Here is a 57,671-nt window from a genome sequence, read left to right as displayed (position 1 = left end):
TCTATAGGCAATACCTCTCGCCTAGTTTATACAGAGCCGATTTCTAAGACGCTTAGTATGGAATTTAACTACCAAAACGGTTTTAATAGAGACAACCAAGACAGGGCGGTTTTAAATTTTAATCCAGCAAGTGGCATGTACGATGTGGTTGATTCTGTATATAGCAATGTATATCAAAACAGAACACTTACCAATGCTGTTGGGTTTAGCTTAAGCAAAACGGAGCGAAAATATAATCTAAATATTGGCGTTGCAGGCCAACAGACCAATAGGATAAATAGCAATTTAACTACGGGGCTAATAAGAACGCAAAACTTTATAAACTTAACACCCAACGCTAATTTTCGATACAACTTTAGCAACTCTAAACGCTTGAGCATAAGATACAGAGGGAATACACAACAGCCGTCTATTAGCCAAATTCAACCCATTCCAGACAATACCAATACCCAAACCATATTTATCGGAAATCCAACCCTGAGGCCTTCGTTTAACAACAACCTTAATTTTAGGTACAACAATTTCGATTTTGCGCATTACCGCATTTTCTTTGCATATTTAGATTTAAACCAAACCTTTAATGCCATTGGCAATAATAACACCTTAATAACAGATGTTAACGACGCTAACTATGGTAAGATTGCGACAACTTATGTAAACGTGGGCGGCGTTTATTCGGGTAATGGAAATGTAACCTACGGCGTGCCATTGTTGCCCGATAAAAAATTAAACTTAAATATGTCGTTAAGTGGCCAGTACAATAGGAATACCAATTTTACAAATTCCATTAAGAACGTTACCAATGCATGGTCTCTTACCAACCGATATACCTTTGTTACCAATTTTGATAAATTTGATTTTACGGGAGGTATATCTGGCACAGTAAATCGTGCTGCTTATTCTGCACAACCAAAATCGAACACAACTTACTACACCGTTAATCCTAATTTTGAGACGAGTTATGTTTTTCCGGGCAACATCCGCCTTGCGGTAGACTTAGATTATATAAACAATAGTGGCCGCGGCGAAGGTTACAATACGCAGTACACCTTGGTAAACAGCTACGTGAGCAGGCAGTTTTTTAAGAATAAATTTACTTTTAAGGCTGCGGTAAACGATGCATTCAACCAAAATCAAGGCATAAGCCGTACTGCGACAAACAACACGATAGTAGATTTAAACTATAATGTACTTAAAAGGTATTATATGTTTTCGCTTACCTACTCTATAACAAGGATAGGAGGAAGAACCATCGGTGGGGATATGCAGCAAGGAGGAAGAGGCTCGAGAGGAAGGATGTAAACCCTAAAGTGTAATTTCAAATGGGCAGGATGAGATCAGTTTTCTTACTCAAAACGCCGTTATTCGGCTAATCATTATCAGTCCATTTTTCTTTAAACTACATCAGTACAAGGTCTAAATCGTTTTATGTATTGTTTTTGTTACTAGCTCAGAGCAAACCTTTTGCTAATTTCGAAGTCACTATCCAAACCGTTAAACTATTACTTGTGAGAAAATATTTTACGCTACTTGTTTTTCTTTTTTCGTTTTCTGCTGCATTTGCCCAAAAACTAACTAACGTAAGTGGTGTAGTATTAGATGCGAGTGATAAAAAACCTATAGGCTATGCTTCTCTCGCCGTAAAAGATTTAAAAGACTCTTCTGTGGTAGCAACAAGCAGTACAGGTGACGATGGGAAATTTAACTTCGCTGGCCTTAAACCAGGAAAATATACCATCTACATTGCTTTTTTGGGTTATGGGAGAATTACTAAAGATTTTATCTTGACTGCGGAAAAACCCGGAATTGCTTTCAACCCATTTATGTTAGAAAGCAGCAGCCTAGATCTTAATACTGTAGAAATTAAAGGCCAAGTTGCTCCCGTTGTTATTAAAAAAGATACCATAGAATTTAACGCAAGTTCTTTTAAAGTAATAGAAAACGCTGTTGCAGAAGATTTGTTAAAGAAACTACCAGGTGTAGAGGTTGATAAGGATGGCGGAATAAAGGCTCAGGGGGAAACCATTACAAAGGTTTATGTGGATGGCAAAGAGTTTTTTGGGAACGACCCGCTATTGGCTACAAAAAATCTTCCTGCAGATATGATAGCAAAAATACAGATAATAGATCAGGGGTCAGAACAATCTAAATTTACCGGGATAGATGATGGAAGTAGAACTAAAGTATTAAACATCACCATAAAAAAAGATAGGAAATATGGGTATTTTGGGCGTGCAGATATGGGTTATGGTACAAATAATAGATATGATGGCTCATTTAATGTAAACCAATTCGAAAACGAAAAGAAACTGAGTGTGCTTGGCCAGTTCAACAATGTAAATAAACAGAATTTTGGCGGAGGATTAAGAGGAGCGGGCATTACTAACACAAATGCCGGAGGGATACGGTTTGCAGATTCTTATGACGATAAAACTGAGTTTAACGCCAGTTACTTTGTAAACAAGTCTAATAAGGCGGAGCTTAGAAATAGCATTAGCACTAATTTTTTGGGCGATATAACTACGCTTTTTAAAAACGACGAGAATAATATCGCTGATAGAACAAACCACCGTTTCGATTTTATGGTAGATACTAAATTAGACAGTTTAACTTCTATTCGCATTCAGCCAAACATCAGTTTCACGGTAGATAATAACGACAATTTAAATACCTATAACAGGGATTATCAGGACTACACCATAAATGGCACGCAAAAATACAAGAGTCACAATACCTCGCCATCTATTAACAACAATATTTTATTGCGTAGAAATTTTGCAAAAAAAGGCCGCACTATTTCGTTGAGTTTTAACACTAACATAAACAACAACGACGGAAAAGTTTATAGCGATATTGAAGAGGTTAATACACGCGACAGTATAATTAAGTCTCGCTCTGATAACCAGTTTAACGATCAAACTGGAGAATCGCTTAATCAAGGCGAACGGGTAGTTTATACCGAACCTATTTCTAAAACGCTAAGTTTCGAGGCAAACTATCAGAACAATTATAACCACAACACTTCAAATAGATATACCTATGATTTTAATCCTGCAACTTTAAAATATGATTTGGTAGATACCACATACAGCAATGCTTACGAAAATACCATTTTAGGAAATGAGGGAGGGATAAGCATTAACTATAATGCAGAAAAAACCAATTGGAACTTTGGTCTGTCTGTAGAAAACACCAATAGAACAAATAACAATTTAACAAGAGGCTATATATTAAAGCAAAACGTAAATAATTACCGTCCTTCTGCAAGTTACAGGTATAGGTTTAGCGACAGCAAGCGTTTATACGTACGTTACCAAGGCAGAACAAACCAGCCAAGTATACAACAGTTGCAGCCCGTACTTGATAACACGAACACTCAAACTAAACCCATTGGTAATCCAAATTTAAAACCAGAGTATAGCAACTCTTTGCGAGCTTCGTATCGGGTTTTTACCCCAGGAAAAAATCGCTCTTGGTTTGTTAATTTAAATCTAAGCCAAACCTCTAACAATATTGCAAACAGCTCGGTTTTGCTGAAATCTGGCCCCGACCAAGGTAAAATTGCCATAACTCCAACAAATGTAAATGGTGTTTACTCTGGCAACCTATCTTCTGATCTAAGTTTGCCTTTTCTGCCAGATAACAAGCTGAATTTTAACATTAATCTTGGTTTAAATTATAATAGAGACGTAAATTTTACTAACGCTGCAAGAAACATCACCAACAATTACTCGTTGAGAAATGGCTATAGGCTTAGTTCCAATCTAGATAAATTAGACTTAAATGTTGCTATTTATGGAAATGTAGATCATGCCACTTATTCTGTTCAACCTAATTTTAATACTACTTTTTATCGATTGAGTCCGAATGCAAATATAAGCTACCTTTTCCCCGCCGACATTCGGTTTGCTGTAGATGCAGATTACACGTTATACACAGGTGGAGACGCTAGCGCTAACAGTGAGTATACCATCGTGAACAGTTATTTAAGCATTTTGGCTTTTAAAAAGAAGGGAACTTTTAAAGCATCTGTTAATGATTTGCTCAACCAAAATCAGGGTATTTCTCGCTCTGCAAATAACAATACGCGTAGAGAAACCACTTACAACGTATTAAAGCGCTACTTTATGTTCTCTTTTATTTACTCGCTAAATAAGTTTGGCGGCAAACAGGGCGGCGAAGATGGTGGCGGGAGACATGGTGGTGGTAGAAGAGGGTTTTAGTTAATGTGAGTGGTATCAATTTAATATATCCGTATTCTTATTTGGATTAAATCTAAAGAAAGGTTAACTTGCGCAAAATATTTCACATGAAACTGTCGCATTTAAAAATTGGAGAATCTGCAACCATAGTGGCTTTTACTGATTTAGATATGTCTATCAAACTTATGGAGATGGGCTGTTTGCCTGGAGAAGTAGTAGAAGTAGAACGCTTTGCGCCGCTTGGCGATCCTATGGCCATTCGCATAGCAGGTTATCAGCTTTGTTTGCGAAAATCAGAGGCAGATGTAGTCATCATTCAATAATTAGCACAGAGGTTGGGCAGTAGAATTGCATTGGTCGGAAATCCTAACACGGGTAAATCTACGCTGTTTAATCAGCTAACAGGATTAAACCAGAAAATAGGAAACTTTCCGGGGATAACTGTCGATAAAAAAACTGGCTCAAGCAAATTGCCCGATGGTAGTGTTGTAGAAGTGGTTGATCTTCCGGGTACGTACAGTTTATATCCAAAAAGCAACGACGAACGAATCGTTTTTCAGGTACTTGCAGATAAAACCAATTCCAGTCATCCAGATGTAGTGGTGTTGGTGGTAGATGCATCCAATCTTAAACGTAACATGCTGTTGTATTCGCAAGTTGCGGATTTGGGTATCCCCATGATATTGGCATTGAACATGACCGATTTATCAGACAAGCAGAACATTTACATTCACGTAAATAAACTCGCAGACAAGCTAGGCATTCAAGTCATTCCAATTTCTGCCAGAAGCAACACTGGGATAGAAAAGCTTAAAATCGCGATTGCGCATACCACTAAAATACCGACACAGCTGGCTGCGGTCGATATAGATTTTTTGGCGCCAGAGGCAATAGAGCATGCGAAAAAAATTATCGGTACAGACAACGATTACTATGCGCTTCAAGTACTTCATCAGCACCGATACCTAAATAATTTATCTGCCGAGCAGCAACAGAAACTTACAGCATTAGAGACCGAATACGACTTCGATTCTCCAAAAATACAAGCTGCTGAAACCATTGCTAGGTATAAGCGTTTCGGTAGTATTCTGGCCGACGTAATTATCGACAAAGGCAGGGCCTCTAAATTTACCCTAAGCGATAAAATTGATGGAGTTCTAACCCATAAAATATGGGGCTTTGCCATCTTCCTGTTTATCCTATTTCTTGTTTTCAACGGAATTTTTGCTTGGTCGGCTTACCCAATGGCATGGATAGAAACGTTTTTTGGTTGGATAACAGAGTATGGCCATCAGTTTTTACCCGCTGGTATGTTAACCAATTTAATATTGGATGGCGTGGTGGCCGGACTTGGTGGTATTTTTGTGTTCATCCCACAAATTGCCATCCTATTTGCATTCATCTCTATTTTAGAAGATACCGGTTATATGGCTCGGGTTACTTTTATGATGGATAAAGTGATGAGAAAAGTTGGGCTAAACGGTAAATCAATCGTGCCAATGATTGGGGGAATTGCCTGTGCGGTGCCCTCTATTATGGCCGCAAGGAATATAGAAAACTGGAAAGACCGAATGATTACCATTATGGTTACGCCATTAATTAGTTGCTCTGCCAGGCTTCCGGTTTATATTTTGCTCATTTCCCTAATCATTCCACAAAAAACCATTTGGGGCATCATCAGCTTGCAAGGCTTGGCGCTAATGATTATGTACCTCATCAGCTTTATTGCTGCTATTGCCGTTGCATGGGTTATGAAAGTAATAATCAAGGCAAAAGAACGCTCTTATTTTATCATGGAGCTGCCAGTCTACCGCATGCCAAGGTGGAAGAATGTGCTCTATAACATGGTCGAAAAGTCTAAAACTTTTGTGTTCGAGGCCGGAAAGGTAATTATTGCCATTTCCATCATTTTGTGGGTGTTGGCTTCATTTGGCCCAGGTAAACGTTTTGAAAAAATAGATCAAAAATACGAAGTCGTAGCCGCAAAGCAACCACAGCAAGCTGAGCATATAAAAACATTGGTCGCTACAGAAAAACTAGAAAATTCTTACGTTGGCATTTTAGGGCATTGGATAGAACCGGCCATTAGACCATTGGGTTACGATTGGAAAATAGGGATTGGCTTAATTACTTCTTTCGCTGCGCGCGAAGCATTTGTGGGTACAATGGCAACCATATATAGTGTAGATGGCGGCGCAGATGATAATTCGACGATTAGAAGTAAAATGGCCGCTTCTGTAAACTACGAAACAGGTTTGCCAGTTTATTCTTTTGCTACAGGCATTTCGTTAATGCTTTTTTATGCTTTCGCCCTACAATGCATGAGCACCGTTGCGGTTGTCTATAGAGAGACAAAAGGCTGGAAATGGCCAGTTATTCAACTTATTTATATGACAGCGATGGCCTATATAGCTGCGTTAATTGCTTATCAGTTTTTAAAATAGTTTTTTTTTAGAAGAGCTAGTGCAGGGCAAGAAACAACGTTCGTTCCCGCTTTCCGTTTTATTCCCGATAAAAATCGGGAGATGCCACTTCAATCGGGTCTAAAAACTTGCTGTTCTGCAAGAAAAAAAACCTACCCCAGCTCAATCTGTCTCTTAATGCTTTCTTCTAAAGAAATAAGCGTTTCGGTTCGTTGTATGCCTTTAACAGCTTGTATTTCTTCGTTCAACACGTGCCGCAAATGTGCGGTATCCCTACAAATAATTTTGGCGAACATGCTGTAAGATCCTGTGGTGTAGTGCAACTCTACCACCTCTTTTATCTTACTCAGTTGAGTAACCGCATCTTTATATAAAATTCCCTTTTCTAAATAAATTCCCAAGAAAGCGCAAATGTCATAGCCTGCTTTTTGTGGGTCTATAATTAAATGAGAACCCTTTATAATGCCCATCTCTTGCAGCTTCTTCATTCTAACGTGAATTGTTCCGCCAGATACAATCAGCTCTTTTGCAATTTCAGTATACGGCTTGGTTGCATCGTGCATTAATTGTTTCAGTATATCAATGTCGAGGTTATCAATCTCTAAATTGTAATTGTCCTTTTTTAGCATTTGTTTTCATATTTTTATACAAATATACAAATTAATATAAATATTATAATAATATTTTTATTTACTTATAATATTTGCAAACTATTGGAACTTCTCTTACATTTGTAGTAAGCAACTAATAAACCAGGATAGTTCTTTTAAAGTTATACAACAATGTAGGGTGGTGAAACAGGCAGACACACCTCCTTGTCTCGGTGGCGGAGAATATGGAAAATACGGATTTATCTGTGCTAACCACTCCTTGGAGGTTCGATTCCTTCCCCTACAGCTTTTTGAGTTATACGTTGTACGTTATAAGTGGTTTTAAACTTAGTACGTAGAACTTACAACGTAAAACTCAACTACAACAATGTTGGGTGGTGAAATTGGCAGACACGCCTCCTTGTCTCGGTGGTGGGGAATTATGGGATAAACGCAGCTTATTGGGTTGACCACAAATTAATTTTTTGAACTGTAGCTAACTACCCCTTGAAGGTTCGACTCCTTCCCCAACAGCATTTTTATGAATAATAAGTTAGTTTAAAAACGAGTAACCTGGATGGGTTGCTCTTTTTTTTTGCGCAAATAATGTAAAGTTCAAATTTTTCGGGTAAACAGAAAGTCATAGGTTATTTCTATATTATTGTGAATTAGACTGACAATGCATATTTCCATTGGCAGATGCGGAATTGTTTTAGCGCTTTTATTTAAGCTAACGCCCAGTTCTGCTCAGGTAAGGCACAATCTCGATTCTCTTGTTAGAAAAATAGCTGCAAACCGGTCTTTTAATTGATGTATTCTTGTTGCAGAAAATGGAAAACCAATTTACGAAAACGCCTTCAGATATGCAGATTTCGCAAAGAAAATGCCTTTTAAACGACAGCAGCATATTTGAGTTGGCTTCTGTATCAAAGCAATTTACTGCAATGGCTATTATGCAGTTGCATCAAGCCGAAAAACTGAAATATGAAGACGATATTCGGAAATACTTATACAACATTCCTTTATCACTGGCCAAATTAAAGCGCAGATTTATCCGGAATCTGAATTAGAATTTTTTTATACAATAGTTGAAGCAGAACTTAGATTCGAAAAAAATAAGGCAGGTAAGGTAAGAAGCTTAACTTTTCTCCAAAACGGTCAAAAACTTAAGGCAATAGACTTGGAAGTAGCGATGCATTAGAGCCAACCTGACCTTGGCAATTCTTTACAGAACCGAGTTAGGAAAGTTTACAGCTAAAAAACAAAAAAAGGCTGCTCTTTGTGAAAGGCAACCTCTTTTATACAATCTCTATCAATTTAAACCGTCATAACATCTTTTTCTTTCGCTTCTGAGTGCTTATCTACTTTTAAGATATAGGCATCGGTAAGTTTTTGTACTTCAGCTTCGCCGGTTTTTATTTCATCATCTGATACGCTATCTTCTTTCAGCTTTTTAATATGTTCGTTTGCTTCTTTGCGTAAATTTCTAATGGTAATTTTGCCTTGTTCCGCCTCCTCTTTTACCTTCTTAACCAAATCTCTTCTACGCTCCTCGGTAAGTGGTGGAACCATCAACCTAATAATTACACCATCATTTTGTGGGTTAATCCCGATATTAGCTTCTTGAATGGCTTTCTCAATTGGTGTCAACATGTTTTTCTCCCAAGGCTGAACGATAATGGTTCTAGCATCTGGAGTGTTAACACTTGCCACCTGTGCTAATGGTGTAGAAGAACCGTAGTAATCTACAAAAATCCCATCAAGCATCCCAACAGATGCTTTTCCTGCACGTATCTTAGTTAATTCTCCTTCGCAATGCACTATTGCCTTATCCATTAAGTCCTGTGTATCGTCCAGTTGAAGTTTTATCAGTTCGTTCATTTCTGCGTGTTTTTACAAAATTATAATCTTTTCTTTAGCTAACAACCGTTCCTATGTGTTCGCCATTGGCTATTTTCATAAAATTTCCGTGCTTGTTCATGTCAAATACGATGATGGGTAGTTGGTTTTCTTCGCAAAGCGTAATGGCAGTCATGTCCATTACGTTCAATCCTTTCGAATAAACTTCTTTAAAGGAAATGTGCTCGTATTTTTTTGCCGAGGGATCTTTTTCTGGGTCAGCAGTATAGATTCCGTCCACCCTTGTTCCTTTAAGTACAGCATCTGCCTTAATTTCTATCGCACGGAGTGCTGCTGCAGAATCTGTGGTAAAATACGGATTTCCGGTACCGGCGCCAAAAATAACGACCCGTCCTTTTTCCAAATGCCGTACTGCTCTTCTGCGAATAAAAGGTTCGCAAATCTGCTCCATCTTAATCGCCGTAAGCAAACGGGTTTTAATTCCCTGTTTTTCCAACGCATCTTGTAAGGCCATAGAGTTAATAACGGTTGCCAGCATGCCCATATAATCAGCTTGGGCACGGTCCATTCCACTCTTCTCGGCGCTTAAACCTCTAAATATGTTGCCGCCACCAATAACAATGGCAATTTCCAAGCCCTTATCGTGCACTGCTTTAATGTCTTGGGCATACTGCTTAACCCTCTCATTGTCAATGCCGTATTGCTTATCGCCCATCAGCGATTCTCCACTAAGTTTAAGTAATATGCGTTTGTAATTCATGATTTCAAAAATATCAACAATTTTTTAATACCTAGCTATGGTTGTGCAGAATTGCTATAATTATTTAAACTTGTACGGCCTCTCCCTTAAAAAGAACTGTTTTTAGGTTAAGTTCTTCATCAATGGAGATTAGATTTGCCTGGTGGCCTGTTGCTATCGAGCCAATTAAATGCTCCATGCCCAATAGCTTTGCGGGATATTGGGAAGCCATTTTGAGCGCCTCGTTCAACTCTATATCACAATAGTTAACACAGTTTTTTACCGCCTCTAACATGGTTAAAGAAGAGCCAGATAACGTTCCATTCGGCATGACATATTTATTGCCTTTTGCAATATGTTGGTATGGGCTAATGTTACATGCGGTTACCGCATCTGTAATTAGAAACAAGCGTTCTTTCATTATTTTTTTCGCAAATTTCACTACCTCAAAATCTACGTGTTGGCCATCTGCAATTATACTTGCCATTGCTGTGGGATGACTGAAGACCGCAGTAGGGATGCCAGGATTGCGATGATGTATTGGGCTCATAGCATTAAAAAGATGAGTAGTTGTTTGTACGCCTTTTTTATAGGCTGCGTTTGCTTCCTCGAAAGTCGCATCGCTATGCCCCAAGGAAACGGTCACGCCGTTATCTAAGAGGTATTTGATAACTTCTTCGTCTTGCAGCTCGGCGGCAATCGTCATCATTTTAATTACTCCGTCTCCCAAATTTAGCAGTTGTTTTATTTCATCTAAAGTTGCTTTGCGGATGTATTCTTGCACGTGCGCTCCGGCGCGTTTACGATTTAAAAACGGTCCTTCTAAATGCAAACCTAAAAAGTTTCTGGCCTTCGGGCGGAAAGCTTTAGCGGTTTCTATACACTTATGAAAAACTTCTGAGGTATTTGTGGGTATGCATGCTAAAAAACCAGTAGTTCCCTCGCTAAGCAGTTGGTTTTCTATTACTTCCAAAGACTCGGTGGTAGGCTCAGCAGAAAATAATTTTCCCGCTGTGCCATAAATTTGGAGGTCTACAAAACCCGGCACGAGTAATTCTTTACTTGTCTCTATTTGGCCGACATGCTTTGGAAAATGGCCGTTGATCTCGGAAATAATGCCATTATTGAGAAATAATGTTTTTGCATTTACCAGTTGATCGTTTTCAAAAAAATTTACGTTTGAAATTTGCTGCATTGGCTGTTAAAATACGAAAGATTTAACTCAAATGTAGTTTTTTTTAGACTAAATGCGGCAAAAGTGTTTTGCCATGCCCCAATTTCCTACCCTAAATCACTAAAGGGGCTTTTAGCTCCAAGTACATAAGATAATACCTTTCAATTTCGCTTTTCCCGGGCGGTATAGCTTAAAATAAAATGCCATCTTTTTTGTTTAATTTTGTAGCACTCAGATGGATTGAAGTGATGTAAAAAACAACCGTCTTGGCATTTAAAATTGTTATGTTAGAAAAATTAGAAGCGATAAAGCAGCGTTGGGAAGATGTAGAAGAGCAGTTGAGCAACCCAGATGTGGTGCAGGATATGAAGCGTTTTGCAGGTTTGAACAAAGAGTATAAAGATCTTGGCAAAATTGTAGACGAATACAAAATCTATAAAAACGTAGTTAGCAATATAGAAGCCAATAAGGAAATTTTGAGTGGTGAAAAGGACAATGAACTGCGTGAGATGGCGAAAGGGGAATTAGACATGCTGATTGCTCAGCAAGAAGAAATGGAAAGTGCGATTAGGCTGATGCTGATTCCGAAAGACCCAGAAGATGCCAAAAATGCGGTTTTCGAAATTAGAGGTGGAACTGGAGGTGATGAAGCTGCGCTTTTTGCTGGAGACCTTTACCGCATGTATACTCGTTTTTTCGAGACTAAGGGTTGGCATGTAGAAACTGTCGACGTAACTGAAGGTACGGCTGGCGGTTACAAAGAGGTTATTTTAAAAGTAAGTGGAGATGATGTGTATGGTCAGTTGAAGTACGAAAGTGGCGTGCATCGTGTGCAACGTGTTCCCGATACTGAAACGCAAGGGCGCGTACATACCTCAGCAGCTTCAGTTGCGGTATTGCCAGAGGCTGAGGAAATAGATGTCTACATAAACCCTGCAGATATTGAGTTGCAGACCTCGCGTTCGGGTGGTGCAGGCGGACAAAATGTAAACAAGGTAGAAACTAAGGTGCAGCTTACACATAAGCCATCAGGGCTTGTAGTGGTTTGTCAGCAAGAGCGATCGCAGTTAGGCAATAGAGAAATAGCGATGGATATGCTTCGCAGTAAGTTGTACGATATAGAATTGCAGAAGAAAAACGGTGATATTGCGGCACGACGTAAAACAATGGTTTCTACCGGAGATAGGTCTGCCAAGATTAGAACGTACAATTATCCGCAAGGGCGAGTAACTGAACACCGTATTGGATTAACCTTATATAGCCTTACTCATATTATGGATGGCGATATACAAGGTGTGATTGATGCATTGCAGTTTGCAGAGAACGCAGAGAAGATGCAAGAAGGTGCTGTAAATTAGGTTGTTGTAATTATTTTCAAATTATTTGTTATAAAATGAAATAAAGCTCCTATATTTGCACTCCCGCAAGGGGAAACGGAGTGGTAGTTCAGCTGGTTAGAATGCCTGCCTGTCACGCAGGAGGTCGCGGGTTCGAGTCCCGTCCATTCCGCTTAATCATTACAAAAACATTAAAAACCCCTCAAATGATATCATTTGAGGGGTTTTTCTTTTTAGAGGCATACCGAATTATTCATATTATCGAATAAAAGATGCGAGTAATTCGGGAGTCATTTCAAATTTGCTTAGCAACCCCTAAAATTAACTTATAATCATTTGATAAATAATAGGATCAGTAATCAAACATCTCGGTTTCGAGTGACAAATTAAACAAATTTGTTTTACTTCAATTAGCCAAATGTTATGAGAACGTCAGGGTCTTTGTTTTTCGCACTGATGCCAAAAAATTCATCAATTAGGTTCTTCTAAGCCAACACCTCTAAGCGACTATAGAGGTTTAGATGGAAACCTTATTTCATTGATTTATCAATGGCATTTATTTTATCTAAATGCATTTGTACAATAGGCGCAGTTTTAGCGGCAAAAGCCTTTAACTCTGCGTCGTTGCCATCTTTTGCCTCATCTTGTAATAATGTTAAAGTAGATTTATGGCCGTCTACCATGGTATTTACATAATCCTTGTCGAAATCCTTACCCGTTTTGCCATTTAATTCATCATATTTTTTTTGATGATTTGCATCCATAGCAGTTGGTAATGTAATATTCTTTGCCTTTGCAATCGCCATCAACTCATCGTTTGCTTTTCCATGATCTGTAACCATCATGGTAGCAAAATCTTTAACAGATTGATTTGTGCTTTTTTCTAAGGCCAACTTAGCAATTTGCACTTCTGCCATACCACCTGCCGCAGCTTTAGTGGCAAAATCGGCGTCAGCTTTGTCTACCGCAATACCGCCGGTATTCATTGCGTTCGTAGTGGTGTCCTTAGTCTTGTTCAGACTATCGGCAGTTTCTTTTGAATCTTTGTTTGAATTGCAGGCTTGGAATGCAAATACCGATAACGCTATCGCAGCTCCGTAAATTAATTTTTTCATGATTTATTTTTTTGTTTTGTCTAAACAACACATGGTTTTTAAGAATGTTTTTGTTTATTAACGTTCTCAAATGGTGGTTAATCTTGTTGGAGAAAAAGACAAGTTTAAAAAAAGTGCTTATCTTTAATGAAAGTTATATGGTTTTTTTCTAAAACGATAAGTTTTATGTCGCCCAACACGTATAATTTTAAGGCCTAGCGTAACATGAATTTAAAACCAAGCCAATTGTTTTTGTTTTCGACAGTATTGTCTGTTGCACTTGCATTGTTGCTTAGAAATTATTCAATGGATGTGTATCTACATAACGCTTTTTATGTTGTGAGCGGTTCAATAGTTTTTATGGCTATTGCTTCGTTCGTAGGTATAACAGCATTGCTTTATTTAGGCGTTACGTTTTTGTTCAGTCCGGTAAATAACAAAATTGGTTTTTGGCATTTTGGCTTTACGATAGTAGGCATCCTTCTTTTACTTGGTCACCCACTTATTTTTAATAGTTCGATACGAACCTATTCCTTACACCCACATAGTTTTAATTGGGCAGGAATGATGTTGTTGGGTGGTGGGTTTTTTCTATGCTTCGGATTTCTAATTTTTATTTATGGAATTTTTAGTTCAATGAGGAAACCGGATATGGCAAGTCGATAGATAAGTTCCTTTGCGGAAGCTGTGCCGTTTAATTTGGATAAGGATAATAACTGAGACTTTTAATATGGTCTTCGTTTGTGGCAAAGATTATTTTTTGATACTTTGTCCCTTTCAACGCCATCAATCCTTTACCTAGCCTGCAAAAAAATGAAACCAATACTCTCACTGTTTTCTTTACTGGCAATTTTTCTTTTTTCCTGCAACAATCAGAAATCAAAAATTACCGAATCGCAGAATTCTTCTGTGGTTATTGAGGCTAAGCAGTCTAAAAATTTAAGTTCGAATAGTAAAAAGGATACTGTATACGTAAATTATGGCGACAATAAAGTTATTTTAGATTTGCTTCCTCTGCTTCCAGACGCCGCTTTTCGCGATTTTAAATGGACCAAAAATGAGCGGCAACAATTGGTGGAGGATGTTAAAAAGAACGGCTATTATATTGATAGAGATTCGTTTCATTTGAATCTTATCTATGCTCAACCAAATACGATAGGTTATTCTGTGATAGATGGGTTTTGGGAAATGACAATTTATAAGTGTGCAGATAATTCTTATCTGGTTATTGCGAATACAATTACTGGAGATGACAACTCTTTAAATGTTTTCAATTATAGAAATGGAGTGTTAAAATCAGCTGAAAATCAGACAGCTATTTTCGGAGACTTTAGAAAGGAATTGATGATTCCCGGAGCGAAAGACTGTGCTGCTCGGCTAAAAGAACTGCGAGGCCCAATATTCGATTATAATTTTAGAAATTTAAATCAAGTAGAAATAGAAAGCGCTTTATATCTCACAAAAGAAAAGTATCAGAACTGTTTAAAAGGAAATACGCTTGTGTATCAATTTATCCCGACAGAGAAAAAGTTTAAGTTAAAAAAAGTCTATTGGAAAGAGAAAAAATGAGGGTAGAAATTTATTTTTAACCGTGTCTTTGAGAAATTAAACGAGTATATTTGACTCATAAAAAATTAGCTCAACATACCCTATCAGCTATCACCTAATCCTTATCACCCAACACTTTTTTTTATGGACTGGACATTCGATAATTTTCCCGCAGAAATGGCAGCTTTAGACCCTCAGGTTAGGGAAAAGGCGATTGAGATTTTAAACAATCCAAAAGAACAATTTGAAAACGTCGATGGATCAGAATTGACCAAACTGGCCATTAAGGAAGCGCAAGAGTGGTTTCTGAACATGGAAGGATAATCTTTTTTCGGTCAAAGCCCTCAAATTATTCTTCCTTTCCTAACCAATAAGTTATAATTCTGTTGATTTTCTTGTGCTCGGTAAGCTCTAATAGCTCCACATTTACATGATGTGTAATCTCTGTATTCATGGGGAAAGCAAATCCATAACCTTGTTTATAATATTCGGCTTTAGATAGATTTAGTTTTTTGTCTTTGTTGTTTTTAAGAAAATACATTAGCTGTGGTCTATCGTAAACCACCGCATTAACCTCTTTATTCTTAAGTTTTGCAATGGCATCCGCTAAGTTCTCCACCGGAGCTACTTTTGCCGAATTTTCCTTTAGAAATTCTTCAGCAGGAGAGCCAGCAATGGTTGCAGCTGTTTTGCCAGAGAGTTGCTCTGCACTGGTAATGGTGTTGTTGCCAAAGCCAGATAAAGTTAGCGTACTTGCTATACCAGCAACCATAGAGGTTGCAAAGATTATGGAGATGACCATCCAACTGCCCGCTATAATTCTGCCCCAAAACGTAATAGGCGCTTTATCGCCATAGCCAGTGGTAGACATGGTTACAATGGCTAGCCACATCCCATTTGCAATGCCGCTGCTTGGCTTTGTTGGAAACTGTTCTGGCGATGCTTTTCGCTCTGCAAGCCAGAGAATGGTGCCAACCAAACCTAAAATAACTAAAAATACACCAACAGCAATAACCAGTTTAAAACTAAAAAAGGGTTCAATCCGTTCCCAAAAGCTTGGTTTATCTGTGCGAGAAACAATGGCAAGACTAGATTGATAAAATGGCTGTGAAAACTTTAAATGAGTAACCCTATCGGCGGTAATGCTTATTGGCCCAACGGCCAAGTCTATTTTTCCACTATCTAAGGCGGCTAAAGATTGGTTAACCGTGTTAAAAGGAACGTATTTAAATTTCCAGCCAGCTTTGCTTGCAATTCCTTCCCATATTTCTACGGCAATACCAGCAAATTCTCCACCTTTCTCTTTTATTACAAATGGAGCGTTTCCAGCAACGCCCACTTTTAAAGAATCTCTTCCAAAGGGTAAAGTTGTCTTTTGTGCATGCGCCGAAGTGGCGAAGAAAGAAACCGCGGTACTAAAAAAAAGAAATAGGAAAAGTTTTTTAAACGTTTTAATCGCCATGTTGTGTTTTGTTTTTTTGCTAAAGGCAATTATAATAACAAAAAATTGTTGAACATCCAAAAGTTGGGGGTTAGTTATGATTGACGCAGATTCACCCCGCACAAGCGCTTTGTTGTGCTCAATACTTAATATAAAGAAATCATTGTGCTGAGTTTAAAAAATTTCATGTAAACGAATTGAAATAAGGTTTTGGTTTGAATGTATTTACGAGTTCGCCAAATGCTTGGTTTAGCGAACTTTTTTCAAGAAAAAGTGTAACTCCCATCCCCATTGCAGACCTTAAAAAAAGTCTATGGAACAAAATGATTGCCCTTCGACAGGCTCAGGATGAAAGCATTTTATTAGTTTTTTTTTAAGGTAATGACATTGCCCCAACCTCTCCTTGAAATAAGGCGAGTTGGATATACGATTCTATCGTGTCTCAAATCTCACATTCCGCGCCACCAAGTCTTTGTTGTCTGCTCCTTACTCCTTGTTCCAACCAAAGTTAATACCAACTGCCCGGCGTACCTAAACCCGATTTAGCGGATGCCCGCTTTTTTGCGGCAGTAGCGAGAGCGGGGCTTGCTCAAATTAATAGCTAGAAAACCTTCGTTTCCAAAACATTTTAAGCAAGCCCATTTTTTTCAATTTTAGTTCTATTTTCAAAGATGCAGTTAACATCTCTCGCCGCCCTGTCTTTGTTCCTTGCTTCTTATTTTTTACTCTCTAACTTTATATTTTAGTCCTCTCCGTTCATGATAAGCCTGTCTTTTAAGCTGAGGTTACTGCTTTTTGTCAATAGCTTAGCAGACTTTACCAAGCTTACAAATTCTGATCTGTATCCTTCTTTATCAGTACCTTTTGCGCTTTCTGCAAGAGAAACGGCATGATCGAAAGAGGCGTTTTGCCTAAACTTAGATTGGCGCAACACCATCCCAAATTCTGCAACGGCGGTAGCGAACCTAAAATTATCGCTAGTAGCAGTAAAACTCAGCGGATTGTCGAGAACCGCTTTGCTTAACAGCCTGCTTTTGTCGCCATCTGGATCTTTATATCTTAATTTTACAGTTAACAGCTCTCCGTTATCGACCGTATTGGTTTTGCTTGGTTTTTGATATTTCAAAGCATCTACGCTTCTGCTAAAAGAATCATTTATGCCTACCGGGATGATTTCGTATAATGCTGTAACAGTATGGCCAGAGCCTAATTCGCCTGCATCTTTTTTATCGTCGTTAAAATCTTCTTTGTTGAGCAGGCGATTTTCGTAACCAATCAATCGATAGGCACTTACCCTTGCCGGATTAAATTCCACCTGCAACTTCACATCTTTTGCAATCGTGAACAGTGTGCCGCCAAATTGGCTTATCAATGTTTTGCGCGCTTCATTTATATTGTCTATGTAGGCGTAATTTCCGTTGCCTTTATCGGCGAGGATTTCCATTTTACTATCCTTATAATTGCCCATTCCAAAACCCAGCACCGTTAAGAAAATGCCTGTTTTTCTCTTGGTTTCAATCAGGCTTTCCATATCGCCATCGCTACTTGCACCAACGTTAAAATCTCCATCGGTGGCAAGAATTACCCTGTTGTTTCCTCCCTTTACAAAATTTTCTGTCGCCACTTTATAGGCAAGTTCTATGCCTTCGCCGCCTGCGGTAGAGCCGCCCGCAACAAGTTTGTCTAAGGCATCTTTTATAATGGTTTTTTTGTCTCCGCTGGTTGCGGGAAGCACCAAGCCAGAATTACCCGCGTAAACCACAATGGCCACTTTATCTTTCGCCCGCAACTGATCTGTAAGTAATTTGAAAGAAGAAACAAGTAGAGGTAACTTGTTTTGCGCATACATAGACCCAGAAACATCGATTAAGAAAACGAGGTTGCTGGCGGGCAGATTATCCGTAGAAATCGTTTTTCCCTGCAAACCGATTTGCACCAATTTGTGTGCGGTATTCCAAGGGGCATTGGCCGTTTCTGTAACGATGTTTACAGGAACGTTATTTTTGGGCTGTTGATAATGATAATCGAAATAATTAATCATCTCCTCGATGCGAACGGCATCTGGCGGAGGCAAGGTTCCGTTGTTGATAAACCTGCGCATATTGGTGTACGATGCGGCATCTACATCTATAGAAAATGTAGAAAGTGGATCGTTCTGGGCGCTATGAAAACCATTTTCTGCGATGGATGAATAACTCTCTGTGTTTTCTTGACTCGCTATACTAATTCCTGCTACCTTATTCCTCAAAATACTAGGCGGTGATGACGATACTGTCATATCCGCTTGAGCCATATATGCCGTTGAATTCCGCTTCTGCATTGGTTTAGCATTTCCCACGATCACTACTTCAGACAACGCCTGATTATTTGGCTTCATTACTGCGTTTATAGTATTCTGCTTTATAGCCATCTTTTTTACGAGAAAACCTATGTAGTAGAAGTTAAGATTTTTATCTTTTTCTGATACTGAGATGGAATATTTTCCAGATGCATCTGAAATCGTTTTCGCCCTACTTACATCAGAAACTACAGAAACGCCAGGCAATGCGTGGCCTTGCTCATCGGTTACTATACCTGTTATTTTCTTTTGATTAATGGCTTTAAAGCCGAACAAAACTATTGCGGCAAATGCAAATATTAAAAGCTTTTTCATAATTAGTTTTTTTAGAATGATGCAGGTTTTAAAAGATTTCCACAGATAAGCCAAAAAAAAATTTTATACTTGAGTAAAAAATTAGGTAAATTATTTTTGAACTTTATAAAGCATACAGCTGATAGGCAGCAGGTTGAAGACGTAGAGCTTATTGCTAAGTACAAGAGCACGGGCAATTTGGAAACTTTGGGCATGTTGTATAACCGATACATGCACTTGGTTTTTGGCGTATGCATAAACTATTTTAAAGACGAAGAACTTAGCAAAGATGCCGTAATGCAAATTTTTGAGGAGCTGATCCCAAAATTAATGGTGCACGAGGTACAGAATTTTAAAAGCTGGTTGCACGTACTTACGCGAAACCATTGCTTAATGGCCTTGAGAAAATCTGGGAAACAAACTATCGTTTCTTTAGATGATACGTTTGTGGAAAATACTGAATTTGTGCATCTAGATATAGACAACACAAAAGAAACACAGCTTACGTTGATGGAGAAATGCATGGAGTCGTTGATTGAGGAGCAGCGCAAAAGTGTAGATTTGTTTTACTTACAAGAGAAATGTTATAAAGAAGTGGCCGAAATAACCGGTTACGATATGTTAAAGGTAAAAAGCTATATCCAAAACGGTAAGCGGAATTTAAAAATCTGTATAGAGAAGAACAGTAGTGAATAACGATTGGTTAGATATCGCCGTGCTTGAAGCTTACCTAGAAGGTAAGCTTGGTGCGCAAGCTATGCACCGGGTTGAGCGGCAAGCGCTTGAAGATCCTTTTGTGGCGGAAGCTTTGGAAGGGCTAAAGGCAACGCCCAGAAGGAAACAAACACTTTCTATTTTACAAAAGCAATTGCACGAGCGGGTTAAAAACCAACCTGTAAAACGGAAAATATGGGGAATAACCACGCAGCGCTTAAGTATAGCAGCAACTGCTACGGTTGCATTTATCGCGGTAAGCATTTTATTTATAATGCGCGAAACCAATAGACGCAATCAGCTTACCAAGCAAAACCACAAAGAGGTTATGGTAAATCTGGATAGCAACGTTACGATTGCAAAACAGCAGCCAAAGCGTGCAATAGTACCAACTGCAGAAAGACCGATACAGCAGGATAAAATTGTTTCCGCTCCTAAAGCAGTAATTTCTGAAAATGTTCCCCGTGAAGTGGAGGAAGCCCAACTCGCATCTTCTGTTACAAAAACTGATGCCGATGTTGCTCAAGCAGTTGCAAGCAGCGCGCGGATTGCAGCGGCGGCCCCACAAAAAACCAATGAAATTAGAGCGGTGTTAGAAAACAGCGCAAAGGGTATAGGAATAGCAACCAAAACAAATGAAGTGTTGATCGGAAAGGTGGTTTCTAAAGGCGACGGATTGGCCTTGCCCGGAGTTACCGTAAGATTAGAAGACAGCAATGTATCTACCACAACCGATAAGAATGGCAATTTTACGCTAGTTGCAGACAGCAGTAAAAAAAGGAATTTAGTGGCAAGTTATATTGGCTATAAGCAAAAAATTGTAAATATGACCTTTTTGAACAATCGTCAGAGCCCAATTAAATCATTAGATTCGGCGGGTTTGCCAAAAAAGTCCATCAGTGAGGAACATTTAGCTGTAAACAAACCGCTATATATTGCGCTAGAACCAGACAAAGGTTCTTTAGCCGAAGTAGTGGTGGTTGGCTATAAAGCCCCCGCAAAAAAGCAGATGTCGTCAGCAAGCCAAACCATTTTAATGTCTTCAGCGTCTTTGCCTCTCATCGGCTGGACAAAATGGCGAGAATATCTGCAAAAAAATAATCGCATCATTAAAACTGACAGTATTAAAAAAGAAGTTGTTTTGGGCTTTCATGTGTCCAATCAGGGTGCTCCGATTTACGTAAAAGTGATTAAGAGCGTTGGTAAAAAAGAAAATGCAGAGGCAATTCGCTTGTTAAAAGACGGGCCGCTTTGGAAACCTGTTGAGGAAGAGGTACAGGTAACAATCGATTTCTAGCCCGGTGCCTTGGATTAAATTTTTGCCGTTTGGTTGGTATAAAGGTTTTTGAAACATCAAATTTTAGCTAATGCGGAAGGTTCTTTTTGATTATTCCATACAGCAACGTCCCTAACAAGGCGCCTAAAATAACCACCAACATGGTGTAATAGCCATAGCCAACATTCACAAACATTGGCCCAGGGCAAGAGCCGGTTAAAGCCCAACCTAAACCAAAAATACTACCGCCGTATAAGTACCTTTTCCAGCTCTTCGCTTTGTCTTTGATGTTTATCTTTTCGCCATCCGTATCGTTTAGGTTGAGTTTTTTGATCAACCAAACGATAATCACTCCAAAAAACACCGCTGTAAAAATGATGCCGTACATGTGGAAAGCTTGAAAACGAAACATTTCTTGGATTCGATACCAAGAAACCGCTTCTGATTTTACCATAACTACGCCAAAAAACACGCCGCAAAGGATATATTTTATGCCCTTCATCATTAAAAAATTAGTGGTAAGATAAAAAAGGTCATAACCAAGCCGCCAATAAAAAAACCGACAACGGCAATTAATGAAGGAATTTGAAGGTTGGCCAAACCGCTAATCGCGTGTCCAGAAGTACATCCTCCTGCATATCGCGTACCGAAACCAACAAGCATCCCACCAAAAATTAAGATGGAAAAACCTTTAAAACTGGTAAGCACATCCAATCCATAAATTTGCGATGGATTTAGTTGACCGTCGAATTTAATCCCGATGTTGCTCAAGTCTTTTATTGTAGAAGATGCCAGTTTTATGGGTGCATCGTCTTTTAAAAATGTAGATGCAATAAATCCACCTAACATGGCGCCGACTAAAAAGAGCAGGTTCCAACGTTGTGCTTTCCAATCGTAGTTAAAAAATGAAACCTTTTTTCCCGCACCAAAGATGCTGCACATCGTGCGTAGATTAGATGAAAATCCAAAAGTTTTCCCAGAGAAAAGGAGTGCCGCCATAGTTAGGGCAATGCAAAAGCCAGAAACGTACCACGGCCATGGTTCTTTTATTAATGTTAACATTTAAAGTATAATTTAAAGGTTTGCCACGGTGGCGATGTTGCCGTTTTCTTTAATGGCTTTAAAGCCACCCGTTATGTCAATTAAATTTCTAAAACCGCGTGCCCGCAAAACAGTGTTAAACACCATTGAACGGTAGCCGCCTGCACAGTGTACAAAATAGGTCTCGTCTTTGTTCAACTTGGTCATTTGTTCGTTCACATAGTCTAATGGAATGTTTTTTGCGCCTTTGGCATGTTCGGTTTCAAATTCGGTTTCTTTCCTTACGTCTAATATAATTACATCGGCTTTGCCTATTTTTTGTGCTAGCTCGGCAGGGTTGATGGAGTTAATATGGTCCATTTCTTTCCCAGCTTTCTCCCAAGCTTTTACTCCGCCAGCTAAAAAGCCGATGGTATGATCGTAACCTACGCGCGCTAACCTGGTAATGCTTTCTTCTTCTCTACCTTCGTCTGTTATCAATAAAATTTGCTGCGAGATGTTTGGGATTAATGTGCCCACCCAAGGCGCAAAACTACCATCTATACCAATGTTTATAGCGTTCGGCACAAAACCTGCTGCAAAGGTTTGCGGTGGCCGGGTATCTAAAATAATGGCGCCGGTTTGGTTGGCCAATATTTCAAACTCATTCGGGTTAAGGGCTTTATTTCCTCTTTCTAAAACAGCATCAATAGAATCGTAACCCTCACTGTTCATTTTAACATTTAGCGGAAAGTAAGCCGGTGGTGGCAAAAGGCCTTCGGTAACTTCCTTAATAAACGCTTCTTTAGTCATCTCTTGGCGCAACGCATAATTTGTCTTTTTCTGGTTGCCTAGCGTGTCGGTAGTTTCCTTGCTCATGTTCTTGCCGCAAGCACTGCCTGCGCCGTGGGCAGGGTAAACTACAATATTGTCATCCAAAGGCATAACTTTATTGCGTAAAGAATCGAACAAGTAGCCTGCCAGTTTTTCTTGCGTTAAATCTTTGGAAATGCTTTGGGCGAGGTCTGGTCTACCTACATCGCCAATAAAAAGGGTATCGCCAGAAAACAGCGCTTTCTGATTTCCACTTTCATCTTTTAATAAGAAGCAGGTACTTTCTATGGTGTGCCCCGGCGTATGCAGTGCGGTCATGCTAATGTCGCCAAGTTTAAAAACCTCATTGTCTTTGGCTTGATGAAAATTGAAACTTGGTTTGGCATAAGGGCCATAAACGATAGTTGCACCAGTTTTTTTAGCCAGATCCAAATGGCCAGATACAAAATCGGCATGAAAGTGTGTTTCGAAAACATATTTTATCTTCGCTTTTTGTGCATTTGCTTTGTTAATATAAGGTTGTACTTCTCTAAGCGGATCTATAATTGCTGCTTCGCCATTGCTCTCGATATAATACGCGCCTTGCGCCAAACAACCAGTATAAATTTGTTCTATAAACATTTTTAAAAGTATCAATATCTCTTATATCCTGCCTTTGCGTTGTTTAGAGATGATTTTTTAATTGAGATTGTCCCAAACAAGGAAATCTATCGTAAATGTACGGAAGTTTGTGAGAGCAAACCAAAACAGCTATATTTCATACAAAAGCCCGACAAACTAAACTTTCGGTTTTAGAGCTTTGCTGTTTTTTCGTAACTCGGATGTTTTTTGGATTTTTAGGTTTCGAAGAATTAGACTTATTTTGATGCAATTTTTTTAAATGGCAGTTGTTACTAATGAATTAAATCGCAAAGTGATGAAAAAGATTTTTGCTTTAATGTTTATCAATTTAATGGCAATATGTGCTCATGCTCAAGACATTACGTACACCAAAAATGTAATAGATACTTTAGCTTCGGCGAAATATTGGGGAAGAGGTTATACGAAAGGTGGGATGAAGTTGGCTGCTGATTATTTGACCAATCAGTTTAAAGAAATTGGTTTAGAGCCTTTGGCCGAGGATTTTCGTCAGCGTTTTGAATACCCAGTAAATACTTTTCCTGGGAAAATGTCGGTTACCTTAAATGGAAAACAGTTGGTTCCCGGTCAAGATTTTATTGTCGGCAACGGAAGTCCGGGGTTGAAAGAAAGCACTAGGCTAAAAAAGTTAGATAGCGTAAATTTTGTTTCAGCTGGTCTTAACGTAGTTTTTAAAGATAAGCTTACTTGGTCGGTTGCCACGAGTTTAGATAGCCTTACAACCATCGAATTGAACACGAATACGGTAAAGCAAACGCCAAAACGGATAGAAATAGACATTGAGAATAAGTTCGATTCTGCATTTCGAGCTGCTAACATTTGTGGCTTTGTGCGTGGTACAAAGCATCCAGATTCTGTGCTGATGATTACCGCGCATTATGATCACCTTGGCGGTATGGGTGCGGACACCTATTTTCCGGGCGCTAACGACAATGCTGCTGGCGTAGCAACTTTGCTAAGCTTAGCAAAATATTACATTAAAAATCCACAGTCTTATACAGTTGTATTTGTTTGTTTCGCAGGGGAAGAAGCTGGTTTACTAGGCTCTGGGTTTTTTGTACAGCACCCACCATTTCCATTGGCAAACATCAAGTTTTTAATCAACTTAGATTTGGTTGGAACGGGCTCTGAAGGTATGACCGTTGTAAATTCTACCGTTTATCCGAAGGCATTCGACTTGATGAATAAAATAAATGACTCAGAACATCTTATTTCCGTAATCCATCCCAGAGGAAAAGCGGCCAACAGCGACCATTACTTTTTTAGCCAAATGGGCGTTCCTGCTTTCTTTATCTATACACAAGGTGGGCCAAAAGCGTATCACGACATTTATGATGTACCTCAAAACTTGCCTTTAACAGCTTATCAAAACTTATTTAAATTGATTGTTGATTTTTTCGGAAAGCTATCGGAGTAGACCAAAGCTGAAAGACTAAAGCAGAAAAGTGATCACACCCCAATAACTCCTATAAAAAGATGCATAGCCTCGGCCGAAATATTAGCGGTGGATTTCAATCGATTGCGTTTAGCGCGTATACTCTGCAAACTTTGCGAAAATTTTTGCGCACTTTGTGGTTAGTATCCGTAAATGGATATAATCGTAAATCGTAATTCTGAAATCGTAATTTAATTTATCCCAAAATAACCTTTGCTTTTAAAATGGCGGCAACGCTTACCGAATCTGTTATTTCGCCGTTCAACACCATCTTGTACACCTCTTCAAAAGGCAATTTTTTTATCTGTAGCTGTTCTGTTTCTTCTGGCATGGCAATTCCCTCAATTAAATCTCTGGCTAGGTAAACAATGCAAAGTTCATCACTCACAGAATTAGATAGGTGCATGCGCAAAATCTCTTGATAATTTTTTGCGCTTAAGCCTGTTTCTTCTAACAACTCTCGCTTTGCGCTTTCTAATGGCTGTTCGTTAAAAGGGCCACCGCCTTCTGGAATTTCCCAGCTATAAGTGTTTGTCGCATAGCGAAATTGCCCCACCAACCAAGTATTTCGGTCACGATCTATTGGCAATATGCCAATGGCGATGTTTTTAAAATGCACCACGCCGTAAATTCCGTTGCCTCCAGATGGATTAACAACTTGGTGCTCGGTAAGGCTGATCCAATTGTTGTCGTATTTTTTTTTGCTACTTAATGTTTGCCATGGATTTTTTTCTTTCATCACCAAAGATAAAATTTTGCTTAAACGAATGGAAAGTTTTAAAATGAAGTTTCATCTCCGCGATTGTCTTGTTGCTGGTCGCCTTTCTTTTGCTTATTCATTTTAAAAGTGCTTTTTCCAAAGCGATAAGAGAAAGTTAAGTTGCCCATTGTGCCATTAAGCTGTCTTTCGAAAGCGGTACTTGCATTTTGGCCAATGTTTGTAAAACTGTATTTTCTGGTATTAAAAACATCTCTCACATTAAAGCTAAGAGAAGCTTTTCCATTCAATAAATCATATTTTGCACCCGCATCTATGTTGTAAATGGCATTTCTTTTGCCTTGTGGTTGTACTTCTGCGCCTCGATATTCTCCCCTTATTTGAATGGTTAAATGCTTAACATAACTTAGGTTGGCGGTTAAGTTGCCATTATAGCTAAAGCCACTATTGGGCGCAATACCGAAAGCAGGAGCACCTTTTAAATCGCTTTGATAAAGGTTTACGTTGCCTGTAAAATTTAACTTCTTCGATGCGGTATATTGTGCAATAAGCTCTAAACCTGTGTTTATTTCGCTACTTAGGTTTTGTGGTGTGGTAATAATAATTCCGTTTGCATCTGGTTCGCTGCGTACGCGTTCTACCACATCGTTTGTTTTTCTCAAATAAACACTACCCGTAAAAGTAACGTTTTGCCAATATTTGCTATAGCCCAATTCAAACGAATGCACGTCTTCTGGTATAAGATTTGGGTTTCCTTGTCGGTAGTTTAGCGGGTCAGATACATCTAAAAATGGGTTTGTTTCCCAAGCACGCGGTCTGTTAACTCGGCGGGTGTAGCTTAATTGTAGCTGTTGGTCGCCTTTAAACTTCTGTGTTAAAAATACGCTTGGATAAAGTCGCTTATATTGTATTTTACCGGGGGTAGCATAAGGTAAATTGTTGTTGTAACCTTCTAAATAAGTATTTAGTTGAGCGTCTTCTCCACGTAATCCTATTTGGTAGCCAAAATTATTTAATTGATTTTGGTAGTTTAAATAGAGGGCATGCACTTGATCTTTACTCTTAAAAAAATTGTTTAACAGGTTATTACTGATGTCTATCGAGCTTCCGGTTAACAAAGAATCGGCAATTTGCGTATTGTCTGCCAATTTAATTTGGCTGCGGTAACCAGCCTCTATCTTTCCATTTTGGCCAACTGGTAAGGTATAATCTGCCTGGATGTTGTAGTTGCTGTTGTTGCCCGAGTTGTAAATGTTTTGCAAGGCCGCATCTAAATCGGTAGGTGTACCGTTTAAATTGGTTATTTGCGTATCGTAAGCCTGATTATTGTCATTTACACCGTTGCTATAACCAAAGTTAAAGGTAAGTTCTTCTTTCGGTTTGTTAAATTTCTGCGTGTAATCTAGGTTAAGATCATAACTGTTTCCAGTACCATTGGTTAAATTATTTCTATTGCTTAACTTAACTGGCTGAAGCCCGCTGGTAAGTTGGCTTATGTTTATAAGTTCGTTCCTATTGTTGTCTCTACTGTTAAAACCGCCAGAAAAACTAACGATGCTTTTATCGGTGATATAGTAATCTATGCCCGCTTTTACGTTGTTGCCCTTGTCTGTAGATCTAGAATCGGTAAGTTGGTTAGCAAAGTTGATGTCGCCGATGGGTTGAAAATAATCAATGTTCTGAAATCCCCCAAAGTACCTGTTTCCGTACCTGTAACTGTAATTTCCGTAAAGATTCACCTTGCTGTTTTGAAAACTTAAATTGGTGCTTGCGTTGTAATTGTCTTTATTGCCGGCAGTTACTGCAACCGATCCGTTAAAACCGAGTTTAGTGTTTTTTTTAAGTACAATGTTTATAATACCAGATTGGCCTTCGGCATCGTATTTGGAACTTGGGTTGGTAATAACCTCTACACTTTCTATGGAGCTGGCAGGTATAGATTGCAAAATTTGGCTAATGTCTCCACCCGCAATAAGAGATTGTTTGCCGTCTATCAAAACCTTAACGCCGGCAGACCCTCGCAAACTTACATTTCCATCTATATCTGTTTGGATAGAGGGCACGTTTTGCAATACGTCTGATGCAGAGCCGCCCTCGCTAACCAAACTTTGGTCTACAGAAAAAATCTTCTTATCGATGCCCAGCTGGATGGAAGCTTTTTTTCCGGTAACCTGCACTTCGCTAAGCACGTTGCCTTTTCCGCTGGTCATCTGTATGTTTCCAAAGTTTAGCGTTTTGGTGGCAGCCGTAACCTCTACGTTACTTCTTACCATGGTTTGATAGCCGACAAAGCTAATTTTAAATGTATATTTTCCTATCGGGATATTTGAGATGCTAAAAGCACCGTTCACATCCGTTTGCACAATTTTTACCTTTGCCTGAGAGGCTGGATTAAGCAAAACGGCGGTAGCAAATGGAATGGTTTCTTGTGTTTTTGCATCTTTTAAAACCCCGGTAATTTTCCCTTGATTTCCTTTTTGGGCAAATAAAGAAAGCGTGAATAATAAAAATGTAATGGTAAGTAAGTTGGTTTTCAATGTTGTATGTGTTGTTAAGTTTCCCTGTTTGTAAGGGATTGACAAAGAAACACCAACAAAGTTTAATAATGATTGTGGTAACTATTTTATTACAGCATTTTGAGGTAATATTTTAGATAGATGAAGCTGAAATTAGCCTCTTTTTAATAGAAAAAAGCTTTGCCTCTTGCTTATGTTAGCTCGTGTTAAAAATGAGTATGTTTGCTTTTACTATGGATAATAAAATATTAATTGTTGATGATCTGCATCCTATTTTTAAAAAGCAGGCAGCGGCTTTAGGGTACTTGGTACACGACGAACCGTTAATTACAAGAGCGCAAACGCTGGCAAGAATTGGCGAATACACTGGTATTGCTGTAAGAACAAAGTTTAAGATTGATGAAGAAATTTTGAATGCGGCAAAAAAACTAAAGTTTATTGCACGTGCCGGTGCCGGTTTAGATAATATTGATGTGGCCTTGGCCGAAAAGCTAAACATTAAACTTATTAATGCACCCGAAGGAAACAGAGATGCCGTCGGCGAACATGCTGTTGGAATGCTGCTTTCGCTGATGAATAAGTTAAATATCGCCAATCAACAGGTTAGGGAACTAACTTGGGACAGAGAAGGAAATAGGGGGCACGAGTTAAAGGGAAAAACTGTTGGCATCATTGGCTACGGCTTTATGGGGCACTGTTTTGCCAAAAAACTTGCAGGTTTTGAGGTAAATGTGTTGGCTTATGATAAATATAAAACCAACTTTTCTGATGTTTATGCGCGCGAAGTGAGTATGGAAGAAATCGTTAAACATTGCGATGTTTTAAGTTTACATATTCCGTTAACCAGAGAAACAAGGCAGATGGTTGATGAGGAATATTTTTACCAATTTAAAAAGCCCATATTTTTTTTAAATACTGCCAGAGGAGAAGTTGTGCATACCAAAGCAGTTTTAAACAACATTAAAAACGGTAAAATTTTGGGCGCTGGACTAGATGTCTTAGAAACAGAAAAGTTTCCGGCACTAGAAAAAGAGGATTGGTTTGAGGAGCTAAAGAAAAATGAAAAAGTAATTTTAACTCCGCATGTAGCCGGATGGACGTTCGAAAGCTATCGGAAGATTTCTGAAGTGCTAGTGGAAAAGCTAAAGAAATTGAATTTTTAAAGATTAGGTTTTTGTCTGCTATGAAGTTCGAGTAATAAGGGGCAGATAATTGTATCTTTGCAGGGATAAAATTACAACTATGGCAATTTTGCATAATAAAGAATTTAAGATAGCTTCGGTAATTGAAAAATTACCAAAGAAATATACAGAAGATCAATTTGTAGAGCAGTTTATAAAACTTTTTTCTAAAGAATGGGGGAAAATAAAAACGGCTTACATCAAACAGTCTCAAGATAAGGAGCCGGGCACGGTTATCAATATGCCAAAACCCGATTTATATTTAAAGCAACTGCTTAAAAACTTTCTTCGGCGCGAAGACGAAAAAGCGATAGAGCCAAAGGATGTTGAGCCTGTAAAAATCGAAGAACAAGAAGAAATAGTACCCCAAAAAGTTGTTCGGAAAGCTAAATCTGAGAAAAAAGAGGATGTCGAAATTCAGCAAGAGGAAAAGACGGAAATAAAAAAGCCAAAAAAAGATGCTGCGGAAAAAAAGTCTAAGCTAAAAAATTAATTTTTTTAGATTGATTATGAGCGTATTGGCTTCGAAAAAGGTTGAAACAGCCTTGTCAGCCAACAAAAAGCGGAAGCTTAATACAATAAAGTCCAATTTTTGTCGTCTATATAACTGAGAGCGTTAATTTAGATTTCGGGGATGGGTCGGTATGATTCATCCCCGATTTTTTTTGCTCGATTTCGATGACTGGTATTTGCAAAATATTTTAGACTATGCACAATAAAGTCGAATGTTGTTCGTCTATATAACTGAGAGCGTTAATTTAGATTTCGGGGATGGGTCGGTATGATTCATCCCCGATTTTTTTTGCTCGATTTCGTTGGCTGGGTATTTGCAAAAATATTTTAGACTATGTACAATAAAGTCGAATGTTGTTCGTCTATATAACTGAGAGCGTTAATTTAGATTTCGGGGATGGGTCGGTATGATTCATCCCCGATTTTTTTATCGTTAAATTCTGACCTCTCATTTCCCAAATCTATTTATCAATCATTTTATAATATCTCACGTAATCTACCTCCATCTTTTGTGGAAATATACTGTTATCTACGCCTTTCGCACCACCCCAATCGCCCCCAATAGCCAAGTTTAACAAGAGGTGAAAGCGCTTGTCGAAAGGCCAAGCTGCTGGTCCTTTGCCTTCATTCTCAAGAGCAAAAACCTGTATGCCATCGTAAAATCCTCGTATGGCAAAAGGAGTCCAATCTACCCTATAGATGTGAAATTCTGTACTTGCGGTTTCTATGGTTTTGGTAGCAGTTCTCTGTGTATTTATTTTAAAATTGTACAATTCTGTGTGGGTGGTAAAATGAACCACATTTTGATCGTAACCCACATGTTCCATAATATCAACTTCTCCCGATTTTGGCCAATCTCCATAAGCCCGATCGGTAGGTAGCATCCAAATGGCTGGCCAAGTGCCTTTGCCGATAGGTAATTTTGCTCTTATCTCGAACCTGCCATATAGCGCATCTAATTTGCCTCGTGTAACCATGCGCGATGAAGTGTAATCCCTACCCTCAAAACTTTCTTTTTTTGCAGTAATGGACAATATGCCGTTTGCAACACTTGCATTATTGGTGGTATTGGTATAGTATTCTAACTCATTGTTTCCCCAGCCGCTGCCGCCGGTATCGTAATCCCATTTGCTAGATAGAGGCGCGCCAGAGTTAGAAAATTCGTCGCTCCAAGTTGGTGTACTTTCAAAAGTCCAATTTTTATCTACTGGTTTTACTTCCTTTGGCGGTACGTACACCGGCTTTTCTTGCGCAGCGTTTTTAGAGCATGATGTAGCACCGAAAATGAGCACACCTAAAAAAATGTTAATTGGTTTTCTGTAGTTTTTCATGATATTTTTTTTGAAACAATAAAAAGGTCTGGTCTTAAAAACCAGACCTTTTTAATTAAAAATGGATCTATTTAAACTTAAAATCATCTATATAAAATATGCCAGGGTTTGGATGACCTTCTCCTCCCAGCTGAACCACAACTTTATCGTACAATGTTTGAGAAGCCGAGCCTGAATAATCAAACTCCAATTGTATCCATTTGTTATAGTCGGTAGGAGCAATGGTTTTTACTACTTCTAATTGAGTTGTATATGCGTTGCCACCAAGTAAAGAGTTTTGTAACTTAACAGATACTGTTGGCTTAACCTTAGTAAAGTCGTTTCCACCTGGTAAGAACACTTTTAGCATGATTTTGTTTTTCGCTGCCAAATCGAATCTATACGGCAACGTAACATTTAGGTTTCCATATTGACCATCGTCTCCTGTTCTCTTTTCGTAGTAGCCTACTTTGCCAGATGTATTTATTCCAAATTTGGAAGGATTGTCATAAGCTCTGGAGTAATCCATATTTTCTGCAGTCCAAGTAACATTGGCAACTGCATCGAAGTCATCAGAGATATCTGCCGCTTTTAATGGTTTTTGCACAGGTGGAACTATAGGTCTCACATATCCTTTCCTAATTAATTTAAGATACCAAGCGTTTGCCGAGTTCGCTTTATCGAGGCATCGCAGCCACATCTCGTCGTCTGTTAACGATAGAATTTGGTAAGAAGAAACGCCTGTGTAGTATGCAATAAAGCCGTTATTGCTAATGTTTATGTAATTTACACCGTTTACTTTATTGATGATCCAACTAAGATTTGTTGGGGGCGTATAATTAACAGTTGGATCTCCACCGGTTGTTGGGCCACCTATACCTGCTGCATTTGCTGCATTTGCAAAGGTATCTCCGTGGTTGGCATATGCGTATTTTAGTCCGTTGGCATCCATGTAGAATGTCATTTCGTCATCGTAGAAACCTGCTCCATCCTTCTCGTTCGGTCCGGCTTGGTACCAGTCTGGCGCTTGCGAACCAATTGGTCCCACGCCTAAGTGGCCTGGTTGAGTTTTATCTATTACCCAAGTTTTACCAGCAGCATTGGAAAGACCGCCAGATAGCATTTTAAAAGCAGGATCGCTTAGCATGCTTGTGTTTGTCTTGGCAATAGTTATGGTTTTAGTGGTAGAAACCGAGCCGCCATCGGCCAAAATAGTTAACGTAGCGGTATAGGTTCCTCCCAGAGGGTAGGCGCCCGTCACTTCGTTGCCATTGGCAGTAGCACCATTTCCAAAATCCCAATAGGCATTTATACCTTTATAACTGTTTTTAAAAATAATAATGTTCGGGTTGCTGGCATCTGGCGTTGCCGAAAACTGAATTTGCTCTGCCGTTGGCGGTGTGCCAATACTTCTTGTAATGTTGTCTTTTTTACAGGAAACCACTACGCAAAGCATAAACCCTATTGCAAGGAGTATGCTTGTGTTTAATTTATTTAATATCTTCATAATAATCAATTGATTAATTGTAGCCTGGATTTTGTTTGAGTACGCCTTTGGTTAATTCAATTTCTGTTAAAGGAATTGGTAAATACTCGCTTTTATTGGCTTTAAAGCCAGATGGGCCGAGTATAGAAACTGCTTTTCCTGTGCGAACCAAATCGAAAAACCGATGGCCTTCGAAAGCCAATTCTAATCTTCGTTCTTTATAAATATTATCAAGAGTTGCAGGTATAGATGGTAAGCCCACTCTTCCTCTTACGGCATCTAATAATTCCTGTGCTCTTGCCGCATTTCCAGAGGTTCTTACCAAAGCTTCTGCTTCCATTAAATAGGTATCAGCCAATCTAATCTCAATTTCATCCATTGGCCAGTTTTGCTCTGCAACGCCGCTGGCAGATCTAAACGCTTTTAAAGGCGCATATTTCTTTATAAAATAATCGGTATTTTGGTAACGCCCGTTGTACGTCGCGCCATCTGCTTTCAGTGCTTTTCCGTCGATTATTGAAGCATCGAATCTTGGATCGCTCTTCATTACGTTTACTAGATCAAAGGTTACCGGGCAAAAGCCCCAACCGGCAGAGTAGGTGGGGCCATTATAACTGTCCATGCCCACAAACTGGGTGCCTACATTACCTTCTCCTCCGTTAATATATCCCCAATCGCTCCAAGCGGCATTGTTTGAGTGAGGTATTTCTAAAATGGATTCAGAATTGAATTTATTAGCAGGGCTAAAAATATCTGCATAGTTTGGCAAAAGAGAATACCCATAAATGTTACCTACTTTATTTACATCTTCGAACAGGGTTGCTGCTTCTGCCATTTTAGCATTATCGTTTTGGAATAAAAGTACCTTGCCCAACTGCGCTTTGGCAGCACCTTGAGAAATTCTGCCTTTTTCTGAAGCTACTATAGTAGGGGGCAAACCCGGAATAGCTTCTCTTAAGTCTTTTTCTATTTGAGCATAAATCACTTTCGGCCCAACTTGAGCTTGATTATAGAGATCGCTGGTTGGAAGTACCGTAGTAATAAGTGGCACATTGCCAAAAAGTCTTACTAGGTCAAAGTAGAAGTAAGCCCTAAGAAATTTAGTTTCGGCAACCGCTCTTGTTTTAAACTCATCGCTAAGACCTTGGGCACCATCTATTTTACTGAGAATTAAATTTGCCCTGTTAATGCCTGAGTAATTTTTATTCCATAGTCCACTTTGTGGGCCAAGGCTAGAGTTCATGTTAAAATTATCAAACGCTACCCAGTTTGGTTGATCACTAGCGTTGCTTCCACCAGCAAAACAGTCGTCGGATGCGGCAGAAAGTAAAGGCATCTTCATGGTGTAGCCTCCAGTTGTGCCCCATTGGGTTACGTCGTAAACTGCAATAACACCTTGCATCACTTCTGTTTCGTTCTTATAAAAGTTATCTTCTAAAGCCGTTCCGCGAGGAGTAAGTTCCAGGTAAGACTTTTTACAAGCAACAAAGCTTATCGTTAAGGCAACTATTGCCAAAACGTATATTCTTGTTTTATTTTTTATCATTTTTATCATTTTAAAATCCAACGTTTATACCTGCGTAAAAAGTTCTGGCCTGCGGATAGAGACCTCTATCTACGCCATAGCTGTTCCCTCCGATTTCTGGGTCGTAACCGTTATACTTTGTAAGTGTAAACAGATTGTTTGCCATTACATAGAACCGAACCTTATCCAGCGCTATTTTTCTCGTTACATTTATCGGTAAAGTATAGCCGAGCTGTAAAACCTTTACCCTGAAATAAGCGCCACTTTCTAAGAACAGACTAGACACCCTGCTATAATTTTGGTTTGTGTCATCTAAAGTTAACCTAGGGATGGTATTGCTTGTTCCTTCGCCAGTCCAGCGGTTTAAGATAGCTGTAGTGTAATTTGTTGTTGGTAAGTCAAATCTCCTCAGCGCATTAAAAATTTGGTTGCCGGTAACACCCTGACCAAGCATAACCAAGTCGAAGTTTTTATAGGCTAGATTTAAATTAAAACCATAGGTAAATTTTGGAGTTGGGTCTCCGATAATTGTTCTATCATCGTTATTAATTACCCCATCTCCATTTAAATCAATAAACTTAATGTCTCCCGGTTTAGCATTTGGCTGTATTACTAGATTATTGCTAGATTTATAATCGTTAATTTGGGCTTGGTTTTGAAACAACCCATCGCTTCTAAAGCCATAGAACGAACCGATGGCATAACCAATTTTAGTACGGGTAACTTCTAAAGCTTGTGGCGTTACGGTTTGTCCGGTCAAATATTCTTTGTCATCTCCTAAATAGTCAATTTGGTTTTTCACAAAAGATCCGTTTGCAGAAATCTTCATCGCTAGGTCACCATAGGTTTTATTATACCCCAATTCTAGTTCAAAGCCACTGTTCGTCAAATCTGCGATATTGCCAAAAGGCCCGTTGTTTCCTACATATCCGGGTACAGTAATTGGTAGCAGCATTCCTGTTGTTTTCTTGTTGTACCAATCTGCCGTTAACGTAAAGTTTTTAAATAAAGTTGCGTCCAAGCCTATATCTGTTGACGAAGTTGCTTCCCATCTTAAATCTGGGTTTGAAAGTGAGTTTGGACTCACACCGTTGACTAAGGTACCTGAAGTTCCAACGGTATAGTTCCTACCTCCACTTACCGTAGCAATATATCCGAACGGCGGAAGATTGTCACTTCCGTTTACCCCATACGAAGCCCGAAACTTTAAGAAATTAACGTAGTCGTTTTTAGGAAAGAAATTTTCTCTGGAGGCTACCCATCCTATTGATGCAGATGGAAAATATCCGAATTTATTATTTGGCCCGAAATTCGAAGAGCCGTCTCTTCTTATGATTCCTGTAAACAGATATTTTTCATCATAGCTGTAAATTCCTCTCGCAAACGCAGAATTTAAGGTATTAAGATATTCGCCACCATAAAAAACATCGTTTATTCTCGATACGGGGAATTGTAAAGAAGCATCTCCAATATTATTTACGGGTATACCGTCTTTTGCTCCACCTTGAGTTTCCCCTTTGTTTTTTTGGAAGGAATATCCAATTAAGGCAGTAAAATCGTGTTTCTGAATTTGCTTAGTATAACTAACAGTGTTCTCCAAAGAATAGAATAAACCTCTATTTGAATTTCTATTATAAGATGTGATGGTGGTTTGATTGATTGAATTTAAGTAGTAAATTGGGGTAAATCCCTCTCCACCATAAAAAGCCAAATCAACTCCACCCTGAGTCCTGACTTTTAAACCTTTGATAATTTCCGCTTCTAAATAGGCGTTTCCAACAATTTTATCAGACCATCCATTACCCTGTGCAACCTGCAAGGCAGCAATAGGGTTTAAAATCTCTGATTGCGCATAAGGAGAAATTCCATAGGGAAAGCCATCAGCGTCTCTAACCACAGGGTTACCTATATAGGGGGCAGCGCCATATTTTGCAGGGTCAGTTTCTATAATTGGGGTTATTGGATCTATATTTATAGCCCTGTTTAAAGGAGAACCATATTCTGTATTTGTCCCTACGCCAACGGAGTTTGTACGTGTATAGCCAATTGTTTGTCCGAATTTAATAGCTTTTGTGAGTTGATGTTCAGAGTTGAACCGTGCGGTAAATCTTTTATACTTAGAGTTGCTTGTTGCTACTATTCCATCTTGATCAAAATAGCCAAATGAACCGTAATAGCTAGACAATTCACTTCCGCCAGACATACTCAGCTCGTAATTTTGCACTGGCGCATGATTGTTGAAAACCGCCGATTGCCAATCTGTGCCTACTCCATACTGAGATGGATTTGGAAATCTAGGCGTAGTTAGGCTAGGTGTTTTAGCATACTCTGCCTCATTGTATAAAGTTGCGTACTGTGTGGCATTTAATAGATCTAACTTTTTATCTGGTGCTTGCGTGCCTACGTACATGTTGTAGTTTACCTGCATTTTGCCGTTGCGTTTACCTTTTTTGGTCGTAACGATAATTACACCACTCGCACCTCGAGCACCATAAATGGCGGCCGATGCAGCGTCTTTTAATACCTCGATAGATTCTATATCCGCTTGGTTTAGGTAATCTATTCCTCCACCTATTGCCACACCATCTACAATATACAATGGATCACTACCGTTGATAGACGTAGTTCCTCTAATTCTTACTGTAGATGCCTCACCTGGTTGACCAGAAGCTGCTGTTATGGTAACACCAGATACACGCCCCTGCAAGGACTGCTCTATTCTTGTAACGGGCATGTTGGTTAAGTCAGAAGCCTTTACAGAGGATATTGCACCAGTATTGACGCTTTTCTTTTGAGTGCCATAGCCAATTGCTACAACATCTGCCAGTACACCGGCTTGCTGTGTAAGTTTAACGGTTAAAATTTTTTCATCATTTATAATAACCTCTGCCGTTTCGTAACCTAGAAAGGAAATTTGTAAAGTTTCGCCTTTTGTAACACTAGCGAGTGAGAAATTTCCTTTCGCATCTGTAACCGTGCCTTGGCTGCTGCCTTTTACTTTTACGCTAGCACCAGGTAACGGCAAGCCTGTTTCGTCTAAAACGGTTCCCCGAATATCTAAAAAGGCTTTTTCCAACAGTAGAGAGCCGTCGGCCTGTTTTTGTCGAATAATAATGGTATTGTTCTTAATAGTGTAACCAAACGGTTGGTCTTTAAAAATTTGCTTCAACGCATCGTCGAAGTTTAAATCCTTAAAATCTACCGTAACTGGTTGCGCTTCTTTTAAAAGAGCAAGGTCGTATAGAAAGTTATAGCCTGTTGTTCGGTTTAGTTTTCTAAAAACTTTGATCAGCTCCGTGTTTTTTTCCACTAAGCTTACCTTTTGGGCTTTTGCGGCATAGCTTATTTGGAGTAATGCGGTGATAAGTAACACGGCAGTCAGTTTCATAATCAACAAAAGTTTAAATAGATGTCCCTTGGGTTTAGGGAACCTTTCATTGTAAAAATTCATATATTTGATAATTAGGTTTAAAATTTTTGTTAGGTAAGAATTCAACGAAGGTTTAACTTAATTTTTAAGGCCGGAGCGTAGCAGCGCGTCCGGTTTTTTTAAGTTTAGCTAGGCTCGTTATTGGGCTGGTAGTTGTTATGGCATAACTAAAATCCTCCTTCCTGTTATTTTAAATTTTACAGCTCCGGTAGTTTGCAAAAGATCGAGTACTTCGTTCACACTGTTGAATTTAGAAATTCGGCCTCCAAAAACTTTGTTTATTTTTGGGCCTACATATTCTACATCTACACTGTACCATCTGCTAATTTTATTCATAATGGTCTGTAAATCTTCATCGTTAAAGCTAAAGAAACCATCCTTCCAGCTTACGGCATCGGCGGCATAAACGTTTTTTATCAAAATTGGAGATGTTGCGTCTGCCCATACCGCTTGTTGACCAGGCTTAATAATGCTTGCGTTATCTCCATCTAAATTTGCTACCCGTACGCTTCCCTCTAGTAAAGTGGTTTTTATTTTAGGCTCGTTGTTGTAAGCGTTAATGTTAAAATGCGTACCCAAAACCTCAACCAACTGGCTGCGTCCATCGGCAAGTATGCTTTTAACTCTAAATGGAATTCGTTTTCCAGCTTTGTCTGTTTTTTTTGCCACTTCGAAGTAAGCTTCGCCCACCAACGAAACTTGTCTGTCTTCTTGATTGAAAACCGCTGGATAGGTTAATTTCGAGTCGGCGTTTAGCCACACTTTAGTTTCATCTGGCAGAACAACCTGAAACTGGCCTCCAAATGGAGTTTGTAGCGTGTTGTACACATCTTTTTTGTCGGTATTTGCCGAAACTACAGTATAAACAAGCGCACCTTGATTGGTTTTGCTAATTTTTATGCCCTGCTGATGAGCAACCAGGCCTAATTTACTATCTGTTAAGGTGATTTTAGATCCGTCTCCAAGCGTTAGCGTTGCCTTAGTTTCTCCTGGCTTTATCGGCGTTAAATTAACAGCCTTTGCTTGCTCAATTTCCCGCTGAGGTTTGGCTATTTTATTTCTAAGTAAATACGTTAACGCAATGCAAACAATAGCTGCAGCGGCAATTTTGGCATATAAAGTAACAAGATTACGCAGCGGTTTAATTTCGGTTTTATGTTGGATACAAGACCAAATGCTACTAGTGGCGTCTAAAATTTCGTCCTCAGAAACGATTCGATGAGATTTTTTTAGCTCTTCTAAATGCCAAGATTCAACCAAGGCTTTTTCAGTATCGGTGCAAAGACCATTGGTATATTTGCGTAAAAGTTCTTCTACTTCTGGTTTGCTCATTAGGATGTAATATTTGGCTTATAAAAACATGTAGGTTAAAAACCAATTAGGTAGTAGAAAAAAAAATTTTTTTTCTTAAAACTGGAATTTGACGGCTGGATTATTTCCGAAAAGGCTGTTTTTAAAATTGCCCTTACTACAATTAAAACGATGTGGCTTGGCTAAAACCTAGTTAGGCTTATTAACAAAGTAATTAGCGTTAAGAAAGAGGTTAATTTTAGTCGAAGTATTTTTAATGCATTTCCCATCTGTTTTTTTACAGTCTTATCAGATATTTGCAATTGCAGGGCAATTTCTTTTTGAGACAAATGAAGGTTTCTGCTCATTTCGAAGATTTGGCGCATTTTGCTAGGTAGTTTATTTACTTCTTTTTCTATAATGGCAATAAGTTCTTTCTCCCTCAGGTAATTGTCGGTAACAAGCTCTCCCTGCTCTATAAAAGTCCTCAAACTGGTTGCGTAGTTGGTTCTAATTTTATTCTTATCTATCCAGTCGAAGATTTTATAACGCACCGCTGTATATAAATAGGCAGATAACTGAGCGTTTAACCTTATTTTTTGATTGTTCCATAGATAAACAAAAACTTCTTGTACAATGTCTTGTGCGTCCTCGTCGTTTTTAATTAATTTTTTTGCGTAAATATAGAGCAGGCCACTAAATCTCTTATAAATTTCTTCAAAAGCAGATTGGTCACCTCCTTGGCTCAGTTCAAAAAGTTCGTTATCGGTAAAGTTGTTGTAGTTGTACATTTGGTTAGAATGTTTTAACGAATGTACGGAAAATGTTCAATGCAATTGGAAGATTTACGCTATGGAAATTTGTCAATTTAATTAGAGATGTAAAAATAGCAGATTAGCTACCTTACGTTTTCGCATATAACTTGCAATAAAGTTAAATAGTTAAGCGCTTGAGGTTGTAATGCCACAGTGTTATTTTCATTTTGCCAATAAAGCTAGTTTTAAAGAAAAAGCTTCCGAACAAAATTCTTACATTTATAACAAGTTATATAAAAATGCATGAAAAGGATTATCGAAAAGCATCCGCTTGCCATTAGGTGGTTTCATTGGGTAAATTTTCCAATCTTAGCCATTATGATATGGAGTGGCCTGCTCATTTATTGGGCTAATGATGCGTATTCTATTCGTGTTTTCGATCAGTTGATTTTTAAATTTTTTCCTCAATCGTTCTATAAAGCGCTTCACCTAAAGCAGCGTTTGGCAGAAGGCATGGCATTTCATTTTGTGTTTATGTGGATTTTCTTTTTAAACGGTTTTCTTTACGTTTTATATACTTGGATATCTGGAGAGTGGCGCTATCTATTGCCCGATAAAAATTCTTTTAAAGAAGCTTGGGCTGTTTTGCTGCATGATTTGCATTTAAGTAAGAAGCCTTTGCCGACTCAAAAAAAATACAATGCAGCCCAAAAAATTGCGTATTCGGCCATTATTGTAATGGGGTTGGGTTCTATATTAACGGGGCTTGCCATTTATAAACCCATACAGTTTCAGTTTATATGCAATGTTTTTGGCGGATATACCAGCTGTAGGCTCATCCATTTTATATTAACCATTGGCTATTGTTTATTCTTCCTAATTCATATCATTCAGGTAGTAGTTGCCGGATGGAATAATTTTAGGGGGATGGTTGCTGGTTTTGAAGTGGTAAAAGAAGAAAGCGAGAAAGACTAACATGGAAGAGAAAGCAAAAAAGAAGACCCAGCGACAAATTGTTTTACGCACTTTGCTATCGTTTTTAGGCTTTGCAATTTTTATTGCGGGAGCCACTTTTTTATGGTTTAAAGTTAAGAATGCAAGTACGGATCGAGGGATCCGCGGTGGTGTACAAGTTCCACTAAGAAAAGTGTTAAATGAAAACGAACAGGTGTTTAATAAAGCATTCCGCAAGAAACATCTAGCAAAGGAGTTTCCAAAATCTGAAGCAGCAAAAAAAGTTCGTGTTAATGGAAATATTGGTCTAAGAGCATCACTAAATAATAAGAATTGGCGTTTAAATGTAATTAGGTCCTCAGGAGATACCCTAAAACTAACTTTAGCCGATCTTGAAAAATTACCAAAAACAGAAGTTATTTTTAACTTTAAATGTATCGAAGGCTGGAGCCAGGTTTCTCATTGGGGCGGCGTTAGGTTTTCTGATTTTGTAAAAGCCTATCATTTAGAAAAGCAAGCAAGCAAGGCATACATTGGTTTGGTTACACCCGATGGGCAATATTATGTGGGTATAGACATGGAAAGCGCCATGCAGCCGCAAACCCTTTTGTGCTATGAAATGAATGGGGTGCCTTTGCCATTAGACCAAGGCTATCCATTAAGGTTGATTATCCCGGTTAAATATGGGATAAAGAGTTTAAAACGTATCGGCGATTTATCTTTTAGCAATGAGCGCCCGCCCGATTACTGGTTTGAAAGAGGGTATGATTATTATGCAGGCCTTTAGAAGAGTTCGAACAAAGAATAAGGAGCAAGGAACAAAGACTGGATGCGGAAAGATATGAGATGCTAGATGTGAGACAGTCGGAAATACGAATAGCGAGTAGCAATTTGGCTGTTACGTTGAGGTTGTCGAACTGCGTACTCTGTAAATCGTTTGTCAGTCTGAGGTTTAATATATTTCATATAAATCAATATAAGTAACGCTTTTTTAACTCGCTATAGCCATCTCGCTAGTCCCGGCCTAGCAGCAATTTGGAAGAAAAAACGCCTAAAGCTGCTTGCAGAGACCTGACGGGTTATTGATGCGAAGATGATTCGCAGCCTTGCGCGGGAATAAGGCTGGGGACGGGCCTCGAATCATCGATATTGAACAGCTTGGCGAATTTTTACCCAAAGAGGTGTCAGCCTTGATTTATTCATTAGTGTTTGTTGTTTTATTTGCGTTCATGAGCTCGCAGAAAATGCTCGGTTTTGTCTCTTTTTATCAAGTCCATGTGGTTTCAGAACCAAATCTCAAAAATAGATAAATTTGTGGCAGGTCGCTTAGAAACCTTGAAAAAGGTAATTCTCTTTACAGCAGAAGATATATCCAAATTTGGATAACACGGAGTTCTAAAAAAGCAATTTTGGAATACCGCTCGTAATCCCGAAGGGATTGGATGGTTATAGAAGACATTGTATTAAAAATTATGCGACCCTGTCGGGGTCGTATGTTGCAAAAAGGAATTGGCGCTATAGACATTTGAACCGTTCAGGTTGCGGAGACTTACAAGTGCAAGGTATTTGGTTTCAATTTTAAAGAACATTATTTTCAAATCCGGTTTATTTGGCTGTGGGACCGAATCTAAAAAATGGATGACTTTGCGGAAGATTCCTTAAAAATCAACTAACTGTAATTTGTTATATAGTACAAAAAGAGAGACGCCCCCTCCGGCTAGCACAGCGGCCGGCAGAGCTTAGGCCAAATTTTATAAAACTGAAGGAACGAGTAATAGAAGTGAGATATGATTTAATTAATTGATAATAAATAGCTTATGTTAAAACGACAATGCTAGGTTGTCGAACCACTTACTCGGTAAATCAGAGAGGTAGGTGTCGAAACGAGTTCAGGATAAACCAAACTCGAGATTGCGCACTAATTCTGCAATAAAGCTTCCCTAATTTTATGTGCAGTCGCCTCTAATTCTTCCTCGGTAAATGTCAGTTTTTCGTTGCTAAAATTCATATCTCCTATACTGTTAATCGGCATCAGGTGAACGTGAGTATGAGGAACTTCTAAACCGATGACCGAGATGCCAACTTTCTCGCAAGGGAAAGCAGTTTTTATTCCTTCTGCCACAATTTTTGCAAACATCCACAAGCCTACATAGAGGTCTTCCTCCATATCGAAAATATAATCTACCTCGATTTTTGGGATAACTAAAACGTGGCCTTCAGTTAGCGGATTAATGTCTAAAAAAGCCAAGAACTGTACCGTTTCGGCCACTACATGCGCCTTTATTTCACCCGAAATAATTTTAGAAAATATACTCATGTTAGTTTTTTGTGTAAAAAGGTTATGTTGAATGGTAAACAGCTAAATGCTCACTTCTGTTTTTTATAAAAATAATCTAACCACGCCAAAGAAATGCGTTTATCTGGTTATCTCGAGGACCTCGAACTGCATTTTCCCTGCCGGCACTTCAATTTCGGTTATATCACCGACTGATTTCCCCAAAAGTCCTTGTGCAATGGGTGATTTTACCGAGATTTTTCCGGTTTTTAAGTCGGCTTCTGTCTCTGCAACCAATTGATAGCTCATGGTTGCGCCGTTTTTTACGTTCTTTATTTTAACAATAGATAGCGCCAAAACCTTGGTAAGGTCGAGTTTTGATTCATCGATCAGTCGTGCGTTCGACAACACATTTTTCAATTTGGAGATTTTTGCTTCATGCAGCCCTTGCGCTTCTTTAGCGGCATCATATTCTGCATTTTCAGATAAATCGCCTTTATCTCTTGCCTCGGCTATGGCTTTAGAAATAAGTTGACGGCCGGTTGTAGTTAAATACTTTACCTCTTCCTTCAACTTGTCTAATCCCTCTTGGGTATAATATGTAACGTCTGTCATCGCTTTGTGTATTTTTTAAGTTCCTATATAAAAGCAAACAAGACTACATAGCTTTCTGCTACATAGTCTTGCGGTATTTATAACGAAGATAAAATGATGGAATTGTAAAAGCAAATAAAAAATGAGCTATTTGTGCTAATTGTTGTTTATAAGTGATAAACTTAGCGTTTAGCGCATTGCCTTACAGCTGTAAGTATGAATAAAATAGCTAATTTTACAGCAATTTAAAGCAATGCGTCAATAGTGGTTGACTTATTTTAAATCATATAATTTCGCCGATTTAAAGCAACGAGTGGTTTAATTGGCAATAATAAAAAAATTAATGTTAAAAGAAGATAGAATTTATATTGCCGGGCATCGTGGGATGGTTGGTTCTGCATTGATGCGAAACCTTAAAGTGAACGGGTTTAATAATTTATTGGTTAAAACCTCTAGCGAGTTAGATTTGAGAGATACTGTTGCCGTAAAGCAGTTTTTTGAGGCTGAAAAACCGGCTTATGCTTTCTTGGCCGCCGCAAAAGTAGGCGGAATTGTGGCCAACAATACCTATCGCGCAGATTTCATCTACGAAAATTTGATGATACAGAATAATGTTATCCATCAAGCTTATAAAGCAGGAGTTAAAAAGTTAATGTTTTTGGGTTCATCTTGTATCTACCCAAAAATGGCGCCGCAACCTTTAAAAGAAGATTATTTGTTAACCGGTTTGTTAGAAGAAACAAATGAGCCTTATGCCATCGCAAAAATTGCGGGAATAAAAATGTGCGATGCCTATCGAGCACAATACGGTTGCAACTTTATTTCTGTAATGCCCACCAATTTATACGGGCCTAACGATAACTACGACTTAAAAAACTCGCACGTGCTGCCAGCCATGTTGCGTAAGTTTATAGCAGCCAAAAAAAATGGCGATGAAAAAGTAACCATTTGGGGCTCCGGGACTCCAAGAAGAGAGTTTCTCCATGCTGATGATTTAGCCGAAGCTTGTGTATTTCTAATGCAAACCTATAACCAATCTGGATTTTTAAATATCGGGGTAGGGCAAGACATTTCTATCTTAGAGCTTGCAGAACTGGTACAAGAAATTGTTGGTTTTGAAGGTAAAATAGAAACAGATTTATCAAAACCAGACGGAACGCCCAGAAAGTTAATGGATGTGAGCAGGCTGAATGCACTTGGGTGGACTGCCAAAACTGGTTTAAAAGCAGGTATTGCAAAGGTTTACAACGAAATTAAAGACAACGATTGGGAGAACGCCTAACGAGCCGATTTTTTAATAACATGGATGGTCGCAGATGGGATTGTTTAATTTAAAAGGTAAATGATTAATTATCCAATATTATACTGTGGGTATAGTTTAGTTATTGTTTTTAAAAAATACCTACATTGCCATAGAGATAGCATTTAAGACTCTGAAAATTGACAGGTACATAAAAGCCCTTAGAGTTTCTTAAAGATTAAAATTGTCATCCTAACCGATACAGTAGTAAAACCAGCATTAAATTACCTTAATACGTTTTTTTGTATGAAAAAAATAGCCATTATAGCCCTATTAATCTTTGCAGTGCTTCCGTTTGCCCAGAGCCAAGAATTATATATGCCCAGAAACATTAAGGCAGCCTACGCTAACGGAACTCGAAGTTTAGATGGAAAACCCGGTAAGAACTATTGGCAGAATCATGGTGTTTACCAAATGGACATTAAAGTAGATGCTACCACCAAAGTAGTGAGTGGCAATGAGCAAATAGCCTATTCTAATAAAAGTCCAGATACGTTAAAAACACTTGCCATTAGGTTTGTTAACAATTTACACAAGCCAACTTCTCCTCGTGCAGGCGCTGTAGGCGAAGATTTTTTAGATGCCGGTTTAACTATCAGCTCATTTTCTGTTGATGGCGAAAATTACAATATTGACGCTAAAGATTGGGGTACGGTCGGCAACGTTAAATTAAAGAAACCACTCATCCCGGGAGGAAAAATAGAACTCAAAATTGGGTGGAATTATCCATTATCTAAGCAGAGCGGTAGAGAAGGGCAGATAGATTCTACTTCATTTTATGTGGCTTACAGTTATCCAAGGGTTTCTGTTTATGATGATTATAATGGATGGGATAGGATTCCTCATACAGATAGGGCAGAATTTTACAACGATTTTAATGACTACACTTTTTCTGTTACCGCGCCAAAAAATTATGTGGTGTATGCCACCGGCGATTTTTTGAATCCAGACGAAGTGCTGATGCCTAACATCGCTGAAAGGCTTAAAAAATCTTACACGAGCGATGAAGTGATGCACATAGCCAACGAGGAGGAATTAAAAGATGGCAAAGTAACGTTGCAAAACGACTGGAATACCTGGAAATTCTCTGCAAACCACATTACCGATGTGTGTTTTGGGTTAAGCAATCATTATTTATGGGATGCAGCAAGCGTTGTGGTTGATAAAAAAACAAATCGTAGAGCGAGCGCACAGGCCGCTTATGGTGTAAACGGTAAAGATTTTATCAACTCTGTTAAAAACAACTTATTTACCTTGGCGTGGTTTTCAAATAACTGGCCTGGCGTGCCTTATCCATTTAGTAAAATGACTGCTTTTCAGGGTTTTGCAGATATGGAATATCCTATGATGGTTAATGACTCTAATACCGGCGACCCAGTATTTGCACAGCTAGTGCAAGACCACGAAGTGGCACATACGTATTTTCCGTTTTACATGGGCATTAACGAAACCCGTTATGCCTATATGGATGAAGGTTGGGCAACTACCTTCGAATATCTTATTGGCATTGCACATAACGGCAAAGAGGCTGCCGATAAGTTTTATCAAAATTTTAGGGTTAAGCGCTATATTAACGATAGTTCTACAGAGGAAGATCAGCCTATAATTTCTATGTCAACGCAGGTTTCTGGTGCTGGTTATGGCAACAATTCTTACGGTAAGGCATCCCTTTCTTACCTTGCTTTAAAAGATATGTTGGGCGATGATTTATTTAAAGTGGCTTTACACAACTACATGACCAATTGGAATGGAAAACATCCAATTCCTTGGGATTATTTTAATTCTATGAGTAGCGGTGCAAAGACAAATTTGAACTGGTTTTTTAACAACTGGTTTTTTACAAATAACTACATAGATATTTCGGTTGATGATGTTGCTCCATTAAAGGGCAAAACAAACATCAAGATAAAAAACAACGGTGGCTTTGCCATTCCGTTTGATATGGTGGTAAGCTATGAAAACGGGAATAAGGAAACCATCCACCAGTCGCCAGCGGTATGGCGGGCGAACAACAAAGAAATTACCGTTGTGCTAACTACCAGCAAAGCAGTAAAATCTATTAAGTTAGATGGAGGTATTTTTATGGATACAACGCCGAAGAATAATATTTGGAGTAAGAAGTAAACAAGGTTTCTTAAGTTGGATTGTTTGAGCTGATTCTTTTAAGCTATTTATAATGGCCTTTTATTGAGTGGATAAGGATAATGTCTGTAGTGATTTCATAAATTAATCGATGTTCCTGATTGATTCTCCTTGACCACAAGCCAGTCATTTCATATTTTAACGGTTCTGGTTTGCCGATACCCTCAAAAGGATTTTCGTCAATGGCTTTAATTAATTCAGCCACTTTTTTCAGGATGCTTTTATTTCCAGATTTAATAAAGAATTTTAGATGCTTATCTGCATCTTCGGTAAAATCTATTTGCACAATTCAGCCAATTGGTCATGTGTGTAGGTAATGACCTTCCCTTCCCTTGCCTGTTCTCTGCTTTTTTGGATTTGTTTTACAAAATCGGGATTATATGGACTTTCGGTTTTTTTAAAAGCAACATTTAAAGCTTTTAATGCCGATTCAATAGCTACCAATTGTTTTTGGTTTTTAGGACGTACAATCAATGTTTCCATGTTACAAAATTACGGTTTTATTTTTAAGTTCATACTTTGCTTTTTTTATCCTCTCTTATTTCTTAACTAGATAATATTATGTGGAGTAAGAAGTTAATGAGGTTTCCTTAGTTAGATTGCTGAATTGCTGGGATTGTTAGAATTGTCAAACTACTAGCTTGTTTGAGAAATGGGGCTAGAAATGTTTTTGTCAGGGGACTGCGTTAACGATTGCCGCGGCATACTTTCTTGCGCCCTTTAGCACAGAAAAGGTAGAGTCTCGTGTGTGCGGGATGTAAAAACACCCAAATTCTCTTTTCAAGATCTGAGGTTCATTGCGAATGGGCAATTTAGATGTACAAACTTTGCGCGTTAAGCATTTTCGGCCTTGATCTCTGGTTTATGTTCGATAGGGAAGTTTAGAGAGTTTGCGATAAAACACATTTTATTTGCTTCCTTGTGCAGGCTTTGCGCCAAAGATAGGTGTGCTTTATCTGCGATGATGACTTTTGGAAATAGAGTAATCTCTTTAAACTTCCCACTACCGTCTTCTACTTCTTCCATCATGCCCACGGCCTCGTCTTTATATTCTATAACCACCACCTCGTTTTTAGAACACAAATGTAGGTACCATAACATGTGGCAGCTAGAAACAGATGCCAAAAGCAAATCTTCTGGATTGTATTTAGATTTATCGCCCAGAAAAATCGAGTCGGAAGAACCTGGAATATCTATTTTGCCATCTATGGATATCATGTAATCTCTATCATACGAACGGTAATCCATTGTGCCAGAACCTTTGTTGCCGGTCCAGGTTACTCTTGTTTTGTATAAATGATTTTTCGACATAATGATTTGGTTAAAAAACGTAAGGGCAATTTATAAAATATGCCCAATATATTCGACACATTTTCATTTTACTTGGCCTTAGTTAGCTGGTTTATTTAAACGTGCAGTTTTTTACAAGGTGGATATTTTACGTCAATTTAAACAGATTAGCTTATCTTTAAGGGCTTATGAAAAAAAAACGTGTTGTTGTTAATCTTTCGCAGTATTTTAAATGCTCATTGCTTTCGCTATGTTTTTTAATGCTTTCTCACAGCGTAATGGCCCAACAATTGGCAGATACTGTTAAAGGAGGGATAGATTCTGCAAAGCTTACTAAGCTTACATTTAATTCAGATTCGGTACGAAAATATTTTAAGGCATCAGATACCTTAGTGGCCTATCAATTAAGTAAGGTGGAACAATACACCTTAAAGTTTAACAAAATAAACAGCGAGCTTAAACGTGGTTTCGATACTAAAGATATTAACAAAGGTCTACCAATAAACGATACCATCATCGGCATTGCAAAATTAAACTTAGTTGGTTTAAAACGGCATGCCAGTTTAAAGATTTTATACAATACAAAAGCGCTATTATTAGATCAAAATGAAAATCTTTACAAATGGCAAAAGCAACTTTCTATTATAAACGACCAACTAAACGATAAAAAAGATCACGTTACCGAATTTAGGGGAGATGAAAAACTGCTGTTGATGCCGACAGATAGTGTTTTATTTATTGCTTACGTAACGAAGTTGCGCTTGTTGGGCGAGAAGGTAGATGTTGCAGATTCTGGACTAACTGCACAGCTGAAGCAACTTGGAGTTTTGCAAAATACCATTTCTAGCAATTTTTTGACTGTATCCGATCTTCTAAACGAAACAGACTACCAGATAAGCACTTTTAGTAGTCTAGTTCTAGAGAATGAGTTTGGTTATATATGGAATCATAAATACGACCCAGCTAACAAAAGAGACTTTAAAACAGTGGTTAAAAGATCACTTTCTGAGAGTAAGACCCTTTTAGATATTTATGGCGATACGAACTGGATTCCTAGAATTATCGTAATTATTGCCGCGTTGCTATTTTACTTTATTATGCAGAGAAACATACGGCGAATAAAGAAACAAAGCGAAGCGCCAGAGATCGTTTTCGCTAAAACAAAGCATATTGTTGGCAATGTATTTTTAGCCACAGTAGTATTTAGCTTGCTTATAGTACCATTTGTTTACGGTACTGCGCCACAAGCTTTTACCTTGTCGCTTTGGGGTTTGCAAATCATTGCCCTAAGTATTTTGCTGCGTAAAAAGTTAAATTACATTTCTGGCTTACAGCTTGCCATTTTATTGGCGTTGTTCTATACCACCGGTTTCGCCAATTTGCTTATAGAAACTACCTACACAGAACGGTGGATACAGGTTGCCATTAGCATTATCTCCATTGGCCTTAGTTTTTGGATGATTTCTAAACGAGAACAGAACTACTTTGCAGGTAAGAAATATTTTCGGCCATTGCTGATGCTGTTTTTAGTAATGAATATTTTGGCGCTGCTTTTAAATGTTATTGGCAGGGTAACCTTGGCAAAAGTATTAAATACGGGTGCAAATTACGGAATGATAGCCGCCATTACCCTGTTTATTCTTGTCGAGATTCTTATCGATGCCATTTTCCTTTCTATGGAAGCAAGTAAGAAAACCTCTCGTTTAACCGCATATTTTCAGTACAATGGTATGGAAAAGCAAATTACCCGATTTTTAGGGCTTTTCGCGATACTGTTGTGGATACTTGTGTTTACAAACAGCATCCACTTGTACGATTATATTTTTGGAAACATCGTTACCTTTTTGTCGGCGGAGCAGCAGCTGGGGAATGTAACTTTTACTTTTGGCAACATTGCCCTCTTTATTTTTATTATTTGGATTTCTACCATTTTGGCCCAAATGACCTCATTTATTTTTGGCAATGTAGATGATAACATCCAAGCCGCAAAAAGTAGACTAGGTTCTACCGTGCTGCTTGTTAGGTTGGTAATCCTTTCTATTGGGATTTTTTTAGCTTTTGTTGTATCGGGAATACCGTTGGATAAAATTACCATTATTATAGGAGCTTTGGGTGTAGGTATTGGGTTTGGTTTGCAGAATATAGTAAATAACCTGGTCTCTGGTATCATCATCGCTTTTGAGAAGCCCATACAAATTGGCGATTTGATAGAGGTTGGCACCAGAACGGGCTATGTTAAAGAAGTCGGTATCCGTTCCAGTAAGTTAAACACGTTCGAGGGATCAGAAATCATCATTCCAAATGGAGATTTGCTGGCACAACATCTCATTAACTGGACAAGGAATAACCAAAATAGGAGAATAACTATAAATGTTGGGGTAGGTTACGGTTCTAATATGGATGAGGTAGAAGAGATTGTAAATAGGTTGTTGGCAGAACATTCAGGAGTACATAAACTCCCAGAGCCAACCATTTTTATCGAAAGCTTTGCAGATAATGCCGTAGCGGTTTCTGTTTTTTTCTGGACAGATGTGAACGGATGGCTGATTGTAAAGGCGGCCATATACAAGGCCATTTACAACGCGTTTAACGAGGCCGGAATCGATATATCCATTCCTCAAAGAGATTTGTACATCAGGTCTTTGCCAGATAATTTAAATTTTGGTGGATTAGAAAAGCCCAAAAAGGAAGCTTAGCGAGCAATATTTTTTGTTGTGATTTCATTATCAATTGGTGTGGATTGGTTTTCATCGGCAGCGATGAGCTCGCAAAAGGCTCGATTCTTTGAACTACTGATATTTGCAATCCCGCACGTGCGGGATGATTTGCTTTCATTCTTTGAACTATTGATATTTGCAACAGCCTCGACGCATTAAAGAAAGTTGCACAAATCGTTGTGATTTGCTTTCATTCTTTGAACTATTGATATTTGCAACAGCAATTTTATGAATTTGTCATCCGCTTGATAGTTGTGATTTGCTTTCATTCTTTGAACTACTGATATTTGCAACAGCTTATCATTGTCTAGATCTTGCGCCTCGTCTGTTGTGATTTGCTTTCATTCTTTGAACTACTGATATTTGCAACAGCACCTGCTTCCCTGTACGGGCGCTATGTCATGTTGTGATTTGCTTTCATTCTTTGAACTACTGATATTTGCAACAGCTGTGCGTGGTGCGGCCCTCGCTGTAGGTGTGTTGTGATTTGCTTTCATTCTTTGAACTACTGATATTTGCAACAGCGATCAGGAAGATAAGCACCATGCGTACCGTGTTGTGATTTGCTTTCATTCTTTGAACTACTGATATTTGCAACAGCCGTTACGTGTAGGGTATTATCTTTTTTCTTGTTGTGATTTGCTTTCATTCTTTGAACTACTGATATTTGCAACAGCCGTACTTACTTTGTCTCGCTCCCGGTCTGCGTTGTGATTTGCTTTCATTCTTTGAACTACTGATATTTGCAACAGCAATTTCCATCGAACTGCATTCCAGTTTCTTGTTGTGATTTGCTTTCATTCTTTGAACTACTGATATTTGCAACAGCCCCTGTGGAGCTTGGCCTCTACCAAGTGCTGTTGTGATTTGCTTTCATTCTTTGAACTACTGATATTTGCAACAGCCGCGTCGCTAACTTCTATTGGCGTGATCTTGTTGTGATTTGCTTTCATTCTTTGAACTACTGATATTTGCAACAGCAAAGCAAAAAAAAATAGACTTGTCGATCTAGTTGTGATTTGCTTTCATTCTTTGAACTACTGATATTTGCAACAGCAGAGCCAAAAACAGCAGAGCAGCCGGAAGCGTTGTGATTTGCTTTCATTCTTTGAACTACTGATATTTGCAACAGCGATGCCTACATCCGTAACCTCCGAGATCCGGTTGTGATTTGCTTTCATTCTTTGAACTACTGATATTTGCAACAGCGCAGCGACAGCAGTTACCGGATCAACAGTTGTTGTGATTTGCTTTCATTCTTTGAACTACTGATATTTGCAACAGCAGATCTCAAACGGGAGAAAGGTTACGACCGGTTGTGATTTGCTTTCATTCTTTGAACTACTGATATTTGCAACAGCATGGGTTAGTAAGGAGCGAGGGAGACAGGGGTTGTGATTTGCTTTCATTCTTTGAACTACTGATATTTGCAACAGCCATTTATAATTTTTAAGGCATTTAGGACCAGTTGTGATTTGCTTTCATTCTTTGAACTACTGATATTTGCAACAGCGAAGATACACCCATTAGTTGGCAAAGTTGGGTTGTGATTTGCTTTCATTCTTTGAACTACTGATATTTGCAACAGCGCATTGATATGCACCATTGTATGCCTGCCGTTGTGATTTGCTTTCATTCTTTGAACTACTGATATTTGCAACAGCAAAAGACAATTTGATAGTTGAGCCACAACGTTGTGATTTGCTTTCATTCTTTGAACTACTGATATTTGCAACAGCCAGCGACAGCAGTTACCGGATCAACAGCTGTTGTGATTTGCTTTCATTCTTTGAACTACTGATATTTGCAACAGCTCATAATTTTGCAATTGCAGACGATGATGAGTTGTGATTTGCTTTCATTCTTTGAACTACTGATATTTGCAACAGCTTTCTATTTTAGCTGTTTTGGCGAAAAATGGTTGTGATTTGCTTTCATTCTTTGAACTACTGATATTTGCAACAGCTAGATATTATCGTTACAGATGATATAATGCGTTGTGATTTGCTTTCATTCTTTGAACTACTGATATTTGCAACAGCGCAAACCTTTCTGTAATTCCCGAGTTCATTGTTGTGATTTGCTTTCATTCTTTGAACTACTGATATTTGCAACAGCTGCTTGGAGCCGAATGTTAAACGACATAGGGTTGTGATTTGCTTTCATTCTTTGAACTACTGATATTTGCAACAGCAAGCAAAGAGAAAGCCGATAAGCTATTTGCGTTGTGATTTGCTTTCATTCTTTGAACTACTGATATTTGCAACAGCTGCATTTGATTAGAGAGCGCATGAGAGTTCGTTGTGATTTGCTTTCATTCTTTGAACTACTGATATTTGCAACAGCAGGGCTGTTTAGATCCGGCTACGACATCCAGTTGTGATTTGCTTTCATTCTTTGAACTACTGATATTTGCAACAGCACGATTTATTTAAACAATTGTTAATCGACTGTTGTGATTTGCTTTCATTCTTTGAACTACTGATATTTGCAACAGCACAGACAAAGACATGCTAATAGGCATCAGTGTTGTGATTTGCTTTCATTCTTTGAACTACTGATATTTGCAACAGCAATTTCTGTGCTGATTCCTTTAAAAACTGTGTTGTGATTTGCTTTCATTCTTTGAACTACTGATATTTGCAACAGCCATACAATCCGAAAAACCATACCGATGCCGTTGTGATTTGCTTTCATTCTTTGAACTACTGATATTTGCAACAGCGCGTGGGCAGAGCTTGACGAGACAAAGGACGTTGTGATTTGCTTTCATTCTTTGAACTACTGATATTTGCAACAGCCTGAGATCTTATAATTAACCGTCATTTTCTGTTGTGATTTGCTTTCATTCTTTGAACTACTGATATTTGCAACAGCAAGGAGTTTTGAGCAATATGATAGTGTTCAGTTGTGATTTGCTTTCATTCTTTGAACTACTGATATTTGCAACAGCCGAAGTTTATAAACTGCGTTGCGTCTTTGTGTTGTGATTTGCTTTCATTCTTTGAACTACTGATATTTGCAACAGCCAGAAGCAACAATAACAGTTTTAAACATCTGTTGTGATTTGCTTTCATTCTTTGAACTACTGATATTTGCAACAGCTGGAAATACAAATACCGATAACTCTTCGGAGTTGTGATTTGCTTTCATTCTTTGAACTACTGATATTTGCAACAGCCCAGTAAGTTTACTAAGGGAGTATGTAACGGTTGTGATTTGCTTTCATTCTTTGAACTACTGATATTTGCAACAGCCCAATTTTACCAACCTAAAATGACCAACCGTTGTGATTTGCTTTCATTCTTTGAACTACTGATATTTGCAACAGCAGTATAAAATAAACATTCCTTTTGAATTTAGTTGTGATTTGCTTTCATTCTTTGAACTACTGATATTTGCAACAGCGATAAGCAGATTTTAAAGGGAGAGAAAACAGTTGTGATTTGCTTTCATTCTTTGAACTACTGATATTTGCAACAGCACTACATATTATTAGTTAACTATCTGTAAAGTTGTGATTTGCTTTCATTCTTTGAACTACTGATATTTGCAACAGCTTTGCGAACTGTTTAAAACATTCTACATATGTTGTGATTTGCTTTCATTCTTTGAACTACTGATATTTGCAACAGCCTTACTTAAATATTCAATACCCGAACATACGTTGTGATTTGCTTTCATTCTTTGAACTACTGATATTTGCAACAGCATTTATTTTCGTTTATCTATTGCGTATGTGTTGTGATTTGCTTTCATTCTTTGAACTACTGATATTTGCAACAGCAATAAATAAAAAACTAGAACATGGAAAATAGTTGTGATTTGCTTTCATTCTTTGAACTACTGATATTTGCAACAGCATAGGTACAATGTTCGGGGCTTTTGCGCTTGTTGTGATTTGCTTTCATTCTTTGAACTACTGATATTTGCAACAGCAAGAAATTTACAAATTTTGCATCATCTAGTGTTGTGATTTGCTTTCATTCTTTGAACTACTGATATTTGCAACAGCATCAGTTCAACTTCGCAGGAGCAGGAGTTGGTTGTGATTTGCTTTCATTCTTTGAACTACTGATATTTGCAACAGCATATTGGAACCAATGGCGTGGCGACAACGTGTTGTGATTTGCTTTCATTCTTTGAACTACTGATATTTGCAACAGCTCACCTAAAAGAGACAACAGACCGAGTTTGGTTGTGATTTGCTTTCATTCTTTGAACTACTGATATTTGCAACAGCCATACAAGAACACATTGTCACCCGACTTCAGTTGTGATTTGCTTTCATTCTTTGAACTACTGATATTTGCAACAGCTCAACAGAGCATTAAATGCTGTGGGTGCTCGTTGTGATTTGCTTTCATTCTTTGAACTACTGATATTTGCAACAGCCTAAAAGAACTATACGTTCTTGCTTGGCGTGTTGTGATTTGCTTTCATTCTTTGAACTACTGATATTTGCAACAGCTAAATTGGCAATGGTTTGCACCACGGTATCGTTGTGATTTGCTTTCATTCTTTGAACTACTGATATTTGCAACAGCATTTAAAAAAGGTTATCAAGCCACTTTTAGTTGTGATTTGCTTTCATTCTTTGAACTACTGATATTTGCAACAGCCACCGATAGCGGTAAGAGCAGCGGCTATGCGTTGTGATTTGCTTTCATTCTTTGAACTACTGATATTTGCAACAGCGAAGCCATTAATACCAGCCGACACGGCTCGTTGTGATTTGCTTTCATTCTTTGAACTACTGATATTTGCAACAGCGTTTTTTCCGCTATCATGTATATTACCCCCGTTGTGATTTGCTTTCATTCTTTGAACTACTGATATTTGCAACAGCCTGTAACGCAGCAACTATTATACCCATTAGTTGTGATTTGCTTTCATTCTTTGAACTACTGATATTTGCAACAGCCTGATGGTTTTGAAGAAGAAGAAAGAGTATGTTGTGATTTGCTTTCATTCTTTGAACTACTGATATTTGCAACAGCGAAGAAAGTAAAGAAAACTGGGAAAACTACGTTGTGATTTGCTTTCATTCTTTGAACTACTGATATTTGCAACAGCTGAATTTGCAGATATACCAGATAAGAGCCTGTTGTGATTTGCTTTCATTCTTTGAACTACTGATATTTGCAACAGCATAATACCACAGCTTCAATTCCTTTATCATGTTGTGATTTGCTTTCATTCTTTGAACTACTGATATTTGCAACAGCATATTCCGCCAAAAACGGATATACTTTAGTGTTGTGATTTGCTTTCATTCTTTGAACTACTGATATTTGCAACAGCACAATGAAAGTGAAAAGATACATCCAACTGTTGTGATTTGCTTTCATTCTTTGAACTACTGATATTTGCAACAGCAATAAGTTATCGAATATTTTGGCAGTTGGCGTTGTGATTTGCTTTCATTCTTTGAACTACTGATATTTGCAACAGCAAAACGCATCAGCTGATATATTAGCACCAAGTTGTGATTTGCTTTCATTCTTTGAACTACTGATATTTGCAACAGCGCGCTGTGTTGGATGATGCAGCGCATTTATGTTGTGATTTGCTTTCATTCTTTGAACTACTGATATTTGCAACAGCTGAATTTGCAGATATACCAGATAAGAGCCTGTTGTGATTTGCTTTCATTCTTTGAACTACTGATATTTGCAACAGCAAGCAATGGCTGCGGGAAAAGCAATCTTGAGTTGTGATTTGCTTTCATTCTTTGAACTACTGATATTTGCAACAGCCATTGGTTTTGGTATCATAATTTCAACTCCGTTGTGATTTGCTTTCATTCTTTGAACTACTGATATTTGCAACAGCCTCAGGATGCAATTGATGCTGCAAACAAGAGTTGTGATTTGCTTTCATTCTTTGAACTACTGATATTTGCAACAGCGTAGAGATATGTTTACCGATATTCTTTTAAGTTGTGATTTGCTTTCATTCTTTGAACTACTGATATTTGCAACAGCAATAAGAAATAAGCCCGTTTTTAAACACTTGTTGTGATTTGCTTTCATTCTTTGAACTACTGATATTTGCAACAGCGTTATTATTATGGTTTCGTCCCGGATACTAGTTGTGATTTGCTTTCATTCTTTGAACTACTGATATTTGCAACAGCCTGTTTTTCCAGAAGATTGTATCTCAAACCGTTGTGATTTGCTTTCATTCTTTGAACTACTGATATTTGCAACAGCTGGCTCTACATTAATAGCAGCCGAAAGACTGTTGTGATTTGCTTTCATTCTTTGAACTACTGATATTTGCAACAGCTGAATTTGCAGATATACCAGATAAGAGCCTGTTGTGATTTGCTTTCATTCTTTGAACTACTGATATTTGCAACAGCAACAACAATAGGTAGTTCTTATGCTTTAGTGTTGTGATTTGCTTTCATTCTTTGAACTACTGATATTTGCAACAGCTATGGACAACCGATACACTATATTTCTTCTGTTGTGATTTGCTTTCATTCTTTGAACTACTGATATTTGCAACAGCAAAGGCGCTGGTGATGTAGCTGTAGAATTAGTTGTGATTTGCTTTCATTCTTTGAACTACTGATATTTGCAACAGCGAGTAATCAATAAGGGTTACCAACTAAAAAGTTGTGATTTGCTTTCATTCTTTGAACTACTGATATTTGCAACAGCAATAGACGAGCAAGGCGCAGACGCATCGCTGTTGTGATTTGCTTTC

General features: G+C 38.4%; 42 protein-coding genes, 2 tRNA genes and 1 CRISPR repeat array (1 of these 45 running past the window's edge). Of the genes, 21 read left to right on the top strand and 23 right to left on the bottom strand.

What is annotated here, in order from left to right; all coding sequences use genetic code 11:
* The 4 genes from ABIB40_RS15925 to feoB all read left to right on the top strand — a co-directional run.
* Positions 1 to 1,302 carry the final stretch of a TonB-dependent receptor gene (locus ABIB40_RS15925; RefSeq protein ID WP_354360379.1) on the top strand. 1,458 nt of this gene lie to the left of the window's left edge, so only the last 1,302 of its 2,760 coding nucleotides appear in the window; the start codon falls outside the window, past its left edge; the stop codon is at positions 1,300 to 1,302.
* A gap of 206 nt (positions 1,303 to 1,508) precedes the next feature.
* Complete coding sequence (locus tag ABIB40_RS15920) at positions 1,509 to 4,223, top strand: TonB-dependent receptor domain-containing protein (RefSeq protein ID WP_354360378.1); 2,715 nt, start codon at positions 1,509 to 1,511, stop codon at positions 4,221 to 4,223.
* A gap of 86 nt (positions 4,224 to 4,309) precedes the next feature.
* On the top strand, positions 4,310 to 4,525 hold the full coding sequence (locus ABIB40_RS15915) for a FeoA family protein (protein ID WP_354360377.1): 216 nt from the start codon (positions 4,310 to 4,312) through the stop codon (positions 4,523 to 4,525).
* A gap of 12 nt (positions 4,526 to 4,537) precedes the next feature.
* Positions 4,538 to 6,646, top strand: coding sequence for a ferrous iron transport protein B (gene feoB / locus ABIB40_RS15910; RefSeq protein WP_354360376.1), 2,109 nt, complete (start codon positions 4,538 to 4,540; stop codon positions 6,644 to 6,646).
* 131 nt (positions 6,647 to 6,777) lie between these two features.
* On the opposite strand, the gene ABIB40_RS15905 is transcribed toward feoB, so the two are convergent.
* Positions 6,778 to 7,254, bottom strand: a complete 477-nt coding sequence (locus tag ABIB40_RS15905) for an Lrp/AsnC ligand binding domain-containing protein (RefSeq protein WP_354360375.1) — start codon at positions 7,252 to 7,254, stop codon at positions 6,778 to 6,780.
* 350 nt (positions 7,255 to 7,604) lie between these two features.
* Here ABIB40_RS15905 and ABIB40_RS15900 point away from each other — a divergent pair.
* Both ABIB40_RS15900 and ABIB40_RS15895 read left to right on the top strand, forming a co-directional pair.
* A tRNA-Asp gene (locus ABIB40_RS15900) sits at positions 7,605 to 7,749 on the top strand.
* A 296-nt stretch (positions 7,750 to 8,045) separates the two neighbouring features.
* Entirely contained in the window at positions 8,046 to 8,285 is a 240-nt protein-coding gene (locus ABIB40_RS15895) for a serine hydrolase (protein ID WP_354360374.1), read from the top strand.
* 247 nt (positions 8,286 to 8,532) lie between these two features.
* On the opposite strand, the gene frr is transcribed toward ABIB40_RS15895, so the two are convergent.
* The 3 genes from frr to nagA form a co-directional block, all read right to left on the bottom strand.
* Positions 8,533 to 9,096, bottom strand: a complete 564-nt coding sequence (gene frr / locus ABIB40_RS15890) for a ribosome recycling factor (RefSeq protein ID WP_354360373.1) — start codon at positions 9,094 to 9,096, stop codon at positions 8,533 to 8,535.
* A 34-nt stretch (positions 9,097 to 9,130) separates the two neighbouring features.
* Complete coding sequence (gene pyrH, locus ABIB40_RS15885; RefSeq protein ID WP_354360372.1) at positions 9,131 to 9,835, bottom strand: UMP kinase; 705 nt, start codon at positions 9,833 to 9,835, stop codon at positions 9,131 to 9,133.
* Between the two features lie 64 nt (positions 9,836 to 9,899).
* The gene (gene nagA, locus ABIB40_RS15880; protein ID WP_354360371.1) at positions 9,900 to 11,009 is read right to left on the bottom strand and encodes an N-acetylglucosamine-6-phosphate deacetylase; all 1,110 of its coding nucleotides are present in this window, start codon (positions 11,007 to 11,009) and stop codon (positions 9,900 to 9,902) included.
* A 263-nt stretch (positions 11,010 to 11,272) separates the two neighbouring features.
* On the opposite strand from nagA, the gene prfA reads away from it, so the two are divergent.
* A complete protein-coding gene (gene prfA, locus ABIB40_RS15875) occupies positions 11,273 to 12,346 on the top strand; it encodes a peptide chain release factor 1 (protein WP_354360370.1) in 1,074 nt (357 codons plus the stop codon).
* A gap of 77 nt (positions 12,347 to 12,423) precedes the next feature.
* Positions 12,424 to 12,497, top strand: a tRNA-Asp gene (locus tag ABIB40_RS15870).
* Between the two features lie 358 nt (positions 12,498 to 12,855).
* Here the strand turns inward: ABIB40_RS15870 and ABIB40_RS15865 are convergent.
* Positions 12,856 to 13,440, bottom strand: coding sequence for a DUF4142 domain-containing protein (locus tag ABIB40_RS15865; protein ID WP_354360369.1), 585 nt, complete (start codon positions 13,438 to 13,440; stop codon positions 12,856 to 12,858).
* 204 nt (positions 13,441 to 13,644) lie between these two features.
* On the opposite strand from ABIB40_RS15865, the gene ABIB40_RS15860 reads away from it, so the two are divergent.
* The 3 genes from ABIB40_RS15860 (at position 13,645) to ABIB40_RS15850 (ending at position 15,291) form a co-directional block, all read left to right on the top strand.
* Positions 13,645 to 14,085, top strand: a complete 441-nt coding sequence (locus tag ABIB40_RS15860; protein WP_354360368.1) for a hypothetical protein — start codon at positions 13,645 to 13,647, stop codon at positions 14,083 to 14,085.
* Positions 14,086 to 14,232: 147 nt separating this feature from the next.
* A complete protein-coding gene (locus tag ABIB40_RS15855; RefSeq protein ID WP_354360367.1) occupies positions 14,233 to 14,988 on the top strand; it encodes a hypothetical protein in 756 nt (251 codons plus the stop codon).
* Between the two features lie 123 nt (positions 14,989 to 15,111).
* Complete coding sequence (locus ABIB40_RS15850) at positions 15,112 to 15,291, top strand: hypothetical protein (RefSeq protein WP_354360366.1); 180 nt, start codon at positions 15,112 to 15,114, stop codon at positions 15,289 to 15,291.
* A 25-nt stretch (positions 15,292 to 15,316) separates the two neighbouring features.
* Here the strand turns inward: ABIB40_RS15850 and ABIB40_RS15845 are convergent, their stop codons facing one another.
* The gene (locus ABIB40_RS15845) at positions 15,317 to 16,429 is read right to left on the bottom strand and encodes a transporter substrate-binding domain-containing protein (RefSeq protein ID WP_354360365.1); all 1,113 of its coding nucleotides are present in this window, start codon (positions 16,427 to 16,429) and stop codon (positions 15,317 to 15,319) included.
* Positions 16,430 to 17,150: 721 nt separating this feature from the next.
* Positions 17,151 to 19,061: a YfbK domain-containing protein gene (locus tag ABIB40_RS15840; protein ID WP_354360364.1), complete on the bottom strand. Its 1,911-nt coding sequence runs from the start codon at positions 19,059 to 19,061 to the stop codon at positions 17,151 to 17,153.
* A 96-nt stretch (positions 19,062 to 19,157) separates the two neighbouring features.
* On the opposite strand from ABIB40_RS15840, the gene ABIB40_RS15835 reads away from it, so the two are divergent.
* Positions 19,158 to 19,736 carry an RNA polymerase sigma factor gene (locus tag ABIB40_RS15835; RefSeq protein WP_354360418.1) on the top strand — a complete coding sequence of 193 codons (579 nt, stop codon included), beginning with the start codon at positions 19,158 to 19,160 and terminating at the stop codon, positions 19,734 to 19,736.
* Positions 19,729 to 21,051, top strand: coding sequence for a carboxypeptidase-like regulatory domain-containing protein (locus tag ABIB40_RS15830; protein ID WP_354360363.1), 1,323 nt, complete (start codon positions 19,729 to 19,731; stop codon positions 21,049 to 21,051). The genes ABIB40_RS15835 and ABIB40_RS15830 overlap by 8 nt, the downstream gene beginning before the upstream one ends.
* A gap of 67 nt (positions 21,052 to 21,118) precedes the next feature.
* On the opposite strand, the gene ABIB40_RS15825 is transcribed toward ABIB40_RS15830, so the two are convergent.
* Genes ABIB40_RS15825 through ABIB40_RS15815 form a run of 3 tightly spaced genes read right to left on the bottom strand, consistent with a single transcriptional unit; the run spans position 21,119 to position 23,505 of the window.
* Positions 21,119 to 21,535 carry a DUF6691 family protein gene (locus tag ABIB40_RS15825; RefSeq protein WP_354360362.1) on the bottom strand — a complete coding sequence of 139 codons (417 nt, stop codon included), beginning with the start codon at positions 21,533 to 21,535 and terminating at the stop codon, positions 21,119 to 21,121.
* The gene (locus ABIB40_RS15820) at positions 21,535 to 22,092 is read right to left on the bottom strand and encodes a YeeE/YedE family protein (protein WP_354360361.1); all 558 of its coding nucleotides are present in this window, start codon (positions 22,090 to 22,092) and stop codon (positions 21,535 to 21,537) included. The genes ABIB40_RS15825 and ABIB40_RS15820 overlap by 1 nt, the downstream gene beginning before the upstream one ends.
* Before the next feature lie 12 nt (positions 22,093 to 22,104).
* A complete protein-coding gene (locus tag ABIB40_RS15815) occupies positions 22,105 to 23,505 on the bottom strand; it encodes an MBL fold metallo-hydrolase (protein ID WP_354360360.1) in 1,401 nt (466 codons plus the stop codon).
* Between the two features lie 295 nt (positions 23,506 to 23,800).
* On the opposite strand from ABIB40_RS15815, the gene ABIB40_RS15810 reads away from it, so the two are divergent.
* A complete protein-coding gene (locus tag ABIB40_RS15810; protein WP_354360359.1) occupies positions 23,801 to 24,940 on the top strand; it encodes a M28 family metallopeptidase in 1,140 nt (379 codons plus the stop codon).
* 214 nt (positions 24,941 to 25,154) lie between these two features.
* On the opposite strand, the gene ABIB40_RS15805 is transcribed toward ABIB40_RS15810, so the two are convergent.
* Both ABIB40_RS15805 and ABIB40_RS15800 read right to left on the bottom strand, forming a co-directional pair.
* On the bottom strand, positions 25,155 to 25,697 hold the full coding sequence (locus tag ABIB40_RS15805) for an NUDIX domain-containing protein (protein WP_354360358.1): 543 nt from the start codon (positions 25,695 to 25,697) through the stop codon (positions 25,155 to 25,157).
* A gap of 38 nt (positions 25,698 to 25,735) precedes the next feature.
* On the bottom strand, positions 25,736 to 28,213 hold the full coding sequence (locus tag ABIB40_RS15800) for a TonB-dependent receptor (protein ID WP_354360357.1): 2,478 nt from the start codon (positions 28,211 to 28,213) through the stop codon (positions 25,736 to 25,738).
* Positions 28,214 to 28,425: 212 nt separating this feature from the next.
* Between ABIB40_RS15800 and ABIB40_RS15795 the strand changes: the two genes are divergently transcribed.
* Positions 28,426 to 29,355 carry an NAD(P)-dependent oxidoreductase gene (locus ABIB40_RS15795; RefSeq protein ID WP_354360356.1) on the top strand — a complete coding sequence of 310 codons (930 nt, stop codon included), beginning with the start codon at positions 28,426 to 28,428 and terminating at the stop codon, positions 29,353 to 29,355.
* Positions 29,356 to 29,434: 79 nt separating this feature from the next.
* Positions 29,435 to 29,866, top strand: coding sequence for a hypothetical protein (locus ABIB40_RS15790; RefSeq protein ID WP_354360355.1), 432 nt, complete (start codon positions 29,435 to 29,437; stop codon positions 29,864 to 29,866).
* A 481-nt stretch (positions 29,867 to 30,347) separates the two neighbouring features.
* Here the strand turns inward: ABIB40_RS15790 and ABIB40_RS15785 are convergent, their stop codons facing one another.
* The 6 genes from ABIB40_RS15785 to ABIB40_RS15760 form a co-directional block, all read right to left on the bottom strand.
* Positions 30,348 to 31,217 (bottom strand): glycoside hydrolase family 16 protein, encoded by an 870-nt coding sequence (locus tag ABIB40_RS15785; RefSeq protein WP_354360354.1) that lies wholly within the window; start codon positions 31,215 to 31,217, stop codon positions 30,348 to 30,350.
* A gap of 67 nt (positions 31,218 to 31,284) precedes the next feature.
* Positions 31,285 to 32,703: a PKD domain-containing protein gene (locus tag ABIB40_RS15780; RefSeq protein WP_354360353.1), complete on the bottom strand. Its 1,419-nt coding sequence runs from the start codon at positions 32,701 to 32,703 to the stop codon at positions 31,285 to 31,287.
* A 13-nt stretch (positions 32,704 to 32,716) separates the two neighbouring features.
* Positions 32,717 to 34,228, bottom strand: coding sequence for a RagB/SusD family nutrient uptake outer membrane protein (locus ABIB40_RS15775; RefSeq protein ID WP_354360352.1), 1,512 nt, complete (start codon positions 34,226 to 34,228; stop codon positions 32,717 to 32,719).
* 10 nt (positions 34,229 to 34,238) lie between these two features.
* A complete protein-coding gene (locus ABIB40_RS15770; RefSeq protein WP_354360351.1) occupies positions 34,239 to 37,595 on the bottom strand; it encodes a TonB-dependent receptor in 3,357 nt (1,118 codons plus the stop codon).
* Positions 37,596 to 37,793: 198 nt separating this feature from the next.
* The gene (locus ABIB40_RS15765; protein ID WP_354360350.1) at positions 37,794 to 38,969 is read right to left on the bottom strand and encodes a FecR family protein; all 1,176 of its coding nucleotides are present in this window, start codon (positions 38,967 to 38,969) and stop codon (positions 37,794 to 37,796) included.
* Positions 38,970 to 39,130: 161 nt separating this feature from the next.
* Complete coding sequence (locus tag ABIB40_RS15760) at positions 39,131 to 39,718, bottom strand: RNA polymerase sigma-70 factor (RefSeq protein WP_354360349.1); 588 nt, start codon at positions 39,716 to 39,718, stop codon at positions 39,131 to 39,133.
* Between the two features lie 267 nt (positions 39,719 to 39,985).
* On the opposite strand from ABIB40_RS15760, the gene ABIB40_RS15755 reads away from it, so the two are divergent.
* Positions 39,986 to 40,657, top strand: coding sequence for a cytochrome b/b6 domain-containing protein (locus tag ABIB40_RS15755; protein ID WP_354360348.1), 672 nt, complete (start codon positions 39,986 to 39,988; stop codon positions 40,655 to 40,657).
* Position 40,658: 1 nt separating this feature from the next.
* The gene (locus ABIB40_RS15750; RefSeq protein ID WP_354360347.1) at positions 40,659 to 41,423 is read left to right on the top strand and encodes a molybdopterin-dependent oxidoreductase; all 765 of its coding nucleotides are present in this window, start codon (positions 40,659 to 40,661) and stop codon (positions 41,421 to 41,423) included.
* A gap of 1,131 nt (positions 41,424 to 42,554) precedes the next feature.
* Here ABIB40_RS15750 and ABIB40_RS15745 read toward each other — a convergent pair.
* Entirely contained in the window at positions 42,555 to 42,953 is a 399-nt protein-coding gene (locus tag ABIB40_RS15745) for an HIT family protein (RefSeq protein ID WP_354360346.1), read from the bottom strand.
* Between the two features lie 99 nt (positions 42,954 to 43,052).
* On the bottom strand, positions 43,053 to 43,526 hold the full coding sequence (gene greA, locus ABIB40_RS15740) for a transcription elongation factor GreA (RefSeq protein ID WP_354360345.1): 474 nt from the start codon (positions 43,524 to 43,526) through the stop codon (positions 43,053 to 43,055).
* A 322-nt stretch (positions 43,527 to 43,848) separates the two neighbouring features.
* Between greA and ABIB40_RS15735 the strand changes: the two genes are divergently transcribed.
* Both ABIB40_RS15735 and ABIB40_RS15730 read left to right on the top strand, forming a co-directional pair.
* Positions 43,849 to 44,787, top strand: a complete 939-nt coding sequence (locus tag ABIB40_RS15735) for a GDP-L-fucose synthase family protein (protein WP_354360344.1) — start codon at positions 43,849 to 43,851, stop codon at positions 44,785 to 44,787.
* Positions 44,788 to 45,051: 264 nt separating this feature from the next.
* Positions 45,052 to 46,929 (top strand): M1 family metallopeptidase, encoded by a 1,878-nt coding sequence (locus ABIB40_RS15730; RefSeq protein ID WP_354360343.1) that lies wholly within the window; start codon positions 45,052 to 45,054, stop codon positions 46,927 to 46,929.
* A 43-nt stretch (positions 46,930 to 46,972) separates the two neighbouring features.
* Here the strand turns inward: ABIB40_RS15730 and ABIB40_RS15725 are convergent, their stop codons facing one another.
* The 3 genes from ABIB40_RS15725 to ABIB40_RS15715 all read right to left on the bottom strand — a co-directional run bounded on the left by ABIB40_RS15725 (position 46,973) and on the right by ABIB40_RS15715 (position 48,258).
* Complete coding sequence (locus tag ABIB40_RS15725; RefSeq protein ID WP_354360342.1) at positions 46,973 to 47,233, bottom strand: Txe/YoeB family addiction module toxin; 261 nt, start codon at positions 47,231 to 47,233, stop codon at positions 46,973 to 46,975.
* Positions 47,224 to 47,430 carry a DUF2683 family protein gene (locus tag ABIB40_RS15720; RefSeq protein ID WP_354360341.1) on the bottom strand — a complete coding sequence of 69 codons (207 nt, stop codon included), beginning with the start codon at positions 47,428 to 47,430 and terminating at the stop codon, positions 47,224 to 47,226. The genes ABIB40_RS15725 and ABIB40_RS15720 overlap by 10 nt, the downstream gene beginning before the upstream one ends.
* Positions 47,431 to 47,781: 351 nt before the next feature.
* Positions 47,782 to 48,258, bottom strand: a complete 477-nt coding sequence (locus tag ABIB40_RS15715; RefSeq protein ID WP_354360340.1) for an OsmC family protein — start codon at positions 48,256 to 48,258, stop codon at positions 47,782 to 47,784.
* Between the two features lie 167 nt (positions 48,259 to 48,425).
* Between ABIB40_RS15715 and ABIB40_RS15710 the strand changes: the two genes are divergently transcribed.
* Entirely contained in the window at positions 48,426 to 50,933 is a 2,508-nt protein-coding gene (locus tag ABIB40_RS15710) for a mechanosensitive ion channel family protein (protein WP_354360339.1), read from the top strand.
* Positions 50,934 to 51,054: 121 nt separating this feature from the next.
* A CRISPR array of direct repeats spans positions 51,055 to 57,625; the repeat unit is 46 nt; unit sequence GTTGTGATTTGCTTTCATTCTTTGAACTACTGATATTTGCAACAGC.
* Positions 57,626 to 57,671: the final 46 nt, after the last annotated feature.

The sequence above is a fragment of the Pedobacter sp. UYP30 genome (assembly GCF_040547165.1).
Classification (GTDB): Bacteria; Bacteroidota; Bacteroidia; order Sphingobacteriales; family Sphingobacteriaceae; genus Pedobacter.
Note: the sequence above shows the minus strand (reverse complement) of the source record. Positions and strands in the feature narration are given on the sequence as shown.

What these genes read in the sequence shown, in the direction of transcription:
- ABIB40_RS15710 (WP_354360339.1), top strand. Translation starts at nt 48,426, where the DNA reads ATGAAAAAAAAACGTGTTGTTGTTAATCTTTCGCAGTATTTTAAATGC.
- ABIB40_RS15750 (WP_354360347.1), top strand. Translation starts at nt 40,659, where the DNA reads ATGGAAGAGAAAGCAAAAAAGAAGACCCAGCGACAAATTGTTTTACGC.
- ABIB40_RS15810 (WP_354360359.1), top strand. Translation starts at nt 23,801, where the DNA reads ATGAAAAAGATTTTTGCTTTAATGTTTATCAATTTAATGGCAATATGT.
- ABIB40_RS15860 (WP_354360368.1), top strand. Translation starts at nt 13,645, where the DNA reads ATGAATTTAAAACCAAGCCAATTGTTTTTGTTTTCGACAGTATTGTCT.
- prfA (WP_354360370.1), top strand. Translation starts at nt 11,273, where the DNA reads ATGTTAGAAAAATTAGAAGCGATAAAGCAGCGTTGGGAAGATGTAGAA.
- ABIB40_RS15865 (WP_354360369.1), bottom strand. Translation starts at nt 13,440, where the DNA reads ATGAAAAAATTAATTTACGGAGCTGCGATAGCGTTATCGGTATTTGCA.
- ABIB40_RS15785 (WP_354360354.1), bottom strand. Translation starts at nt 31,217, where the DNA reads ATGAAAAACTACAGAAAACCAATTAACATTTTTTTAGGTGTGCTCATT.
- ABIB40_RS15770 (WP_354360351.1), bottom strand. Translation starts at nt 37,595, where the DNA reads ATGAAACTGACTGCCGTGTTACTTATCACCGCATTACTCCAAATAAGC.
- ABIB40_RS15825 (WP_354360362.1), bottom strand. Translation starts at nt 21,535, where the DNA reads ATGATGAAGGGCATAAAATATATCCTTTGCGGCGTGTTTTTTGGCGTA.
- ABIB40_RS15745 (WP_354360346.1), bottom strand. Translation starts at nt 42,953, where the DNA reads ATGAGTATATTTTCTAAAATTATTTCGGGTGAAATAAAGGCGCATGTA.
- ABIB40_RS15755 (WP_354360348.1), top strand. Translation starts at nt 39,986, where the DNA reads ATGAAAAGGATTATCGAAAAGCATCCGCTTGCCATTAGGTGGTTTCAT.
- greA (WP_354360345.1), bottom strand. Translation starts at nt 43,526, where the DNA reads ATGACAGACGTTACATATTATACCCAAGAGGGATTAGACAAGTTGAAG.
- ABIB40_RS15855 (WP_354360367.1), top strand. Translation starts at nt 14,233, where the DNA reads ATGAAACCAATACTCTCACTGTTTTCTTTACTGGCAATTTTTCTTTTT.
- ABIB40_RS15775 (WP_354360352.1), bottom strand. Translation starts at nt 34,228, where the DNA reads ATGATAAAAAATAAAACAAGAATATACGTTTTGGCAATAGTTGCCTTA.
- pyrH (WP_354360372.1), bottom strand. Translation starts at nt 9,835, where the DNA reads ATGAATTACAAACGCATATTACTTAAACTTAGTGGAGAATCGCTGATG.
- ABIB40_RS15840 (WP_354360364.1), bottom strand. Translation starts at nt 19,061, where the DNA reads ATGAAAAAGCTTTTAATATTTGCATTTGCCGCAATAGTTTTGTTCGGC.
- ABIB40_RS15730 (WP_354360343.1), top strand. Translation starts at nt 45,052, where the DNA reads ATGAAAAAAATAGCCATTATAGCCCTATTAATCTTTGCAGTGCTTCCG.
- ABIB40_RS15805 (WP_354360358.1), bottom strand. Translation starts at nt 25,697, where the DNA reads ATGAAAGAAAAAAATCCATGGCAAACATTAAGTAGCAAAAAAAAATAC.
- ABIB40_RS15815 (WP_354360360.1), bottom strand. Translation starts at nt 23,505, where the DNA reads ATGTTTATAGAACAAATTTATACTGGTTGTTTGGCGCAAGGCGCGTAT.
- ABIB40_RS15715 (WP_354360340.1), bottom strand. Translation starts at nt 48,258, where the DNA reads ATGTCGAAAAATCATTTATACAAAACAAGAGTAACCTGGACCGGCAAC.
- nagA (WP_354360371.1), bottom strand. Translation starts at nt 11,009, where the DNA reads ATGCAGCAAATTTCAAACGTAAATTTTTTTGAAAACGATCAACTGGTA.
- ABIB40_RS15780 (WP_354360353.1), bottom strand. Translation starts at nt 32,703, where the DNA reads ATGAAGATATTAAATAAATTAAACACAAGCATACTCCTTGCAATAGGG.
- ABIB40_RS15735 (WP_354360344.1), top strand. Translation starts at nt 43,849, where the DNA reads ATGTTAAAAGAAGATAGAATTTATATTGCCGGGCATCGTGGGATGGTT.
- ABIB40_RS15915 (WP_354360377.1), top strand. Translation starts at nt 4,310, where the DNA reads ATGAAACTGTCGCATTTAAAAATTGGAGAATCTGCAACCATAGTGGCT.
- ABIB40_RS15765 (WP_354360350.1), bottom strand. Translation starts at nt 38,969, where the DNA reads ATGAGCAAACCAGAAGTAGAAGAACTTTTACGCAAATATACCAATGGT.
- ABIB40_RS15795 (WP_354360356.1), top strand. Translation starts at nt 28,426, where the DNA reads ATGGATAATAAAATATTAATTGTTGATGATCTGCATCCTATTTTTAAA.
- ABIB40_RS15895 (WP_354360374.1), top strand. Translation starts at nt 8,046, where the DNA reads ATGGAAAACCAATTTACGAAAACGCCTTCAGATATGCAGATTTCGCAA.
- ABIB40_RS15790 (WP_354360355.1), top strand. Translation starts at nt 29,435, where the DNA reads ATGGCAATTTTGCATAATAAAGAATTTAAGATAGCTTCGGTAATTGAA.
- ABIB40_RS15845 (WP_354360365.1), bottom strand. Translation starts at nt 16,429, where the DNA reads ATGGCGATTAAAACGTTTAAAAAACTTTTCCTATTTCTTTTTTTTAGT.
- ABIB40_RS15720 (WP_354360341.1), bottom strand. Translation starts at nt 47,430, where the DNA reads ATGGAAACATTGATTGTACGTCCTAAAAACCAAAAACAATTGGTAGCT.
- ABIB40_RS15905 (WP_354360375.1), bottom strand. Translation starts at nt 7,254, where the DNA reads ATGCTAAAAAAGGACAATTACAATTTAGAGATTGATAACCTCGACATT.
- ABIB40_RS15850 (WP_354360366.1), top strand. Translation starts at nt 15,112, where the DNA reads ATGGACTGGACATTCGATAATTTTCCCGCAGAAATGGCAGCTTTAGAC.
- ABIB40_RS15820 (WP_354360361.1), bottom strand. Translation starts at nt 22,092, where the DNA reads ATGTTAACATTAATAAAAGAACCATGGCCGTGGTACGTTTCTGGCTTT.
- frr (WP_354360373.1), bottom strand. Translation starts at nt 9,096, where the DNA reads ATGAACGAACTGATAAAACTTCAACTGGACGATACACAGGACTTAATG.
- ABIB40_RS15760 (WP_354360349.1), bottom strand. Translation starts at nt 39,718, where the DNA reads ATGTACAACTACAACAACTTTACCGATAACGAACTTTTTGAACTGAGC.